Origin of the sequence: Micromonospora sp. M42, from assembly GCF_000568915.1 — a bacterium.
GTDB classification, from domain to species: Bacteria; Actinomycetota; Actinomycetes; order Mycobacteriales; family Micromonosporaceae; genus Micromonospora; species Micromonospora chalcea.
Map to the genome: position 1 here is coordinate 4,897,441 of NZ_KK037233.1, position 56,841 is coordinate 4,954,281.

Consider the following 56,841-nt stretch of genomic DNA (forward strand, 5'->3'; position numbering starts at 1 on the left):
GGCCACCAGCGGTTCGGCGACACCGCAGAAGACCGCCTCGGCCCGGTCGGCGTCACCGCCGAAACGGACCAGGCCGAACTCCTCGGTCTTCACCATGCCGGGGTCGATCTCGATCACCCGGACCGGTCGGCCGCACAGTTCGAGCCGCAGCGTGCCGGCGACTGCGGTCTGCGCGTGCTTCGCGGCCGTGTAGCCGCCGCCGCCCTCGTAGACGACGTGCCCGGCGGTGGAGCTGACGATCACGATCGTGCCGGCGCCGGAGCGCTCCAGCGCCGGGAGCAGCGCCTTGGTGACGCGCAGCGTGCCGAGCACGTTGACGTCGTACATCCATTGCCAGTCGCCCACGTCGGCCGTCTCGACCGGGTCCAGGCCGCGCGCGCCGCCGGCGTTGTTCACCAGCAGCGTGACCGGCCCGGGGGCGGCCTCGGCCGCGGCGGCCAGCCCGGCGACCGACTCGTCCGAGGTCACGTCGCAGGCCACCGCGCTCGCCGCGCCGCCGGCCGCCTCGATCTCGGCGACCAGCGCGGCGAGCCGGTCGGTACGCCGGGCGGCGGCGAGCACGTGGAATCCCTCGGCGGCGAGCCGGCGGGCGGTGGCCGCGCCGATCCCGCTGGACGCCCCGGTGACGATGGCGACTGAAGTCATCCGGACATTGTCCACCGCCGCCCGGCCGCGCGCGGTGATGAGGTCCGTCACGCCGGGGACCCGGCGAAGGGCATTTCCGAACCCCGATGGGGAAGATGAGATCCGGCACACGGGTTGACCGAGAAGCGCCGGTCGTGCGGGACGGCATCAACCGTGACAGAGGGAGCGGACGTGGCGGATTTGCACACCGGTGTCGGTCGTCAGCGAGGTGCCCTGCCGTGGCCGCGGCCGCGCCGTATCGCCACGCTCTCGGTGCACACGTCGCCGCTGCACCAGCCCGGCACCGGTGACGCGGGGGGCATGAACGTCTACATCCTGGAGGTGGCCCGGCGGCTGGCCGAGGCCGACGTCGAGGTGGAGATCTTCACCCGGGCCACCGCCGGTGACCTGCCCCCGGTGGTCGAGGTGGCGCCCGGCGTGTCCGTCCGGCACGTCACCGCCGGGCCGCTGGAGGGGCTGACCAAGGAGGAACTGCCGGGCCAGCTCTGCGCCTTCACGGCCGGGGTGCTGCGCGCCGAGGCGGCCCGCCCGCCGGGCCACTACGACCTGATCCACTCGCACTACTGGCTCTCCGGCCAGGTCGGCTGGCTGGCCAAGGAGCGCTGGGGCGTACCGCTGGTGCACACCGCGCACACGCTGGCGAAGGTCAAGAACGCCCGCCTCGCCGCCGGGGACCGCCCCGAGCCGAAGGCCCGCGTGATCGGCGAGGAGCAGGTGGTCACCGAGGCGGACCGGCTGGTCGCCAACACCCGGGTCGAGGCCCGTGATCTGCTCGACCGGTACGCGGCCGACCCGGACCGGGTGGCGATCGTGGAACCCGGCGTCGACCTGGAGCGGTTCCGTCCCGCCGTCGGTGACCGGGACGCCGCGACCCGGGCCGCACGCCGCCGGCTCGGCCTGCCGGCCGACGGGTACGTGGTCGCGTTCGTCGGCCGCATCCAGCCGCTCAAGGCGCCGGACGTGCTGGTCCGTGCCGCCGCCGCGCTGCGTGAACGGGATCCGGCGCTGGCCGACGAGCTGACCGTGGTGATCTGCGGCGGGCCCAGCGGCAGTGGCCTGGACCGGCCCACCGCCCTGATCGAGCTGGCGCACGCGCTCGGCATCGCCGACCGGGTGCGTTTCCTGCCGCCGCAGACCGGCGCGGACCTGCCCGCTCTCTACCGCGCCGCCGACCTGGTCGCGGTGCCGTCGCACAACGAGTCGTTCGGCCTCGTGGCGCTGGAGGCCCAGGCGTGCGGCACGCCGGTGCTGGCCGCCGCCGTGGGCGGCCTGGTCACCGCGGTACGCGACGGCGTCAGCGGCATGCTCATCGACGGCCACGACCCGGTCGACTGGGCCCGGGCGCTGGCGCGCCTGCTGCCCGATCCGGTACGCCGTGCCGCGCTGGGCCGGGGCGCCGAGCGGCACGCCCGGGACTTCTCCTGGCACCGCACCGCCTCCGGCCTGCTCGCCGTCTACGGGGAGGCGATCACCGAGCACCGGGCCCGGCTGGCGCGGCGGCTCGGCGACCCGGCGATGCTGTGCTCCTGGTGATCACCCGTCCGGCGGCCCCGGTCGACCGGTCGTAGAGTGGGTGCGATGAGCCGCAGGAGTGAGGTCGCCGCGCTGATCGAGTCCGTCTGCGCCGAGCGCGAGCTGGAGTGGGAGTCGACCGGCGAGGCGTCGTACGCGGTGACCCTGCCGGGCACGCACAAGCTCAAGACGATCTGCAACCTGATCGTGGGCGAGCACGCGCTGCGGGTCGAGGCGTTCGTGATGCGCCAGCCCGACGAGCGCCGCGAGGAGCTGTGGGCCTGGCTGCTGCAGCGCAACGCCCGCATGTACGGCGTCTCGTTCTCCATCGACGCGGTCGGCGACGTCTACCTGACCGGTCGGGTCAACCTGGCCGGGGTCGACGCCGACGAGCTGGACCGGCTGCTGGGCTCCGTGCTGACGTACGCCGACGAGTCGTTCGACAGCATGCTGGAGATCGGCTTCGGCACGGCGATCCGCCGGGAGTGGGAGTGGCGGGTCAAGCGCGGCGAGTCGACTGCCAACCTGGCCGCGTTCGCGCACCTCTTCGAGCCGTCCGCCACTGCCGGATCGCCCGCCGGAGGTTCGGAGCCCTCCTGACGGGTATGCCGCCCCGCGCGGTGCGGAGCATTGGGACCCACCGCGGGCCGAGGACGGACTGTCGAGGAGCGTGTCCCATGGCTCAGCGCAACAGCTCAGGTCGCGGCACGACTGCGACCCGGACCAAGCGGCAAAGCGGCAACCAGACGCCGAACACCCCGAGGGTGTCGGAGTCGGCGATCTCCCGGATGAAGGTGGACGACATCCGCAGCCAGCTCAAGCGGCGCGGGGTCTCCGGGATCTCCGCGCTGCGGAAGCCGGAACTCGTGAAGACCCTGGCGCGGACGATGCGCGGGGAGGGCGGCGCCGCGCGGCGCAGCTCCGGACCGGCCGGGCGGCCGGCCGCGACCCGCAAGAGCACCGCCGCGAAGAAGACCACTGCCCGCCGGGCCACGTCGCCGGCCAAGTCCGCGCCGGCCGCGCGGGCCACCGGTGCCAGAGCCAAGGCGACGGGTACGCGCAAGGCGGCCCCGCCCCGCGCCAAGGCCACCTCGTCGCGGGCGACCGCGACGCGCGAAGGCGGCCCCGTCCCGCGCGAAGGCCACGCCCGCCCGGGCGAAGAAGGCGGCTCCGTCGAGGGCGAAGGCCGCTCCTTCACGCGCCAAGGCGGCACCGGCCCGGAAGGCGACGTCGGCTCGGGCGCAGAGCGCGCCGACCCGTGGGCCGGCGTCCAGCCGGTCGATCGGATCGTCGCAGCTCATCACGTCGCTCGCGGACCGGCCGGAGCGTCCGGGCCGGAGCCTGGTCACCCGTAACCACGAGGTGATCCAGCGCTGGGCGCGGGCGCGGGGCGCGAAGCCGGCCACCATCGCCGGCACCGAGCGTGCGGGCCGGCCCGGGGTGCTGACGTTCAACATCCCCGGCTACCGGGAGAGCAGCCGGATCCGGGAGATCACCTGGGACGACTGGTTCCGGACGTTCGACCTGCGGCGGCTGAACCTGATCTACCAGGAGCAGATGCGGGACGGGCGGCAGAGCAACTTCTTCCGGACCGAGAACCCGAATCGCGAGGACGGCTGAGGTTTACGGGAATGGACCCCGGGAACCCGGTGTTTGCCATCCCAGGGACCGCAGCACGGACAGCCGGATTCCCGACACGGACGCTGTGACGGGCAAGACAGCGATCTGGGTTGAATCCGGAATCTGGGCGAACTAACTTTATTGCACCGCGTCACGCTTGTTTCCGTTCGGGGGAGCGGTGGATCGATCAGATCCGCGCAGGCGAGATGCGAAGATCGGGTGGAGCACGCCGTTGGGGGACGGTGCCACCCGTGGAACCGGCGGCGCGAGCGGGCGACGCTTACGGGGGTGAGTGTCGCCCGCCGCCGCCGGGCGTACGGTCAGAGCGCCCATCTCGACGGGGGTCGGGATGGGCGCTCTGCCGTTGTCGGCGCTCAGCGGGCAGACGAGACCGGTTCCACGGCTGCCGCCCGCAGCGCGGCCACCCGGCGCTCCCGGGGCGGCCCGGCGAGCAGGTGCCCGGCGGCGGCCAGCAGCCCGAGCGCGCCGACCACCAGCCAGTGCCGCTCGCCCAGATGTTCCAGGCTGAGCCCGCCCAGCGCCGGCGCGACGAACGACGCGGCCGGGAACGTCAGGTAGAACACCGACTGGTAGCGGGCCCGCAGCTCGGGCGGGGCGAGGTCGGCGTTGATCTGCGCGTTCGGCGGTGCGGCGAGCATCTGCCCGGCCGTCCAGACCACCGCCGCGCCGAGGTAGAGCGGCAGCCCGTCGGCGACTGTCAGCGTGCCGAACCCGAGCGCCATCAGAGCGGTGGAGGCGGCCAGCACCGTCGACTTGCGGTACGGCTCGATGAGCCGGGGCACGAACAGCTGCCCGACCACGATGAGCGCCCCGCCGAGCGCCACCACCAGCCCGTACGCCGACGGGCGCAGGCCGTCCGCGCGCATCGCCAGCGGCATGATCGTCGAGGTCTGCATGGTCAGCACGGCCAGCAGGAACGTCAGCCCGACGAACACCAGGAACGTGCGGTCGGTGAGCGCGGTGTGCAGCCCGGGACGGCGTCCCATCACCGCCCGTGGCGTGAGCGCCGGCCGCCGGGTGAGCGTCTCCGGCACCTTCAGCGCGATCACCACCGCCGCCGCCAGCGTGGCTGCGGCGTCGACCAGGAACAGCGCGGTGAAGCTGGCCTCGGCGAGGATTCCGGCCAGCAGCGAGGCCACCGCCATGCCCAGGTTGAACGCCCAGAACTGCAGGTTGAACGCGCGGGAGCGGCGCGCCTCGGGTACCACGTCCACGATGGCCGCCACGAACGCCGGGCTGGGCATCGAGTGCGCCACCCCGACCAGCGTGGCGAGTACGGCGATCACCGCCAGGTGCGTGGTGAACGCCAGCGCCGCCATCAGCCCGGCGGCGACCAGGTGGGCGGCGAGCAGCGTGGCCCGCCGTCCCCAGCGGTCCGCCAGCACACCGCCGAGCAGCGTGCCGGCCGCGCCGCCGATCCCGTACGCGCCGACCACCAGTCCGGCCAGCGACGGCGGGGCACCCCGCGCGACGGTCAGGTACAGCGACAGGAACAGCAGCGCGAACGCGCCGGCCCGGTTGATCAGCAGGCCGGACCAGAGGTACCAGAACGTGGCGGGGAGCCCGCCGGCCGTGTCGTCCCACCAGCGCCGCAGGCCGTGCACCAGTCCTCCAGGAAGGTTTCCTTACCGATTCCGTCCCGTACGGTATCCATCCGCCTCGGGGCGGTCGCGTCGGGGCGTACTCAGGAACCGGCCCGGACCGGCGCAGCGGGTGCGGTGGCCGCGGCCTCGCCCGCCTCGGGCGCCGGGGAGGTGGTGACGGTGACCGGCGCGACCGGCGTGCCCACTGCGCGCAGCGCGAGCGCGCGGCGCTCCCGGGCCGGGCCGGAGATCAGGTGGGCGACGGCCGCCACGACGCCGATGCCCGCGCAGCCGAGCCAGAGCGTGCTGTTGCCGGCTTGCTCGCGGACCAGGCCGCCGAGGATCGGCGCGGCGGCGCCGGCGAGCTGCCAGGACAGCGAGAAGACGCCCTGGTAGCGGCCGCGCAGCGCGGTCGGCGACAGCTCCGCGATCAGGGTGGCGTTGGACGGCGAGTTGAGCATCTCGCCGACGGTCCAGATCAGCACGGTCAGGCCGTAGAGCCAGACCGTGTCGGCGAACGCGGTGAGCCCGAACCCGGCGCCCATCACCAGCGACGCGAGCGCCAGCACGTGTGAGCGGCTGCGGCCCTTGATGAGCCGGGGTACGAAGAGCTGGCCGACCACGATGAGCACGCCGTTGAGCGCGATCACCGAGCCGTACGTGGCGGGGCTGAGCCCGGAGTCGCCCATGGCGATCGGCAGCATCGAGATGTGCTGGAGGAACACCAGCGCGGCGAGCAGGTTGAGCGCGACGAAGCCGAGGAACACCCGGTCGGCGAGGATGGTGCGCAGCGCGCCGGCCTGCGCCGGCATCCCCTTGGCCGGCAGTACGGTGACCGGGCCGCGGGTCTCGCCGACCTTGGCGAAGATGATCAGCGCGGTCACGAGTGTGGTGGTCGCGTTCACCAGGAACAGCAGCAGGTAGCTGCCCTGGGCGGCGAAGCCGGCGAGCACGGCGGCGCAGGCGAAACCGAGGTTGATGGCCCAGTAGTTCAGCGAGAAGGCGCGCAGCCGGTCCTTGTCCGGCACCACGTCGACCATCATCGCGCCGAAGGCCGGGCGGGCCGCCTCGGCGAACGCGCCGAGCAGCAGCGCGCCCACGGCGACCGCCCAGAGCGGCCGGGCGAGGCCCAGCGCGATCATCATGCCCGCCGCGCCGACGTGCGCGACGAGCAGCGTGGGCCGCCGTCCCCAGCGGTCGGTCAGGGTGCCGCCGATGGTGGTGCCGACCGCGCCGCCGGCGCCCCAGAGACCGATCACCAGACCGGCCTGGGCGGCGGAGAAGCCGCGTTCCTGGGTCAGGTAGATGGCCAGGAAGATCAGGACGAACGAGCCGAGCCGGTTGATCAGCGTGCCGGCCCAGAGGTACCAGAACGTCCGTGGCAGGCCACCCGTCGTGTCCTGGAACCAGCCTCGTACCGTCCGCATCCCGACGCCCCCGTGTGGTAATGACCGATCTGTTTAGAACGCCTTACAACCTAGTGCCGGGCCGAAGCCGTGGTCATCAGGTTTTCCACGTGGTGGTCGTCACCACAGGTCGCCGCGTGTCCGTCGCGCCGGTACGGCAGGATGATCGGCATGACTGCGAGCGAGGGGCCCACCGTCGGGACGCTGGTCCTGCTGCGGCACGGCGAGAGCGACTGGAACGCCAAGAACCTCTTCACCGGCTGGGTCGACGTCGACCTGACCGCCAAGGGAGAGACCGAGGCGCGGCGCGGCGGCGAGCTGCTCCGCGAGCACGACCTGCTGCCGGACGTGGTGCACACGAGCCTGCTGCGCCGGGCCATCCGCACCGCCGAGCTGGCGCTGAACGCCGCCGACCGGCACTGGATCGCGGTGCGCCGGTCGTGGCGGCTCAACGAACGCCACTACGGCGCCCTGCAGGGCAAGAACAAGAAGCAGACCCTCGACGAGTACGGCGAGGAGCAGTTCATGCTCTGGCGCCGGTCGTACGACACGCCGCCGCCGCCGATCGACGACGCGGACGAGTGGTCGCAGGTCGGCGACCCCCGGTACGCGCTGCTGCCGACCGAGCTGATGCCGCGCACCGAGTGCCTGAAGGACGTCGTCGACCGGATGCTGCCCTACTGGTACGACTCGATCGTGCCGGACATCCTGGCCGGCCGGACGGTGCTGGTGGCCGCGCACGGCAACTCGCTGCGCGCCCTGGTCAAGCACCTCGACCAGATCTCCGACGAGGCGATCGCCAAGCTGAACATCCCCACCGGCATCCCGCTGCGCTACGACCTGGACGCCGACCTGCGTCCCCAGGTGCTCGGCGGCACGTACCTGGACCCGGACGCGGCCAAGGACGCCGCCGCCGCGGTAGCCAACCAGGGCCGCTGAGCTTGGTGTAAGGAAGGGCCCCTTTTTAACGTCTGCGGTAGAGGAAGGGCCCCTTATTAACGCTCGCTGTTAATAAGGGGCCCTTCCTTGCGCGCGGGCCGGGGTCAGGCGGACGTCGAACCGGTGATCAGGTAGACCACGTGCTCGCCCGCGTTCACCGCGTGGTCGGCGAAACGCTCGTAGAAGCGGCCCAGCAGCGTCGCGTCGATCGCCGTCTCCACCCCGTACGGCCAGTCGTCGCCGAGCAGCACACCGAACAGGCTCCTGTGCAGGTCGTCCATCGCGTCGTCGTCGCCGTCCAGCTCGGCGGCCACGGCGGCGTCCGGCTTGGCCAGCACGGACCCGATCTTCTCCGCCATCCGGTCGGCGATCCCGGCCATGTCGGTGAAGACCGGCCGCAGCTCCGCCGGGACGGCCGGGGACGGGTGCCGGCGCAGCGCCGTCTTCGCCACGTGGTCGGCCAGGTCGCCCATCCGTTCCAGATCGGCTGCCACGTGCAGCGCGGTGATCATGGCACGCAGGTCGGAGGCGACCGGCGCCTGCCGGGCCAGCAGGTCGCAGACCCGCTCCTCCACGTGCCGATACAGCTCGTCGATCTCGGCGTCCCGCGCGATCACCGTCTCGGCGGCCGTCCGGTCGGCGGTCAGCAGACCCTTCGTGGCCTGCCGCATGGCCGCGCGTACCGCCTCGGCCATGTCCACCAGCAACTGGCTGACAATCTGCAGGTCGGCCCGGAACTCGTCGCGCATCGTCACTTCCTGGGGTCGGTGCCGCGACCCCGAGGGGTACGGCGGGAGCAGGTGCGCGCCCCACGCTAGGCCGAACGGTCGGCACCAGGATGAACGTGGGTGAACGACGCGGGGCCCGCAGGTGAACTTTGCCGGAAGCGAGAGTGGTTCGTCCCTTTGTGCCCGATCCCTGGGTTAACAATGACCCTACGATCGCCGGGTGGAATGGGCGGTGGCCGTCGCGGTGGCCGTGGCGCTGGTGACCGGGCTGGTCGCCGGGGCGACGCTGTCCGGACCGGTTGAGCAGTGGCGGCGCCGGCGGGCGTCGCGGGGCGGCGGGACCACCCGTCGTGACGCAGGGAGGCCGACGATTCCGGACGACCAGCAGGGGGGCCTATCCGGGCTCGGACGCAAGACGATCGACTCGCTGCGCGCCGGCGTGGTGGTGCTCGGCCCGGACGACGTGCCGGTCCTCGTAAACCCGGCCGCCCGGGCGATGGGTCTGCTGCGTACCGGGGCGACACCCGGCTCGATCGCGGCGCACCCGTTGATCCGTACCCTCGCCGGGCAGGTCCGCCGCACGGGCGTGCGGCGCGAGATCGAGCTGGACCTGCCCCGGGGCCGCGACGGCGGTGGCGACAACCCGCTCGGCGTGCACCTGCGGGCGATGGGACTGGGCTCCGGCTACGTCTCGATCGAGGCCGTCGACGTCACCGAGTCGCACCGTCTCGCCCGGGTACGCCGGGACTTCGTGGCTAACGTCAGCCACGAGCTGAAGACACCCATCGGCGCGCTGCAACTGCTCGCCGAAGCGCTCGTCGACGCCACCGAACCGGCCTCCGACGGCGCGCCCGACCTGTCCGAGGACCTGGTCGCCGCGCGGCGGTTCGCCGAGCGGATCCAGCACGAGTCGACCCGGCTCGGCCGCCTCGTGCAGGAGCTGCTGGAACTGACCCGCCTCCAGGGCGCCGAGCCGCAACCCGCGCCCGAGCCGGTCTCGGTGGACTGGGTGCTCGCCGAGGTCGTCGACCGCACCCGCACCGCGGCCGCCGCCCGCCGGGTGGAGATCGCCGTCGGCGGGCAGCGGGGCCTGACCGTGTACGGCAGCGACAGCCAACTCGCCACCGCGGTGGCGAACCTGGTGGAGAACGCGATCACCTACTCCGGCGAGGACACCACGGTCCGGGTGACGGTCACCGGAACCGACGAACACGTCGAGATCGCCGTGGCCGACCAGGGCATCGGCATCGCCCCGAACGACGTGGACCGGATCTTCGAGCGGTTCTACCGCGCCGACCAGGCCCGCTCCCGCGCGACCGGCGGCACCGGCCTGGGACTGGCCATCGTCAAGCACATCGCCAGCAACCATGGCGGCCGGGTGGACGTGTCGAGCACTCTTGGCGGGGGGTCGACGTTCACCCTCCGGTTGCCCGCCCGCCCCCCGGACGACCTGGAGACGACACTCGCCTCCGCTGGGATCGAGGCCGGCCCGGCCGAGCTCCGGCAGGTCTGACCACAGGAAAGGAAACACCCGTTGAGCCGCGTACTGGTGGTCGAGGACGAGGAGTCGTTCTCCGACGCCCTGTCCTACATGCTCCGCAAGGAGGGTTTCGAGGTCTCCGTCGCCGCGACGGGCACCGACGCCCTCACCGAGTTCGACCGGACCGGCGCCGACATCGTGCTGCTCGACCTGATGCTGCCGGAGATGTCGGGCACCGAGGTGTGCCGGCAGCTCCGCCAGCGCTCGCACGTGCCGATCATCATGGTCACCGCGCGGGACAGCGAGATCGACAAGGTGGTCGGCCTGGAGATCGGCGCCGACGACTACGTGACGAAGCCGTACTCGCCGCGTGAACTGGTCGCCCGTATCCGGGCGGTGCTGCGCCGGCAGAGCGCCGAGTCGAACGAGACGGGCGCGCCGACGCTCGCCGCCGGCCCGGTCCGGATGGACATCGAACGGCACGTGGTGACGGTCGGCGGCGCCGGGGTGCAGCTTCCGCTCAAGGAGTTCGAGCTGCTGGAGTTGCTGCTGCGCAACGCCGGGCGGGTGCTCACCCGCGGGCAGTTGATCGACCGGGTCTGGGGCGCCGACTACGTGGGCGACACCAAGACGCTGGATGTGCACGTGAAGCGGCTGCGTTCCAAGATCGAGCCGGAGCCGTCCGCGCCGCGCTACATCGTCACGGTCCGAGGCCTGGGCTACAAGTTCGAGCCCTGACCACCCCCCGCCCCCGCCCCGTCCCCTGGTCCCCCGTCCACGCCGTCCACCCGTCCACGCCCCCCGCCGATCTTGGAGTTGTGGCGCCCAGGATGCCCGGCTTGGCACCTTTCGCGAGGCACCACAACTCCAAGATCGCCGACCCTCGGGGCCTCCCGGGGGAGTTCTCGACCCCCACTCTCCGCCCAGCCCTCCCTCGATCGCGCGATCTTGCACTTTGGTGCCCCGCAAACCGGGCGAATCGGGTGCACGGAGGGCGCAAACTGCAAGATCGCGGGACCGGTCGCGGCCGCTTCGCTCTCGTCCAGCGCACCCGTCCTGCCCGGTCGCGTCGATCATGAACTTGGCGGCACTTGGTGTCCGGTTTGTCACCGCTAACCTCATGATCAACCCGGTGTGGGGGCCTGGTGAAGGCTTGTCGGACCTTGGAGTTGTGGTGCCCAGGATGCCCGGCTTGACGCCCTTCGTGAGGTGCCACAACTCCAAGATCGCGGTGATCAAGGAGTTAGTGGGCTCGTGGGTGCCGGAAAGGGCCGCAAACTCCTTGATCAACAGGGCGTGGAGCGAGGCGGCCGGGCCGGGCTCGGTGAGGTTTGGCGTGTGTGGGCGGGGTGTCGGGTTCGGTGGTGGTGGGCGGCACTCTGGTGGCGGAATCGCTGGCGGGTGCGGGGCGTTGTAACCGGGTGAACGACCGAGCAAGGCCGCGCCCCCGAGCGCGTCGGCTGTGGGAACAGACCTCAGGCCGTTGAGTACGTGCGACGGCGTGAGCCGCGGGGAATCATCCCGCCCGGCTGGTCGTTGAGCATGGTTCCGACGACGTGAGCCCCGCGCCGCACCCCGACAGCGTGAGCTGGCCCGGGAATGATGCCGGGCCGACAGTCGTTGGACATGCTCCCGGCGCCGCGTAGAGGCCCCCAGCCCCCGCGAGCAGCCGAGATCCCCCTTGAGACTTTCTTGAGCGCCTGACGGTGCCCACGCACCCCCGGTCCCCCCGGGGGGTGTGTCGACCCCCGAATGGAGCCCCCATCATGAACACGATTCTGCGCAAGAGCGTTCTGGGTATTGCTGGTCTGGCTTTCACCGGTGGCGTGTTCGCCGGCCCGGTCGCCGCTCACGCCGTTGACCCCACCCACGCGGTCAAGCCGGTCACCGCCACGGTGCAGTCCGACAAGCTGATCCCGCACGGCGTGCAGGGCGCCCAGTCCCGCATCGACCTCAACGACGAGCAGACCGCCAACGTCAAGGCCATCATTGCCGCGACGAAGAAGGCCGGCATGGACGAGCGCGCCGCGGTCGTGTCGATCGCTACCGCGTTGCAGGAGTCGAAGCTGGAGAACCTCGGCCACCTCGGTGACCGTAACGACCACGACTCGCAGGGCCTGTTCCAGCAGCGCCCCTCCTCCGGGTGGGGCACGGTCGAGCAGATCACCGACCCCGAATACTCCACGACCGCGTTCCTGAAGGGTCTGAAGCAGGTCGACGGCTGGCAGGACATGCCGCTGACCAAGGCCGCCCAGACCGTCCAGGTCTCCGCCTACCCCGACCACTACGCCCAGTGGGAGCAGCAGGCCGCCGACCTCGTCGCCGAGCACTGGAACAAGTAAGAGATACGAAGGCCGGCACCCCGAGACGGGGTGCCGGCCTTCACTCGCTTGCGGGGTGCGGGGCGATCTGACCCTGGCGCTGCCGGGCGGCGCACAGCTCGGCCAGCTTCGCGTACGCGGGCGCGCCGATCAGCGCGGTCAGCTCCGGCCCGTACGAGACGTACATCGGCTCGGCGCCGACGTGCGCGTCGGTCGAGGAGGTGCACCACCAGTCGAGGTCGTGCCCGCCCGCGCCCCAGCCGCGCCTGTCGAACTCGGCGAGCGTGGAGATCAGCACCTTCGTGTTGTCCGGCCGCTTGTGCCATTCCTGATCGCGGCGTACCGGCAGTTGCCAGCACACGTCCGGCTTGTACTCCAGCGGGTGCACCCCGTCGCGCAGCGCCTGGGCGTGCAGCGCGCAGCCGCCACCGCCGGCGAAGTCGGCGTCGTTGAGGAACACGCACGGGGCGTCCACGTCGCGGGTGGCGGTACGCCGGGCCGGCGTCTTGCCGTCGACCGTGTCGTTCTCGGTCCAGTTCTTGAACCCGCGCCGGAAGTGCTGCCACGTCTCCGGCGTCAGCCGCTTGACCGCGGCCCGGACCCGCTTCTCGTCGTCGGAGTCGGTGAAGAACGCGCCGTGCGAGCAGCACCCGTCGGCGGCCCGTCCGGCGATGATGCCGTGGCAGCCCTGCCCGAAGATGCACGTCCAGCGGGAGAGCAGCCAGGTCAGGTCGGCGCGGACGACGTGCTTCGGGTCGGCCGGGTCGACGAACTCGATCCACTCCCGGGGAAAGTCCAGCCCGACCTCGCGGCTGCGCGGGTCCTCGGGGTCGTCCACCAGCACGTGAAGCTCGATCTGCCCTGTCACTCGGACCAGCGTACGCGCGGTGACCCCGCCCGGCCGCCGAGCCGACGAAACGTGTTGGCCCTAGGGTCTTTCCCATGCGACTGGGTGTCCTCGACGTCGGTTCCAACACGGTGCATCTGCTGGTGGTCGACGCCCACCACGGCGCGCATCCCTGGCCGGCGCACTCGGAGAAGGTGGTGCTGCGGCTGGCCGAGCAGATCGGTCCGGACGGCGCGCTCACAGTCGGCGGCGCGGACGGCCTGGTCAAGGCGGTCGGCATGGCCCGGGCGGCGGCGGACGGGCTGGGCGCCGAGGATCTGCTGGCGTTCGCCACGAGCGCTGTTCGCGACGCCACGAACGCCGCCGACGTGCTGGCCCGCGTCCGCGACGAGACGGGCGTACGCCTGGAGGTGCTCTCCGGGGCGGACGAGGCGCGGATGACGTTCCTCGCGGTGCGGCGGTGGTTCGGCTGGTCCGCCGGGCGGCTGCTGGCGATGGACATCGGCGGCGGCTCGCTGGAGCTGGCGGCCGGCATCGACGAGCACCCGGACGTGGCGATCTCGCTGCCGCTCGGCGCGGGCCGGCTGAGCCGGGAGCGGCTGGCGGTCGACCCGGCCGGCACGGCGCCGCCGTCGGCCGAGGCCGTGGAGGAACTGCGGGCGTACGTGGACGCGCAGCTCGACCCGGTGGTGGAGCAGTTGACGGCGGTGGGCTGGGAGCGTCCGGTCGCCACGTCGAAGACGTTCCGCACGCTGGCCCGGCTGGCCGGGGCCGCTCCCTCCGGTGCGGGCCTGTGGGCGCGGCGCAGCCTGACCCGTACCGGCCTGCGGCAGGTGCTGGGGTTCATCAGGCACATCCCGCCGGCCCAGTTGCCCGAGCTGGAGGGGGTGAGCGCGCAGCGGGCGCACCAGTTGCTCGCGGGCGCGGTGGTGGCCGAGGCGGTGATGCGGCGGCTCGGTGTGGACGGCGTGGACATCTGCCCGTGGGCGCTGCGCGAGGGCGTCATCCTGCGTCGGCTGGATCAGCTCGCGCCGATGTGACCGTACGAGCGCTCTGGGTTGCTTTGCGGTTGCTCGTCCCGATGCTCGCTGGCGGTTGGAGCTACCCTCGGAGGCGTGACCTACCGCGTTCCGGTACTCCTGTCCACGTCCTCGGTCTTCCCCGAACGGACCGCGGCGGCGTTCCAGCTCGCCGCCGAACTCGGCTACGACGGCATCGAGGTGATGGTCTGGACCGACCCGGTCAGCCAGGACGCGGGCGCGTTGCGCGGCCTCGCCGAGCACTACGGCGTCCCGGTGCTGTCGGTGCACGCCCCCTGCCTGCTGGTCACCCAGCGGGTGTGGAGCCCCGACCCGTGGGAGCGGCTGCGCAAGGCCGCCGAGCTGGCCGAGACGCTGGAGGCGCCGACCGTCGTGGTGCACCCGCCGTTCACCTGGCAGCGTGACTACGCGCGTACCTTCGCCGACGGGCTCGACACGATCGCCGGGCAGTTCGGCGGCCTGCACTTCGGGGTGGAGAACATGTACCCGGTGCGGATGGCGGGGCGGCAGTTCGTCCCGTACGCGCCGGGCTGGGACCCGACCGAGATCGGGTACGCCTCGTACACGCTCGACCTGTCGCACTGCGCTGCGTCGCACACCGACGCGATGGCGATGGCCGACCGGATGGGTTCCGGCCTGGCGCACGTGCACCTGGGCGACGGCACCGGCGAGGGGCGTGACGAGCACCTGGTGCCCGGTCGCGGCGGGCAGCCCTGCGCCGAGATGCTCCGCTCGCTCGCCGGCCGAGGGTTCAGCGGCACGGTGGCGGTAGAGGTGACCACCCGGGGCGCGAAGAGCCGGGCGGTCCGGGAGGCGGACCTGCGCGAGTCGCTGGAGTTCGCCCGGGCGAACCTGACCGCGCCCTCGCCGGTCGACGCCTGACCGGGGCGCGCCGCCCCGGAGGTCAGCTCACCGGGGACAGCGGCTGCGCGGGGACGGCCTGCTCGCCGACCGCGGCCCGCTTGCGGGCCCGATGCGCCGCCACGTGGGAGCGGGTGGCGCAGCGCTCGGAGCAGAACCGCCGGCAGCAGTTGGACGAGGTGTCCAGGTAGACGTTGCCGCAGCGGTCGTCGGCGCAGACGCCGAAGCGGGCGCTGCCGTACTCGCAGAGCCACACCGACAGGCCCCAGACCGCCCCGGCCAGGTATTCGGAGGAGACCGACGCGCCCCGGCTGGTCACGTGCATGTGCCAGTCGGAGGAGTCGTGGCCGGAGATGCGCGGCTGCACCGGGAACGCCTCCAGCAGCGCGTTCAGCTCCGCCACCGCTTCGTTGTCCCGGCCCGAGGTGCCGTACTCGAAGACGTCCCGGAGTCGCTTCTGCGCCCGCCGGAAGATCGCCAGGTCCCGTTCCGCGACTTCGTCGCGCATCCAGCCCTGCTCGTCCGAGAAGACAGCCCGTAGGCCGTCCAGGTCGTCCAGCCGGGCGTTGACGAGCTCGACCCCGGTCCGGGCGTACGCGTCGAAGTTCACGACACCAACGGTAGACGACTCACGGCAGACGCGGTGCGTCGATGTAGTGGGGCAGGAACCGCGCGTAACCGTCAGTGATGAGGCTCTCGCTCTCCCGTACGCCGGCACCGGCTGACTCGCCGTCCACGATCCAGCTGCCGAGCACCGTCCGGTTGCCCTCGAACTCGGGCAACGCGCGGAACTCCTGGAAGCAGAAGCCCTCGTCGCCGTAGATCCCCGGGTTGGTGATCTCCGTGTCGGCGGTCACGATGCGTACCGAACCGCCTTCGCGGCCGAGCAGCGGCTTGGCCACGTACTCGGTCATGCCGCGCGGTGAGTCCAGGTACGCGGGCAGCAGGTAGTCGTGCCCCGGGTACAGCTCCCAGAGCACCGCCAGCAGCGCCTTGTTCGACAGCAGCAGCTTCCAGGCCGGCTCGATCCAGGTGGTGGGCGTGCCCGGGTCGAGCGCGGGCCGCCCGTACGGCTCGGCCAGCATCCACTCCCAGGGGTAGAGCTTGAAGCAGGTGGTGATCGGGCGGTCGTCGGCGTCGACGAAGCGCCGCCCGTCCCAGCCGACCTGCTGGATCGGCATGAGCGTCACGTCCAGCCCGGCCTGGCGGGCCGTCTCGGCCAGGTAGCCGGCGGTGATCTGGTCCTCGCCCGACTCCTCTTCCTCGGACCAGAGCACGTGCGTCCGGCGCTCGTGCAGCCCGGCGCCGATCTTGGCCCACGCGCCGACCAGCCGTTCGTGCAGGCTGTTCCACTGGTCCGCGTCCGGGCGGGTGTGTTCCAGCCAGTACCACTGCACGATGCTCGCCTCGACCAGCGCGGTCGGGGTGTCGGCGTTGTACTCCAGCATCTTCGGCGGGCCGCTGCCGTCGTACCAGAGGTCGAACCGGCCGTACAGCGTCGGCGGGCTCTCCCGCAGCGAGCGGGCGACCGCCTCGGCGGCCCATTCGGGGATGCCGAACTCGGCGTACCGGTTGCGGGCCACCACGTGCTCGGCGGCGGCCACCGACATCCGGTGCAGCTCCTCCGTCGCCTCCTCCAGGCGGAGCACCTCGTCCAGCGTGAACGAGTACGCGGCCGTCTCGTCCCAGTACGACATGACGTTGCCGTCGGGCAGCTCGGTGTCGACGTACACCAGGCCCTGGGCCCGGATGGTCTCGTCCCAGCCGGGGCGCGGCGTGCTGGCCTCGCGGCGCACGTCAGCCGCCGCAGGAGGCGAGGTGGCTGCCGAAGCCGCCGCGCTCGGGCAGCGCGGCGGTCGTCGGGGCCGGCTCGCCGCGCGCGGCGGTGGCGGTCGCCGGCACACGCAGGGCGACCGCGACGGTGTCGCCGCCCCCGCCGGCCGGTCCGAGCGCGCAGTCGTCATCGTCGTCGTCGTAGCCGTTGTTGCAGCCGGAGAGCGCGAGGGCGAGCGCGGTCAGCGCGCCGAGCTGCACGGAGGCCGAGCGGAGCCGCCGCCGGGGGTGTCGTCGATCCACGTGAACGTTGTAGCCGATCGACGCCAGCCGGGGGTGCCCGCCCCGGGTCCGCGCGCCGACCCGAGCGGGCCTCGGACGCGCCCGGCGGAGGGCCGGTGATGAGCGTTACGCTCGGCTCATGCTCCGTTCCGTCATCCTCGCCGCCTCCCGGTCTTCCCAGGTGGAGCGGCTCGTCGCGACGGCCCCGTTCACCCGGGACGTCGTCCGCCGGTTCGTCGCCGGCGCCGCCACCGACGACGCGCTGCGCGCCACCCGCGAGCTGGTCGCCGACGGCCAAGCGGTCACCCTCGACTACCTGGGCGAGGACACCACCACCCCGGAGCAGGCGAACGCCACCCGGGACGAGTACCTCACGCTGCTGAGCCGGCTCGGCGCCGCCGGGCTCACCCCGGCCGCCGAGGTCAGCGTGAAGCTGTCCGCGCTGGGCCAGATGTTCGACGAGCAGCTCGCGTACGACAACGCGCGGGCGATCTGCGCGGCGGCCGACGCGGCGGGCACCACCGTCACGCTGGACATGGAGGACCACACCACCACCGACTCGACGCTGGACATCCTGGCGAAGCTGCGCAAGGACCACCCGTCGACCGGGGCGGTGCTCCAGGCGTACCTGCGGCGGACCGAGTCGGACTGCCGGGAGCTGGCCTCCGCCGGGTCGCGGGTGCGGCTGTGCAAGGGCGCGTACAAGGAGCCGGAGTCGGTGGCGTACCAGTCGGCCCGCGAGGTGGACAAGTCGTACGTGCGCTGCATGAACGTGCTGATGTCCGGCGACGGCTACCCGATGCTCGCCACGCACGACCCGAGGCTGATCGCGATCGGCGAGGACCGCGCCCGCTGGTTCGACCGCGACCCGGCCCGGTTCGAGTTCCAGATGCTCTACGGCATCCGGCCGGAGGAGCAGCAGCGCCTGGTCGGCGAGGGCTACACGGTGCGGACCTACGTCCCCTACGGCGACCAGTGGTACGGCTACCTGATGCGCCGGCTCGCGGAGCGCCCGGCGAACCTGGCGTTCTTCGGCCGCGCGGTGCTGTCGAAGAAGTGAGTCAGTCGTTCGACCAGGCCCGGGTGCACAGCACGAGGCGGTAGCCGTCCGGGTCGGCGAACGCGGCACCCCACCTGTCCCAGTACGGGCCGGCGGAGACCCTGGTCCCGCCGGCCCGTTCCAGTCTCGGGACCAGTTCGTCGTCGGGTGGTCCGTCGAGGTAGAGCACGAAGGGGTCCTCGCCGGTGGGGCGCGGCTCGACCGCGAGCGTCGAGCCGCCGACCAGCTCCAGGTGCCAGCCGGCCCCGGGCAGGCCGAGCATCACCAGGTCGCGGCTCGGGCGGGCGAGGCGTACGTGGGTGTCGGCGGTGATCGGCATGTGCCGGATCGTGCGACCTCATCCCTGGTTGAGGTCAAGCTTGACGCGGCCTGGCTAATAGCATTAGCTTTAGGGCTATGACAGTTAGCCAGTTGGCGCGGGACGGCGGCACTATCGCGTACGAGGTGCACGGCTCGGGCCCGCTCGTGGTGCTCGCGCACGGCATGGGCGAGAACCGGGCCGCCTTCCGGCACCTGACGCCCCGGCTGGTCGCGGCCGGCTACCGGGTGGCAGCTGTCGACGTACGCGGGCACGGCGACTCCAGCCCGCGCTGGCCCACGTACGCCCCGGAGCACGTCGGCGGCGATCTGCTCGCCGTGGTGCGGGCGCTCGGCGGAGGCCCGGCCACCCTGGTCGGCAGCTCGTCCAGCGCCGCCGCGATCGTCTTCGCCGCCGCCGAGGCGCCGGAACTGGTCAGCGGCATCGTGCAGATCGGCGCGTTCGTCGGCACGCCCAAGCCGAACCCGCTGATGGGGGCCGCGCAAGCCGTCGTGCTGCGCAGCCCTCGGCTGTTCGGGCTGTTCCACCGCACGCTGTTCCCCTGCGGGCGCCCGGCGGACGACGCCGCGTACCGCAAGGAGCTGGTCGCCAAGCTGCGCGGCCGGATGGACGCCGTGCGCGGCGTGGTCGCCCCGGTCGACCCGCACTGGACCGCGCGGGCCCGCGACGTGAACCGGCCGGTGCTCGTGCTGATGGGCACCAAGGACCCGGACTTCCCCGACCCGGGCGCCGAGGCGCGCGCCGCGCGCCGGCAGTTCGCCGTCGCCGAGGCGCGCATGATCGCCGACTCCGGCCACTACCCGCACGCCGACCAGCCCGACGCCACCGCCGCCGACCTGGTCGAGTTCCTGGCGGTGACCGCGCGTGCCTAGGGCCGGCCTGACCCCGGCCACAGTCGTGCGGGAGGCGGCCGTGCTCGCCGACGAGGCCGGCTACGAGAAGCTGACACTGGCGGCGCTCGCCGCCCGGCTCGGCGTCGCGCTGCCCAGCCTCTACAAGCACGTGCGCGGCGTGGACGCGCTGCACCAGCAGCTCGCCGTGCTCGCCACCGCCGAGATCGCCGACGTGCTCACCACCGCCGCCGCGGGCCGGGCCGGCGGCGACGCGTTGCGCGCCGTCGCCGCCGCCTACCGGGCGTACGCGCGGCAGCACCCCGGCCGCTACCCGGCCGCCCAGCGGGCGCCCGACCCGGCCGACGCCGAACACCTCGCCGCCGGTGAGCGCGCGGTCGGCGCGATCCGGGCGATCCTGCTCGGGTACGGCCTCGACGGCGGCGACGCGTTGCGCGCCGTCGCCGCCGCCTACCGGGCGTACGCGCTTCGTCGCGCTGGAGGCGGCCGGCCGCCCAGCGGGCGCCCGACCCGGCCGACGCCGAACACCTCGCCGCCGGTGAGCGCGCGGTCGGCGCGATCCGGGCGATCCTGCTCGGGTACGGCCTCGACGGCGACGACGCGATCGACGCGATCCGGATGTTCCGGGCCGCCGTGCACGGCTTCGTCGCGCTGGAGGCGGCCGGCGGATTCGGGTTGCCCCGCGACACCGACCGTTCCTTCGACCAGCTGATCGCGGGCCTGGACCGCGCCTACCGTTCCTGGGGAGACCGATGACCGCGCTGCTGCTGGGCGTGATCTTCCTGCTGGAGCTGGCCCTGCTGGGCTCGGCCGGGTACTGGGGCTTCACGCTCGACGCCGGCTGGCCGCTGCGCCTGCTGGCCGGGCTCGGCGCGCCGCTGGTGATCGCCGTGGTGTGGGGACTGTTCTGCTCACCGCGCGCCGCCGTGACGCTGCCCGACCCGGCCAAGCTCGCCGTCCAGGCCGCCTGCTTCCTCACCGGCGGCGTGCTGCTCGCCCTGGCCGGTCATGCCGTGCCCGGCGTGGCCCTGGTGGCCCTCTGGGCAGCCGACAAGGCCACGCTGATGCTGACCGGCACCCCGATCTGAGAGATCTTGGAAGAATTCGGCCCCTCTGGGGGCCCTTTCCTTCCAAGATCTCGGAGCGCGGCGGAACAGCGGCGGGACTCTTTCCCGGAACGCCCGATTGGTCGTACCCTTCGCCGGTGACCGACGGCGACGAGCAGCCTCCCGGCCGGACGACGGACGGCGACGAGCATCGTCCCGCTGTCGATGCCGTCGATGCCGTCGACAAGGCGAGCGCCGCCGACGCGGTCGCGGCCAACCTCAGCGCCAACGCCTGCGCTGACGACACCCGCGCCGAGACCGCCCGCGCGGCTGACGCCGGCGCCGACAGCGCCGAGGTGGACGCCGCCGTTGACACCATTGCACCGGCACCGGCACCGGCACCGGCACCGGCACCGGACGCGGCGTCGTTGCCGCACCCCGTCGCGGTACCCGCGCCGTACCCCGTACCAATGGCGCACGTGGGCGAGCCGACGCGGGCGGTGCGGAAGCGGCGGCGCTGGCCGCTCTGGACCGCGCTCGGACTCGCGCTCGGCCTGGTGGCGGGCGCGGTGCCCGGCGTACTCCTGCGCGGGCCCGCGCCGGACGCGGCCGGACGGTCGGCCGCGAAGGGCGACCCGGGCACGGCGGCGCAGCGGCGGCTCGGCGAGCGGATGCTCGCGCTGCTGGACCGGCAGCCACCGCGCTCGTCGGCGCCGACCGGGCCGGCTTCCTCGCCATCGCCGAACCGGCGGCGCGGCCGGCCCTGAGCCGGCGGTACGCGGCGCTGCGGGCGCTGCGCGTCACCGTGTGGCGGCCGGCCGCCGACGGGGTGCCGGAGGCGGCCGACGGGCAGCCCGGACAGTGGCGGCAGACGATCACAGTGGGGTACTGCTTCGTGGCGCCGGACTGCGCGCCGAGCACTGTGGAGCTGGACGCGCGCTGGCGGCTGGTGGGGGAGGAGCCCCGGCTGACCGCGCTGGAACCGTCCGGCACGGACCCGGCCGGCGTCCGGCCGTGGCAGGCGAACGACCTGGCCGTGACGGTCGGGAAGCGGGTGGTGGTGGCCACCACCACCGCCCAGCGGAGCAAGCTGCCCGGCCTGCTCGCCCAGGCCGAGGCGGCCGCCCGGGTCGCGGACCGGTACGCGGTCGGCGACGCGCGGCCGGACCGGTATCTCGTCTACTACGCCGGGAAGACCGAGTGGCGGCGCTGGTACGGCGGCGGCCGGCCGAAGTGGACCGCCGGGTACGCGGTCGGCGTCGGCGGTGGACGCCACGACGTCGTGCTCAACGCCCAGACCCTCACCCCGGACGGCGTCGACGACCTGCTGCGGCACGAACTCACCCACGCCGCCTCGCTGCCCGACCGGGGGTACGCCGACCGCGCGGACTGGTGGCTGGTGGAGGGGCTGGCCGAGTACGCCGGTGCGGACGGCCAGCCGGTCCACCGCTACGAGGGCCTGACCGAGGTGCGCGATCTGCTGCGCGGCGGCTGGTCCGGGCGGCTGGAGGCGGTGGCGCCGGAGGCGGACGCGAGCGACAGCCGGGTCGGCGGCGCCTACGGCGTCGGCTACCTGGCCGTGCGGCACCTGGTCGACCGCTACGGCGAGCAGCGGATGCTCGACTTCTACCGGGCCGTGGTGCACGAGCGGCGGTCACCGGCGCAGGCCGCCGACGAGGTGCTCGGCGACCCGTGGTCGATGCTGCACGACGAGTGCGTCGCGTACGTGCGGGCCGTCGTCGGCTGACACGTCGACGCCTGTCGACGGGGTCGTAGCATGGGCCGGGTGGCCCGCACTCCCTCGCCGCGGCTGCCCGCGGCCCGCCGCCCCCGTCTCGTCACCGCGCTGCTCGCCGTCGTCGCCCTGACCGGCACGACCGCCGCCTCCTGCGGCGACGACGCCCCGGCGGTGACTGTCGCCGAGGTGGGCCGCGCCCCGGTCAGCGAGGTGATCGACGCGCCCGCCACAGTGACCGCACGGGCCGCGGCCACGCTCACCGCGCCCGCCGACGGCACGCTCGCCAGCCTGCGGGTCGCCCCCGGCGCGCGGGTCAGCCGCGGGCAGGTGCTCGCGGTGATCGACTCGCCGTCCGCCCGGGAGCGCCTGGCGCAGGCCCGGGAGGCGCTGCGCGCGGCGAAGCGGGCCGGCCGGGGCACCGGCACCGGTGACCTGGGCGGCAGCCGGCGGGGCACCGACCGGGCCGCCGACGAGGCGTTCGCCGCCGCCCGCGCCGCCGCCGGCAAGGTCGGCGACCCGCAGGTACGCGCCGCGCTGCTGCTCCAGGTCTCCTCGGCGCAGCGGCAGTACGAGTCGGCCGCCCGCGCCGCCGACCGGGCCGTCGCCCAGGTGCAGCGCGGGGTCGCCGGGCTGAACAGCGCCGTCGGCGCGCTGTCGGCCGCGCAGCGACTCCAGGCCCAGCAGGCGTACGACCTGGCGAAGGCGACTGTGGACGCGTTGACGCTGCGCGCGCCGATCTCCGGTGTGGTGCAGCCGGGCGGCACCCGGGCGGCGGCGCCGGCCGATCTGGCCGGGCTGCTCGGTGCGGCCGGTGGCTCTGCGGTGCCCGGTCTCGACCCGTCGGCGTTCGGCGCGGGCGGGCAGGGCGGACCGCCGCCCGGCGTGGACGACGCGATCCCGGCCGGTGGCCGGGTCACCGCCGGCACGCCGGTGCTGACTGTGGTGGACACCGGCCGGCTCGGCCTGCTCGCCGAGGTGGACGAGACGGACGTGCTGTTGGTGCGGGCGGGGGTGCCCGCCTCGGTCGAGTTGGACGCGGTGACCGGCGCGACGTACGACGCCACTGTGCGGTCGGTGGATGTGCTGCCGACCAGTTCGGCGCGGGGTGGCGTCACCTACCGGGTCCGGCTCGACCTCGGTGCCGGACGGATGGGTGAGGCCGAGGCCGCCCCGGCGCCCCGCCCCGGCATGAACGCGGTGGTACGCCTGCGGGTGCGGGAGGCCGCCGACGCGGTGGCGGTGCCGGCGTCGGCGGTCTTCTCCGCCGACGGGCGGGACGCGGTCTGGGTGCTGCGGAACGGTCGCGCCGACCGGGTGCCGGTGACGGTGGGCGTGCAGGGGCAGGACCTGGTGCAGATCGTCGACGGCGTACGGGCCGGCGACCGGGTGGTGGTACGCGGCGCCGACCAGGTCCGCGACGGCCAGGAACTCCCGTGACCGAACCGGCGGTCGAGGCGGTCGACGTCTGGCGCACGTACGAGTTGGACGGCGTCTCGGTGTCCGCGCTGCGCGGGGTGTCGCTCACCATCGACCAGGGCGAGTACGTGGCGGTGATCGGCCCGTCCGGCTCGGGCAAGTCGACGCTCATGCACCTGCTCGGTGGGCTGGACCGGCCCAGCGGCGGCCGGCTGGTGATCGGCGGCCGGGACGTCACCACGCTCACCGCCCCGGAGCTGGCGACGCTGCGCAACGAGACGATCGGCTTCGTGTTCCAGGCGTTCCACCTGCTGGCTCGTACGTCGGCGGTGGACAACGTGGCGCTGCCGCTGGTCTACCGGGGCGTCGGGGCGCGGCAGCGGCGGGAGCGGGCGGCGGCGATGCTGGGCCGGGTCGGGCTCGGCCACCGGCTGCACCACCGGCCCAACCAGCTCTCCGGCGGCGAGCAGCAGCGGGTGGCGATCGCCCGCGCGCTGGTCACCGAACCGGCGGTGCTGCTCGCCGACGAGCCGACCGGCAATCTGGACAGTGCCACCGGCGAGGCGGTGCTGGAGCTGCTGGAACAGCTGAACGCCGAGTCCGGGGTGGCGCTGGTGATGGTGACCCACGACCAGGAGGTGGCCGCCCGGGCGCGCCGGCGGATCGCGGTGCGGGACGGCCTGATCCGCTCGGACAGCGCTCATGATCGACCGCCGTCGGACAGCTCCGGCGTACCTGCGACACTGGACCCCGCTCCCAGCGCGGAGCCCCGGTCCGTGTCCGGAAGCGGCCCGGGGCACCCGCCCGGTGGCTCCGGTGGCGCCGCCGGTGCCACCGGGCGCCTTCCGCGGCCCGGGGAGCGCCCTCGCGCCGAGCAGCGCCGTACGTGGACCGGTGAGGACGCGGGATGAGGCTGGCCGAGGCGTGGCGGGTGGCGTGGGACGCGCTTCGCGCCAACCGGCTGCGCAGCGTGCTGACCATGCTCGGGGTGATCATCGGGGTGGCCTCGGTGGTGATCCTGGTGGCCATCGGCACCGGCACCAAACAGCAGGTCGAGCAGCAGGTCGAAGGGCTCGGCTCGAACCTGCTGCTGGTGGTGCCGGGCCGGATCGAGGTGGGCAACGCGCCGGTGGTCTCGCCGCTGGACCTCAGCGACGCCGACGCCGTCTCCCGGGTGGTCGGCGACCCCGGCCGGGTCGCGGTGACAGTGGCCTCCGGCGCGACCGCCCGGGCCGGCAACCGGTCCGACTTCACCACCGTGCAGGGGGTGCTGGAGACAACGCCGTCGGTGTTCACCAGATCGCTGTCGCGGGGCCGCTACCTCACCGGGGCGGACGTGGACACCAGCCGCCGGGTGGCGGTGCTCGGCGACTCGGTGGCCCGGGCGCTCTTTCCCGACCGGGATCCGCTCGGCCAGCAGGTCACGCTGGCCGGGGTGCGGTTCCGGGTGATCGGCGTCTTCGCGCCGCTCGGGCAGAGCCTCGGCGTGGACCGGGACGACGAGGTGCACGTACCGGTGACGGCGGCGCAACGGCTGTGGGGCACCCAGCGCATCGACGGCATCGCGGTGAAGGCGCCGGACCGGGAGCGGATCGACGAACTCGGCGAGCGGATCGTCGCGGAGCTGTCCCGCCGGCACCCGGACACCGAGTTCAGCGCCGTCACCCAGCGGCAGATCCTCGGCGTGCTCGGCGACATCCTGGGCGTGCTCACCGGTGTGCTGGCCGCCATCGCGGGCATCTCGCTGCTGGTGGGCGGCGTCGGCGTGTCCAACATCATGCTGGTCTCGGTACGCGAGCGGACCCGCGAGATCGGCCTGCGCAAGGCGGTCGGCGCGCGTCCCCGGGACATCGGCGTGCAGTTCCTGCTGGAGGCGGTGCTGCTCACCTCGGTGGGCGGCCTGACCGGGATGGCGCTGGGCGTGGGCACCGCGCTGCTCGTGGACGCGTTCTCCCCGATCCCGGCGGCGATCACCTGGTGGTCGCTGGCGCTGGCGTTCGGCGTCTCCGCGGCGGTCGGCATCGTCTTCGGCGTGGTGCCGGCGCAGCGGGCCGGCCGGCTCGACCCGGTGGTGGCGCTGCGCGCGGAGTAGGCGTTACGGACGAGACACCCGTCCGGGCGAAAAACCCCTGGTGGACATCGGGTGAACGGCTGTCCCGCCATGATCAAAGGGTGGAAGGGATCGCGCAGGTCACAGCCGTCCCGCTACCGTACTGGTTACACGCGCGTCGCTCGTCGAGGCGGGAGCACCTGCCCGGTGACACGCGCCGGGCACGGGAATGGGTCGGTGAGCCATGGCCGGGTCGCAGTCCGACGCACGGCTGTCGGATGTCAGGTTCCTGACCGTCGCCGAGGTGGCGACGGTCATGCGGGTCTCCAAGATGACTGTCTATCGTCTCGTGCACAGCGGTGAGCTGACCGCGGTGCGGGTCGGCCGCTCGTTCCGGGTGCCCGAGCACGCCGTGCACGAATACCTCCGGGGCGCCTTCCAGGAGTCCGCCTGAGCACTCGGCGGGCCGGTCCGCCGAGTGCGACGAAAAGGGGCATCGACGGGGGCGCGTTGGTCCTGCTGACGCACTCCGGTTAGGCTGGACCACGACCGTGATCGCCCTCTGGTGTGCCCTGCCCACCACGCTGGTCCGGTCCGTTGTCCGCAAGCGGTCAAGACGCCACCGGCGGTGGTGTCTTCCGGTCCGCCCCGAACGTTGCATCGAAAGGCTGTCGTATGGGCTCGGTGGTCAAGAAGCGCCGCAAGCGCATGGCTAAGAAGAAGCACCGCAAGCTGCTGCGCAAGACCCGCGTCCAGCGTCGCCGTCTCGGCAAGTGACCGGGGCCGGGCACTGGCCCGGCACCCGGCACCACTTGCCAACTGTCGACCCTCGGAGGCTCAGGTGATCAGGCCGTGGACGTCCCGGCTCGATCCCGCCTGCCGCGCAAGGCGCACGACATGACCCCCGGTGACACCTCCGGTGCCCCGGGGGTCGTCGTCGTGACCGGGGTCGGTCGCTGGCTCGGCGCGCACGTCGCCGCGCGGCTCGCCGCCGACCCGCGGATCGAGCGGGTCATCGGGGTCGATCCGGCGCCGCCCAACCCCGAGCTGGCCGACCTGCTCACCGACGTGGAGCGGGTCCGTCTCGACCTGGACTCGCTCGGCGGTCTCCTGGCCGACCTCGACGTCGACGCCGTGGTGCACCTGGCGCTCGTCACGTCCCCCGACCCGCAGCAGGGCGGCCGGTCGGCGATGAAGGAACAGAACGTCATCGGCACGATGCAGATGCTCGCCGCCGCGCAGCGCGCGCCCCGGCTGCGCAAGCTCGTGGTCCGATCGTCCACCGCCGCGTACGGGGTGTCGTTCCGCGATCCGGCCGTCTTCACCGAGGAGACCGAGCCGCGCGAGGTGCCGCGCGGCGGTTTCGGCCGCGACATACTCGACATCGAGGGGTACGTCCGCGGGTTCCGCCGCCGCCGGCCCGACGTCACCGCGACCGTGCTGCGCTTCGCGCCGTTCATCGGGTACGCCGCCGACACCACGCTCACGCGCTACTTCTCCCAGCCGGTGGTGCCCACCGTCTTCGGCCGTGACCCCCGCCTGCAGTTCGTGCACTTCGACGACGCGCTGGAGGTGCTGCACCGCTCGGTCGCCGAGGACCACCCGGGCACGTACAACGTCGCCGGGCCGGGCGTGCTGTCGCTGTCGCAGGCGATCCGCCGGGCCGGCCGGGTGGCGGTCCCGGTGCTGGAACCGGGCCTGGCCGGGGTCGCCGCGATCGCCCGCAGCCTGGGCTTCGGCCGGTACGGCCTGGACCAGGTGGACCTGTTCGTGCACGGCCGGGTGGTGGACACCAGCCGGCTGGAGCGGGAGTTCGGCTTCACGCCCCGCTCGACCGCCGCCGCGTTCGAGGACTTCATCCGCGCCCACCACGGCGGCGTCGTGGTGACCCGGGACCAGTTGGCCGCGGCCGAGCGTTGGTGCTGGAGAGCATCCGGCAGGTCCGCTCGACCGTACGGGAGCGTTCGTGACCAGCCCGGAGGAGCGGCGCGACGCGCGCTACGACGTACCGCTGGACGTGCCCGGGCCGGGCGCGGAGCCGGCACGGCGCAACGGACACCGCCGGGTGACCGCACCGTCCGCCCGCCCGGCCGCGCCGGTCGAGCCGGACACCTCCGCCGACGAGCCCGGCACCCCGCCCGGGTCGGCCGCCCCGGGTCCGGCCGCGCACCGCCCGACGGCCGAGAAGACGGTGGCCAAGAAGACCGTGGCCAAGAAGCCGGTCGCGAAGAAGGCCGTGGCGAAGAAGGCCGTGGCCGGCGACGCGCCGGCCGGTGACACGCCGCCCGGACCGGCGGTGGCCGACCGGCCGGGCGACCACTGGGACCGCAAGGTGGCGCAGGGCCTGGCGTTCCTGCGGCGGCGGCTCGCCGGTGACTACGAGGTCGACGAGTTCGGCTTCGACCCCGACCTGACCGACGCGGTCGTCCACCCGCTGGTCCGGCTGCTCTACCGGGACTGGTTCCGCACCGAGGTCAGCGGCATCGAGCACGTACCGGCCGAGGGCGCGGGCCTGGTCGTGGGCAACCACTCCGGCACCGTGGCGCTCGACGCGCTGATCCTCTCCACCGCGCTGCACGACCGGCACCCGGCGCGCCGCTACCTGCGGCTACTCGGCGCCGACCTGGTCTTCCGGATGCCCGTCGTCTCCGAGATAGCCCGCAAGACCGGCGGCACCGTCGCCTGCAACCCGGACGCGGAGCGGCTGCTCGGCAACGGCGAACTGGTGGGCGTGTTCCCGGAGGGCTTCAAGGGGGTCGGCAAGCTCTACTCCGACCGCTACAAGCTCCAGCGCTTCGGCCGGGGCGGATTCGTCTCCGCCGCGCTGCGCACCGGCACGCCGATCGTGCCGGTCGCGATCGTCGGCGGCGAGGAGATCTACCCGATGCTCGCCGACATCAAGCCCCTCGCGCGGCTGCTCAAACTGCCGTACTTCCCGGTCACGCCGACGTTCCCCTGGCTCGGGCCGCTGGGCATGGTGCCGCTGCCGAGCAAGTGGCTGATCGAGTTCTGCCCGCCGATCCCGACCGCGCACCTGCGTGACTCCGCCGACGACCCGCTCGTGGTGTTCAACCTCGCCGACCAGGTGCGGGAGACGATCCAGCAGACGCTGCACAAGCTGCTCGAACGCCGCCCCGACCCGTTCGGGCCCTGAGCGAACGCGCGCCGGCTCAGGCCTCGCGGTGGCGGCGCCGGTGCAGCGCCAGTCCGGCCGTGACCGCGCCGGCCAGCAGCCCGGCGGCGGCTGTGGAGGGCACGGCGATGCGTACGGCCCGCCGCCCGGTGCGGAAGTCGCGCACGTCCCAGCCCCGCTCGCGGGCCTGCCGCAGCAGCGCCGGATCGGGATTCACCGCGACCGCACGGCCGACGGCGGAGAGCATCGGTAGGTCGTTCGCCGAGTCGCTGTAGGCCGCGCAGCGGGCCAGGTCCAGCCCTTCCACGGCGGCGAGCTGGGTTACCGCCTCGGCCTTCGCCGGCCCGTGCATCAGGTCACCGACCAGCCGCCCGGTGTACGCGCCGTCGACCACCTCGGCCACGGTGCCGATCGCGCCGGTAAGGCCGAGCCGGGCGGCGATCACCCGGCCGATCTCCACCGGGGCGGCGCTGACCAGCCAGACCCGCTCGCCCGCGTCGAGGTGACGCTGGGCGAGGCGGCGGGTGCCGGCCCAGATGCGCGGGGCCATCAGCTCGTCGAAGATCTCGTCGGCGAGACGCTCGATGTCGTCCACCCGCCAGCCCTGCACGAACGCGAGCGCTGCCTCCTTGGCCTGGGACATGTCGCCCGCGTGCTCGGTGGCGAGCAGCCGGAACCGGGCCTGCTGCCAGGCGAAACGGGCCAGGTCACCGGTGGTGAAGTACTTCCGGGCGGCCAGCCCGCGGGCGAACCAGTAGATCGAGGCGCCCTGCATCATCGTGTTGTCCACGTCGAAGAAGGCGGCGGCGGTGGGGTCCGGCGGGATCGTGGTCGCGGGCGCCGACGGGGCCTCCGACCAGCCGGTGGTGTGCCCGTGCGCGTCGGTGCTGACGGTCACCTTCCGGGTTCCGGCCACGGTGACCTCCCTGCCTCGACGACCGCGTACGCCCTCCGCGTCGAGCGTATCCGGCACGGTGTGACGGGTGGGTGTCCGCCGGGAGAAGTGTGGCGCGGTCGGCGTACGCGCTCAGCGGTCGGCCGGGCAGGCCGCCGGGGCGGGCCCGAGCGCGTCGCTGGCCTGCGGCGCGGGCAGTCCGCAGGCGATCGCCTCGCGCAGCGCGTCGGCGCGCTTGCCGGCCGCGTCGAGCAGCGCCAGCGAGCGGCGGGTGCGGTCCCGCTCGGCGTGGTCGGGCCGGTCCAGCAGGCCGCTGACCACCCGGCGCTGGCCGGCCAGGAACGTGTCCACCGCGTCCAGCGCCACCGGGTCGGAACGCTGCGCCGCGACCGTGGTCAGCAGGCGTACGCCCTGCCGGGTGTCCGCGTCCATGTCGTCCAGGACGGCGCTGAAACCGAGCCGGTCGCCGCGCACCGAGGCGGCCTCGTCCAGCCGGGTGCGGGCGAAGTCGAGGAAGAGCTGCCCACGGCTGATGTCCGAGCTGGCGAGCGCGAGCTGGGCGCGCTCGGTGGAGCGCTTCATGCCGTACAGGGCGTCACCGGGCAGCGCGTTCTCGCTGGCGGCGGAGATGCCGGAGAGGGCGACCGCGCCGGCGGCCACGCCGACCAGGATCGCGCCCCGGGCCCGCGCCCGGCGTCCGGTGATCGCGGGCAGCAGCGTTCCGCGTACCCCGGTGGTGGTCTTGGCCGGAGTGCCGACGCCCTCACGTTCGGCGGTGGCCACGAGCATCGCCCGCAGTCCGGTGCGGAACTCGGCGCCGGGCTCGACGTCGGGCCGTTCGGCGCTGAGCCGGCGGCTCACCTCGACGAGCGCGGTGAGTTCACCGTCCGCCTTGGACCGGACGTGGTGCCGGCGTCCGCCGTTGGCCTCGTCGAGGAGTTGCGCGAAGCGCTCGGCCCGCCGACGGGAGAAGAGGTCGCTGTCCACCGCGGCACCCCCTCTCGCTGGTCACGGCCGGGCGGCCGTCGTCGTCACCAGCGACCGGTGGCAGCGTGTGGCACCGAGTCGACCGGAACGGCCGACCCGACCCGCCGGACCGGGTGGCCCGGGGGACGCCGGGACAACCACTGGTCGCACCCGGAGAAACGGACCGCGCCGGTCGCCGGTTACGGCTGGGACGGCGGCGAAATCACCAAGAGTGATCGGCCTGCGTGGGGCGTCGGGCACGCGACAGCGCCCGGCGGTGGCGCCGGTGAGGAAACGGGACGGTGGCTGCCGGTCAGGAGTGGAAGCCGTCGGGCAGCAGGCGGGCCAGGGCCCGTACCGCGCGGTACTGGAGGGCCTTGATGGCGCCCTCGTTCTTGCCCATGGCACGGGCCGTCTCGGCCACCGAGAAGCCCTGGAGGAACCGCAGCACGATGCACTCCTGCTGCTCCGGGTTGAGCTGCTTGACGGCGGTGAGCAGGGCGACGTTGGTGATGTGCTCCACCACCGCCGCCTCCGGGCTACCCTCCGGACCGCGGTCCTCCCGGTCGGCGTCGAGGACGTCGCCGGTGGTCACCTCCAGCCGGTAGCGCCCCGACTTGAAGTGGTCGGCGACCAGGTTGCGGGCGATGGTGACCAGCCAGGCGCCGAGGTCGCGCCCCTGCCAGGTGAAGCTGCCGATCCGCTTGAGCGCGCGCAGGAACGTGTCGGAGGTGAGGTCCTCGGCGAGCTGGCGGTTGCCGACCCGGAAGTAGACGAACCGGAAGACGGTGTCGACGTACCTGTCGTAGATCAGGCCGAACGCCTCGGACTCGCCGGCCTGCGCGCGTTCGACGAGCGTCCACACCTCGGTGGCCGGGTCGGAGGGGTCGGGGCGGCTGGGGAATCCGGTGGCGGGCGTGGCGGCCGGCACGGCGGGCAGGACGGCGGTGTCGCCTGTGGTCACCGCCGGCAGGATCGCGGTCTCCGCGGCGGACGGCTCCGCGCCGGTGGCCGCGTCACCGCGCCGGGCCTGGGCCGGCATGGTCGGGCGGGCCGGGCTGCCGAGGCGGCCGGCCGCGGGTTTCGCGTTGCCGCCGGGCGTCGCGGGACGCGCCGGCGCCTCGTTCGTGTGGTGTGCGCGGCTGCGTACGCGCCGCCCCTCGCCGCGTACCGCGAGCTGGCTCTCGGCGCTGCGTGGAGGCGGGTCCGCGCGCTCGTTGAGCGGGTTGCGCTGGGTCGGGCCGGTGACGCCGGCCGGCCGTTCGGCGTAACCGAAGGTGGTCACCGCGCCTCCCCGGTCCGAGTGGGCAGCGACCGCACCGGGCGCCACTGTGGTGCCGGGGGACCGGGTGGAACCCGGCCGGGCACGGCCGGGTCGGGACGTGCCGACGGGCGGCAGATCCCCTTGAGGTGCTGGTCCAATGCGCTGACGGGCACGGGGGCCTCCTCGGGCTGAGGGGTGTCGACTCACGGCAAATGGGGTGAGCCGACCCGAGTGATGATAGGGCCAACGTCACCCACGCGTGGCAAGTCCGTTACACAGAGCGGAAGTATTTCCCGCCGGATCGCACGAATGGCGGACCCGTTGTCCGTCGCGTGTGGTTGACTTTCGCGCCGGATCGTGGTCCGCAGTGGAAAGTCCTGGTCGGAGCGGATTTTCTTTCCGCTCGGCGTGTCGCGAGGGCGGCTCGCACGGGTCGCCCCGGGTCGCTCGGCTCGTGCCGCTGGAGATCGTTATCCCACGCTCGGGAATCCCACCGTACTGCATTCCCAGTCCCGTGTGGCGGACCCGGTGCCGTGTCCGGGCATGGTCCGGCGGACGCCGCTGTGCCAGACTCAGCCACCGTGCAGGACGCCGCCGAAAGCTCCGCGCCGAACCTCGCCGACCGGCTCCGCCGGGCCGCCACCGAACGGGGCGACCGGGCCGCGCTGCGCTGGCGCGAGCGGACGCTCACCTGGTCCGAGCTGGACGACGCGGTCACCGCCACCGCCCGCGCGCTGCTCGCCGACGCGCCGCCGGCCGCCGGACCGGGACATCCGCCCCGGGTGGCTGTCGCGTTCGGCAACACCCCGGACTTCGTGGTCACCTACCTCGCCGCGCTCCGGGCCGGCCTGGTCGCCGTACCGGTCAACCCCGCGCTCACCGCCCGCGAGCTGCGGCACGTGCTCACCGACTCCGGCGCGACGGTGCTGGTCGGCGCCCCCGAGGTGACCGCCCGGGTGGACCGCGCCGAGCTGCCCGGGCTGCGCGCCGTGCACACCGCGCCGCCGGTACGCGGCGACACCGGGCCGGACGGGTTCCCGGCCCGCGCCGGCGACGACCTCGCCGTCCTGCTCTACACCTCCGGCACCGAGGGACGGCCCAAGGGCGCGATGCTGTCGCACCGCGCGCTCGCCGCCAACCACGACCAGACCGACCGGATCGAGCCGCCGGTGGTCGGCCCCGACGACGTCGTGCTGCTCGCCCTTCCGCTGTTCCACGCGTACGGGCTGAACACGGTGCTCGGCGCCGTGGTGCGGCACGGCGCGACGGGTGTGCTCGTCGACGAGCCCGGCCCGTCCGGGGCGCTGGACGAGATCGCCCGGCACCGGGTCACGGTGCTCGTCGGCGTACCGTCGATGTTCCTGACCTGGGCCGAGGCGGAGCGTGACCCGGCCGCGGCGCTCGCCTCGGTGCGCGTCGCGGTGTGCGGCGCGGCGCCGCTGCCGCCGGCCGTCGGGGCGCGCTTCACCGAGCTGACCGGGCACCCGGTGCACGTCGGCTACGGGCTCACCGAGACCGCGCCGGTGCTCACGTCGACACTCGTCGGCGGCGAGCCGAAACCCGGCTCGATCGGCCGTCCGCTGCCCGGCGTCGAGCTGCGCCTGACCGGGGCCGACGGCGTCGAGCTGTGGCGCGACGGAGTGCCAGCCGACGCCCCCGACGAGGACGAGATGGACCTCTCCGACGAGCTGGCCGGCACCGACCCCGGGCAGATCGTGGTACGCGGGGAGAACCTGTTCGCCGGTTACTGGCCGGACGGGCGGGGCGGGCCGGACCCGGACGGCTGGTGGGCCACCGGCGACGTCGCGTACGCCGACGGCGACGGCGACCTGTTCCTGGTCGACCGGCTCGGCGAGCTGATCCTGGTAAACGGCTTCAACGTCTACCCGCACGAGGTGGAGCTGGTGCTCCAGGCGCACCCCGGGGTGGCCGAGTCGGCGGTCCTCGGCGTGCCGCACCCGCGGACCGGCGAGACTGTGCGGGCGTACGTGGTCCGGGCGGCCGGTTCGCCGGTGACGGCTGACGAACTGCTCGCCCACTGCGCGCGTAACCTGGCCCGGTTCAAGTGCCCGACCGCCGTCGAGTTCGTCGACAGCCTGCCGTACTCGGCGATCGGGAAGGTGCGCAAGACCGAGCTGCGCCCGGCGCCCGTGGTGCCGTCGCCGGCGTCGCCGACCGAGATCCGCACGGAGGTATCCGATGTCCAGTGACCCGAGGCTCATCCTGATCACCCGGCCCGGCTGCCACCTGTGCGACGACGCGAAGGCCGCGCTCGACCGGGTGGTCGCGGTCACCGGCGACCGGTGGGTGGAGCGGGACGTCACCGGCGACCTGGAGATGGAGCGCGACTACGGCGACCGGCTGCCGGTGGTGCTGCTCGACGGCAAGGAACACGGCTACTGGCGGGTCGAGGAGGACCGGCTGCTGCGCGACCTGACCACGCCGCAGCTCTAGCCTTAGAGTGCTCGGGTGACGGGTATGCGACGCCACCTCGTGTGGGACTGGAACGGAACGCTCCTCGACGACCTCGACCTGGTGGTCCAGGCCACGAACGTGGCCTTCGCCAGCGCCGGCGGGCCGGCGGTCACCGCGGCCGAGCACCGGGTCCGGTTCCGGCGGCCGATCGCCGACTACTACGCCGAGATGCTCGGCCGGGCCGTGGACGCCGAGGCGTTCGGCACGCTGGACCGGGTCTTCCACGACGCCTACCGGGCCGGGCTGACCACCTGCGCCCTGGCCGCCGACGCCACCACCGCGATCGAGTCCTGGGAGGGCAGCCAGTCGCTGCTGTCCATGTGGTTCCACGACGAGCTGGTGCCGACGGTGCACACGTACGGGCTGACGCCGCACTTCCGCCGGGTGGACGGGCTGCGTGCCACAGTCGGCGGCGGGCACAAGGCCGAGTGGCTGGAGAAGCACCTGGCCGAGCTGGGGCTGGGCGGCCACGAGGTGGTGCTGATCGGTGACTCGCTCGACGACGCCGACGCGGCCGCCTCGGTCGGCGCCCGCTGCGTCCTCTACACCGGTGGCCTGTCCGACCCGGACCGGCTGCGCGGCAGCGGCCACCCGGCCGCCGACACGCTCACCGAGGCGGTGACGCTGGCCCGCACGCTCGCCTGACCCGGCCCGGTCAGGCGCGCAGGTGGGCCAGGACGGCCAGGACACGGCGGTGGTGCGTGGTCGCGTCCGGGGGCAGGTCGAGCTTGGTGAAGATGTTGCGGACGTGCTTCTCGACCGCGCCGTCGCTGACCACCAGCGCCCGGGCGATGGCGGTGTTCGAGCGGCCCTCGGCCATCAGCGCCAGCACCTCGCGCTCGCGCGGGGTCAGCGACGCCAGCGGGTCGTCGCGCCGCCGACGGACCAGCAACTGGCTGATCACCTCCGGGTCGAGCACGGTGCCGCCGGCGGCCACCCGGGCCAGCCCGTCCAGGAACTCGTCGATCGCGGCGACCCGGTCCTTGAGCAGGTAGCCGATGCCGCCGCCGGCCCCGCCCGCGGTGTCCAGCAGGTCGTCGGCGTACGACACCTCGACGTACTGGGACAGCACCAGGATCGGCGTACCCGGCACCCGGCGGCGGGCCTCCACCGCGGCGCGCAGTCCCTCGTCGGTGTGTGAGGGCGGCATCCGCACGTCCACCACCGAGACGTCGGGCCGGTGCGCCACCACCGCCTCGACCAGCGCGTCACCGTCACCGACGGCCGCCACCACCTCGTGCCCGTACTCGGTCAGCAGCCGGATCAGCCCCTCCCGGAGCAGTACGGCGTCGTCCGCGATCACCACCCGCATGGGTCCGGTGTCTATCACGCCCCGACCCGGCGGTCCGGGTCACCTCGGTAGTTCGGCGTGGACCCGGGTCGGGCCGCCGGCCGGGCTGGTCACCTCCAGCGTGCCGCCGGCCGCCCGGACCCGGTCGGCGATGCCGTTGAGCCCGTGGCCCTTGGCCAGGTGCGCGCCGCCGACGCCGTCGTCGGTGACGGTGATCTCCAGCCGGCCCACCTTCCGGGTGACCTCCACCCGGCAGGCGTTCGCCCGGCTGTGCTTCGACACGTTCGTCAGCGCCTCGGCCACCACGAAGTACGCGGTGCTCTCCAGCCCCGGATCGAGCCGGCCGGCGGCGGTGCCCAGGTCGTCGTCCACCACCAGTTCGGTCGGCACCAGCGCCCGGGCGGCCAGCGCGGCGAGCGCGCTGGGCAGGCCCCGGTCGACCAGGATCGGCGGCGCGATGCCCCGGGACAGCGCGCGCAGCTCGTCCAGCGTCTCCCGGGTCTGGGCGACTGCCTCGTCGAGCGTCTGCCGGGCCGCGTCCGGGTTGTCGGCGAGCTGGTGGCGGGCCCGGCCGAGGTCCATGGCGAGCCGGACCAGCCGCTGCTGCGGGCCGTCGTGGATGTCGCGCTCCAGCCGGCGCAGCGCGACCGCCTCGGCCGAGGCGGCGGCGCGCTTCTGCTCCTCCAGCGTGATGATCCGCTGCCGCATCTCGGCCACGCCGGTGAGCAGCGAGTACGCCAGCCCGGCCTGCAGGCGGGCGCAGCCGCGCGCCACCAGCGGGAGCGTGAACAGGGCGAACAGCCCGATCGCGGTGTTCAGGGCGATCCGGGCGCCGGCGCCGTCACCCATCCCGAGGAGCTGGCTCAGGTCCTGGTCGTCGACGCCGCGCGGGATGGCCCAGTCGTAGACGATGTAGAGCGTGCCGCCCAGGGCCAGCACCCACCAGACCACCAGCAGCACGAACGTGGGCAGGGCCACCAGCAGCCGGACGAACGCGTGCAGCAGGTCGAGCCACGACTGCGCGTCCCGGATCGGGGTGAACACCCGCCGCCAGAACCCGGCGCCCGGCTCCGGCCGGCGGTAGACCGGGCGTACCCGGGGCCGGTCCAGCACCGCGGCGAGCCGGAGCCGCTCGATGTCGGCCAGCCCACGGGCGGCGTAGAGGAAGCCGGCGAGGATCGGCAGGCCGAGCGTGGTCACCAGCAGCCCGGCGCTGAGTGAGATCCCCACCACCGCGAGCACGAAGCCGACGATCGCCAGCGGGAAGCCCACGAGTACGTAGGTGGTGTCGCGGGCGAGGCGGCGCAGCAGCCCGTGGACGGGGGACAGCGGAGTGGGCGCGGTGGCCAGTGGTGCGGCGGTCATGGTTCGAGGCTATGGGCGCGTGCCCCGCCGACCCATCCCGCACGCTGGCCTCTTGGGGGTGGGGTTCTCCCTACTGCAAAACGTGAGACTCGCCTCGCCACGCCGGTGACGGAGCGCTACGAGCCGCGCGCGATTGGTCAGGGAAGTCGGGATTGAGCAATAATCGCCACGCGCCGCCAAGGGAGGCGGTCGATCGATCTTGCGGGAATGGAGGGGCAGGTGAAGGCGCGTCGCGAGCTTTCAAGATCGCGATTTGTGCACCTCTTCACAAGCGCCTACTCTGTAGTTCCGACGCGCCCTGCTAGCACAGCCGGCAATCTCGGTCGCCAGCGGGAGTCCCGAAACGACCGGCCCCCGTCGCTGGTCGAGGATCGCACCGCACGGAGTCTCATGAGTCAGCACCGTCAACCAGGCGCGCCCGGCCGCACCGGTGCCGTACCGGCGCTTCCGGACCTGCCCGAGGCGACCGTGTCCCGGCTCCCGGAATACCTGCGTGCGCTGCACACGCTCGCCGACTCCGGGCACGAGACGGTGTCCAGCGAAGGGCTCGCCAACGCGGCAGGCGTCAACTCCGCGAAGCTCCGCAAGGACCTGTCCCACCTCGGCTCGTACGGCACCCGGGGCGTCGGCTACGACGTGGCGCTCCTGGTCGACCAGATCTCCTCGGTGCTCGGCCTCACCCAGTGCCGGGCCGTCGCGCTCGTCGGCGTCGGTAACCTCGGTCACGCGCTGGCCGGCTACGACGGCTTCGCCAACCGCGGCTTCCGTATCGCCGCGCTCCTCGACGCCGACCGGTCCCGGGTCGGCGAGCGGATCAACGGACTCGTCGTCCAGCACATCGACGACCTGCCCCAGGTGGTCGCCGAGGAATCGATCTCGATCGGCGTCATCGCCACGCCCGCCCCGGCCGCCCAGGCGGTCGCCGATCAGCTGGTCGCCGTCGGCGTGACGAGCATCCTCAACTTCGCGCCCTGCGTACTCTCGGTCCCGGACGGGGTCGACGTGCGCAAGGTCGACCTCGCCATCGAGCTGCAGATCCTGTCCTTCCACGAGCACCGCAAGGCGTCGCTGACCGCGCTCCCCGCCACCGGCGGGACCGCCCTCACCGCCCTGCCCGGCGGGCTCGCGGCCACCGACACCCAGGAGGCGATCGGCACGTGAAACTGCTCGTCGTCGGCGCGTCCTACCGCACCGCCCCGGTCGCCACCCTGGAACAGCTCGCCGTCCCGCCCGCCGACCTCACTCGGACGCTGGACCGCCTGATCGCCCAGCCGTACGTCGCCGAGGCCGTCCTGGTCTCCACCTGCAACCGGGTGGAGGTCTACGCCGCCGTCTCCGGGTTCCACGGCGGACTCGGCGACATCTGCGCGGTCCTGGCCGATCAGGCCGGCTGCCAGCCGGCGGCGCTCGCCCCGCACCTCTACGTGCACTACGACGCCGCCGCCGTGGACCACGTCTTCCGGGTGGCCGCCGGGCTCGACTCGATGGTGGTCGGCGAGGCGCAGATCCTCGGCCAGCTCCGCGACGCCTACCACTCCGCCGGTGGCGCCGACTCGGCCGGCCGCCTGCTGCACGAGCTGATGCAGCAGGCGCTGCGGGTCGGCAAGCGCGCGCACGCCGAGACCAACATCGACCGGGCCGGGCAGAGCGTCGTCACCGCCGCGCTCGACCTCGCCGCCGAGATGCTCGACGGCGAGCTGGCCGGGCGGCCCGCGATGATCGTCGGCGCGGGCGCGATGGGCTCGCTGGGCGTGGCCACGCTGTCCCGGCTGGGCGCCGGCCCGCTCACCGTGACCAACCGGGGCGCCGCCCGTGCCGTCCGGCTCGCCGAGTCGTACGGCGCGTCCGCCGTGCCGATGGCCGAGCTGATCACCGCGCTCGCCGACGTCGACGTCGTGGTCGCCGCCACCGCCGCCACCGAGCCGGTGCTCACCCGCGACGTGGTGACCCGGGCACTGGCCCGCCGGGACGCCGACCGCGGCCCGCTGGTCCTGCTCGACCTGGCCGTACCGCGCGACGTCGAGCCCGGCGTCGCCGAGCTGCCCGGCGTCGAGGTCGTCGACATCGACCGGATGGCCGCCGTGCTCGCCGACGGGCCGGCCGCCGCCGACGCCGCCGAGGTGGCCCGGATCGTCGCCGGTGAGGTCGAGTCGTTCCTGAGCTGGCTGCGCGGCGCCGACGTGGCGCCGACGGTGGCCGCCCTGCGCGGCCGGGCCGACGACGTGGTCGCCACCGAGCTGCGCCGGCTCGGCCAGCGCCGCCCCGACCTCAGCGACGACCAGCGCGCCGAGGTGGCCCGGACCGTGCACCGGGTCGTCCAGCGACTGCTGCACCAGCCGACCGTACGGGTCCGCCAGCTCGCCGCCGAGCCCGGCGGCGACCAGTACGCGGCGCTGCTGCGCGAGCTGTTCGACCTGGACGTTCCGCAGACGTCCCCGGTCGACACCGTTCCCGACGTGGTCGCCACCGATCTCGACGGGCGGCCGTCGTTCGACGCCGCCGACATCCCGCCCACCGGAGGTGCGCGATGACCGCCCCACTGCGCCTCGGCACCCGGGGCAGCGCCCTGGCGATGGCCCAGTCCGGCCACGTGGCCGAAGCCCTCACCGCGGCCACCGGCCGCCCGGTCGAGCTGGTCGAGGTGGTGACCGCCGGGGACAAGTCGACCGCCCCGGTGCAGCGACTCGGCGTCGGCGTGTTCGTGTCCGCGCTGCGCGACGCGCTGACCGCCGGTGAGATCGACTTCGCCGTCCACTCGTACAAGGACCTGCCCACCGCGGCGGCGCCCGGCCTGCACGTCGCGGCCGTGCCGCCCCGGCAGGACCCGCGCGACGCGCTTGGCCACCGACGGCCGTACGCTCGCCGAGCTGCCGCCCGGCGCCCGCGTCGGCACCGGCGCGCTGCGCCGGATCGCCCAGCTGCACGCGCTGGGCATGCAGTTGGAGGTCACCCCGATCCGGGGCAACATCGACACCCGGCTCAGCCGGGTGCTCGGCCCGGACGCCGACCTCGACGCCGTCGTGCTGGCCCGGGCCGGGCTCAACCGGATCGGCCGCGCCGACGTCATCACCGAGACGCTCGACCCGATGCTCATGCTGCCCGCGCCCGCTCAGGGCGCGCTGGCCGTCGAGTGCCGGGCCGACGACCAGGACGTGATCGAGATGCTCGCGCTGCTCGACCACGAGCCGTCCCGCGCCGCGATCACCGCGGAACGGGCGCTGCTGGCCACCCTGGAGGCAGGATGCAGCGCACCCGTGGCCGCGTACGCCGTCCTCGCCGAAGGCGAGCCCACCGACGAGGGCGACGTGATTCAGGAGATCTACCTGCGCGGTGCGGTGATCAGCCCGGACGGTTCGCGTGACCTCCGGCTGTCCCGCACCGGAACGCCCGCCGACGCGGCGGAGATCGGCAAGGCACTCGCCGCCGAACTCCTCGAACTCGGCGCCGACTCGATCCTCGGCCAGGACGCACAGGCCGGCCCGGGGACCCAGCAACTTGGGAGCACAGAATGACCCGCACCCGTAAGCCCGTAGGCCAGATCGCTTTCGTCGGGGCCGGTCCCGGCGACCCCGGCCTGCTGACCCGCCGGGCGCTGGACGCCCTGGTCGAGGCCGACCAGGTGGTCTACGACCGGGGCGTACCCGAGTCGCTCCTGGCGCACGTACGCGCCCAGGCCCGGCCCGACGCCGAGTTCAGCCCCGCCGAGGGTGTGCCGGGGGACGTGGCGAAGGTGCTGATCTCCGCGGCCCGGTCCGGGCAGAACGCTGTGCACCTGGTCGCCGGTGACCCGTTCGGCCACGACTCGGTGGTCAAGGAGGTGCAGGCGGTCGCGCGTACCGCAGCGCACTTCGAGGTGGTGCCGGGCGTCGGCCAGGCCGAGGGCGTCGCCACCTACGCGGGCGTCCCGCTGCCGGGCGTACGCACCGCCGCCGACGTCGAGGACGTCACCGCGCTCGACTTCGACGCGCTCGCCACGGCCGTGGGCCGGGGTTCGCTGGCGCTCGCCGTGGACGCCGGTGACCTGGCCGCCGTCCGGGACGGCCTGCTGGCCGCCGGCGTCGACGGCACCACAGCGGTCGGGGTGACCGGCGACGGCACCGGCGAGACGCAGTACACCACCACGTCGACTGTCGACTCCTTCGTCGCCGCGGCGCTCGGCTTCACCGGCCGGGTGGTGCTCACCGTCGGTGCGGCCGTCACCGACCGCGACAAGCTGAGCTGGTGGGAGAACCGCCCGCTGTACGGCTGGAAGGTGCTGGTGCCCCGCACCAAGGAGCAGGCCGGCGTGATGAGCGCCCGGCTGCGCGCGTACGGGGCGATCCCGTGCGAGGTGCCGACCATCGCGGTCGAGCCGCCGCGTACCCCGGCGCAGATGGAGCGGGCGGTCAAGGGCCTGGTCGACGGTCGGTACGCCTGGGTGATCTTCACCTCGGTCAACGCGGTCCGGGCGGTGTGGGAGAAGTTCGCCGAGCACGGCCTCGACGCCCGCCACTTCGGCGGCGTCAAGATCGCCTGTATCGGTGACGCCACCGCCGAGGCGGTCCGCGCGTTCGGCATCCAGCCGGAGCTGATCCCCTCCGGGGAGCAGTCCTCCGAGGGCCTGCTGGCCGAGTTCTCGCCGCACGACGAGGTCCTCGACCCGGTCGGCCGGGTGCTGCTGCCGCGCGCCGACATCGCGACCGAGACGCTTGCCGCCGGGCTCACCGAGCGGGGCTGGGAGGTCGACGACGTGACCGCGTACCGGACGGTGCGGGCGGCCCCGCCGCCGGCCGAGATCCGCGACGCGATCAAGTCGGGCGGGTTCGACGCCGTGCTGTTCACCTCGTCGTCCACGGTGCGGAACCTCGTCGGTATCGCCGGGAAGCCGCATGCGCGCACGGTTGTTGCAGTGATCGGGCCCAAGACGGCGGAGACCGCCACCGAGTTCGGCCTGCGGGTCGACGTGCAGCCGCCGCACGCCTCGGTGCCCGACCTGGTGGAGGCGCTCGCCGCCTACGCCGTCGAACTGCGGGAGAAGCTCGCCGCCATGCCGGCGAAGCAGCGCCGGGGCTCCAAGGTGCAGGGCCCGACCGCCCTGAGGTTCCGCTGACAGGAGGCTCCCTCATGCCGTACCCCGAGATCCGGCCCCGCCGGCTGCGTCGCAACGCGGCCGTGCGGCGGCTGGTCTCCGAGACCCGCGTCGACCCGGCCGAACTGGTCGTGCCGATGTTCGTCAAGGAGGGGCTGACCGAGCCGAGGGCGATCGCGTCGCTCCCGGGAGTGCTCCAGCACTCCCGGGACTCGCTGCGCAAGGCCGCCGTCGAAGCGGTCCAGGCCGGGGTCGGCGGGATCATGCTGTTCGGGGTGCCGGCGACGCGCGACGAGACCGGCTCCGGCGGTGTCGACCCGGCGGGCATCCTGAACGTGGCGATCCGGGACGTGGTCGCCGAGGTCGGTGACGCGACTGTGGTGATGAGCGACCTCTGCCTGGACGAGTTCACCTCGCACGGGCACTGCGGCCTGCTCACCCCGGACGGCGGGGTCGACAACGACGCCACGCTCGCCGCGTACGCCGACATGGCGGTGGCCCAGGCCGCCGCCGGGGTCCACGTGGTCGGCCCGTCCGGGATGATGGACGGCCAGGTCGGCGTGGTCCGCAAGGCGCTCGACGCCGCCGGGCACCAGGACGTCTCGGTGCTCGCGTACGCGGTGAAGTACGCCTCCGCCTTCTACGGCCCGTTCCGCGACGCGGTGGAGTCGGCGCTGGAGGGCGACCGGCGTACCTACCAGCAGGACCCGGCGAACCTGCGCGAGTCGCTGCGCGAGGTCGAGCTGGACGTGGCCGAGGGCGCCGACATGGTGATGGTGAAGCCCGCGCTGCCCTACCTCGACGTGGTGTCGGCGGTCCGGGCCGCGGTGGACGTCCCGGTCGCCGCCTACCAGGTCTCCGGCGAGTACGCGATGGTCGAGGCGGCCGCCGCGAACGGCTGGATCGACCGGGAGCGGGTGATGCTGGAGACGCTCACCTCGATCCGCCGGGCCGGCGCGCAGATCATCCTCACCTACTGGGCGGTCGAGGCGGCCCAGCTGCTGCGCGAGCGCTACTGACCCCCACCCGGCCGCCCGGCGTCGGACCCGGGGCGGGCTCGCGCCGGCGCGCGTGTCGTGGCGCGTCGGTGAGATCCGCGGGCGGTGCGTTGCCTCAAGTTGTCCACAGCCAGACGCGGTAGCTCACAGTAGTTTTCAGGGCGGCAGGCGCTATGCCCCTCAGCCGACTTTGCTCTGCAGCCACGGGCGCAACTGTCACGAAGCGTAAGCAGTGCTTCGAAGGTTGCAGAGCAAAGTCGACTGAGGTGGTCTTCCTTGGCTCGGCTCTTCCGAGCGTTGTGTCCGGATTGGTTGTTATTTGTCTTGAGTGTGCGGCGTTCGCTTCGGCAGTACTGGCTAACGCACGGTGATGTCACGCTCCGTGTGCCTTGAGTGGGGCGGTTGACGCACGGCGAGGTCTGGTCGGGCGGCGGATTCCAGGTTTTCCACAGGGGTGCGGAGCGGGGTTCGCCCGGGTGCATCCGAGCACGGTCGGGCGGATCGAGGCGGGCAGCCTGACACCGAGCCTGGCCATGCTGTCGCGCATCGTGGGCACGGCCGGCTTCCGGCTCGTGGTCGTCGACGAGGCCGGCACGGTGCTCAAGCCGATGCGTGACCGGGCCGACCTGCGTGACGGCGCGGAGCGGCGGTACCCGTCCCACCTCGACGTCGTCACCGACCCGGAGCCGGGGGAGTGGTGGGCCGACCGGTACGGGCTGGCCCGCCCGCCGGAGACCTTCTACCGCGACCGGGCGGTCCGGGACGCGCTGCGCCGCCGCAGCCAGTGGGAGGTGCGGGTGGCCAAGTACCGGAACGTGCCGCCCCCGCCCGATCCGCAGCGGTGCGGATACCGCGGCGGCCCGCCGATCCGCCCATGAGCGAATCGACGGGCCGCCGCCCGGAACACCTGTCAGTCGTCGTTCAGGATCGTCCCGACGCCGGACGGGTCGGCCAGCCGCAGGCCCGGCACACCCGCCACGTACAGCGTGAGCTTCTCGTCCGCCTCGCGCTTGCGGTCGCCGCGCACGGTGACCGGGAACGCCAGCGAGGTCTGGCCCGCGGGGAGCAGCTTGCAACCCACGTACGGGTCGTAGTCCGACCCGGCCTGGGCGGTCGTGCCGTAGGTGGTCGCGCAGATCAACGCCGGCTCGGAGAGCGGGCGGGACACGGTGACGGTGAACGTCATCGCGCGGGTGCCCTTGTCGCCCTCGGCCACCGAGGTGTCGGCCACCCGCAGCGAGGCACGCGACCGGAACCGGGCCACCTGCGGGTCGTGGTCGCTGGCGCCCCGGTCACCCAGCTCCGGCGCGTCGGTCGGATAGTCGGCGTTGATGTGCGCCGTCCGTACCTGCACCAGGTCGTCGTGCATCGGGTCGTTCACGAACAGGTTGTCCAGCGTCTGCGCCTGGCCGCTGAAGGTGTACGAGTACGCCGACGCGGGCGCGTCCGCCACCAGGTCGTCCCAGAGGTTGTGCAGCCCGGCCTCGTACAGCGGGGCGAGCTGGTCCGACGGGGTCGGGTTCTGTGCGGTGGCGATCGGGTCGTCCGGGCGGGGGAACACGTTCAGGTCGCCGCCGTAGACCACGCGGGCGTTCGGGTCGCTCGCCTCGACCGCCGCGACGATCGCGGCGCCGTACGCGGCCTGCTCGCGGCGCTGCCCGACCCGGCTGTCCGGCCCGGACGAGAAGTGGTTGGCGACCGCCCAGAGCGTGAACCGCTCGGTCGAGCCGGGCGCGGCCTTGACGGTGAACCGGGCCAGCTGGGCCGCGCGGGTGTAGACGTTGCTGCCGTCCACGCCGGTCGACCGGTCCACGTCGGCGGGCAGCACCGCGTTGAACGCCTTCGGGTTCTGCACGTCCGCGTTGGACGCGAGCGCCGCCGAGCGGTACTGGACGGTCGGCGCGGAGCCCAGCAGCGGGTCCGCGGCGGTCGCCTCGGCCAGCGTGAGCCGGTCGGTGCGGTAGAGGAACGCCGAGGCGATGCCGCGGGCGTCCGCGCCGGTGCGGTCGTACGCGGCGGCGTAGGCGGGGCCGCCGTTGGCCGCGATGGCCAGCGCCAGCTCCTGCACGGTGTCCGGCGCGCCGTCGGCGTTGTTCGTGTCACCGCACGCCAGGGCGCCGTCGACCACCGAGCAGATGTCCTGGTCCTCGGCCTCCTGCACCAGGATCAGGTCCGGGCTGTGCAGCGAGTTGACGATCTGCCGGGCCTGCGCGGCCAGCTTGGCGGCGTACGCCTCCTGGCTCGCCGGCACGTAGTCGAACGGCGGGCTGACCCCCGTACATCCGGTGTTGCCGGCGAAGTCGCAGCCGTCGAACGGGTCGTCCCGGTAGTCGTACAGGTTCTCCACGTTGTAGGTGGCGATCGCGACCTCGCTGCCGCGGTCGGCCGGCTGCGGCGGGTGGTTCGCGGCCGGGTCCGCGCCACCGGTCAGGGTGAGCTGCTCGGGCTGCACGCTGTACTTGCTGAACGCGTACGACACGGAGCCGTAGGCGTCCTCGGTCAGCGTGTCGAACGTGCGCGCCTCGGGCAGCAGCGCGCGGGAGTCACCGGCGGCCGCCTTCACGCCGCCCGCTCCCAGCAGGATGCGCTGGTTGTTGCCGTTGTCGAAGAGCGTGCCGGGGATGTCGTCGAGCGGGTGCGCGTCCCGGAACACCCGGCGGGCGTACGGGTCGGACCGCTTCATGACCGGGTCCTCCCGGTCCAGCACGTAGATCTCGGAGTCGGCGGTGGAGGAGTAGATGTGCCTGGGCGCGGATACGCCGCTGCCGGCGCGTACCCGCATCCGCTCGCCCTCGTGCCGCTCCCAGTACAGGTCGGCGGCGGCCGCCTCGGCCGGCGGGACCGCGTCGTCGACCCGGACCGCGGTGTCCACGTCGAGGCCGGAGTCGAGCTTGCGGACCAGCGAGGCGCCGGAGAGCTGGGTCTGGTTGAAGTACTCGGAGACCCGGCCGCGCAGCACTACCTCGTCGCCGACGGTGGGGGCGTACCCGCCGATCAGCGTGGTGAACGAGCCCATGAAGACGAACAGCCCGTCGGAGGTGAGCGGGTCGCCGTCCTCGGTGCCGAGCCGGCTCTGCAGGTAGAAGCCCCACTGGTCGGCCCCGGCCGAGCTGCGGGTCAGCGACATGCCGGTGATGACGCCGCGCACGTCGTACAACTGGGAGCTGGTGCCGTTGCCGCTGGCCGGGGCGAGCGGCGACCGGTCGGCGCGGCCGTCCTCGTCGTCGCCGGTGCGGCCCTGCACCTCGCCGATCGACAGCACGCTGGTGGCCTGCACGGAGAGCGTGCAGGTGGCGGTGTCGCCGTCGTCGTCGGTGGCGGTCACCGTGACCGCGTAGCTGCCGGCCGGCAGGCCGGTGGCGGTCAGCGTGGCGGTGGCCGTGCCGCCGTCCCCGGCCGCCGGGGTGAACGCGGTACGGCTGATCGAGCCGCTCGCCGGAGCCGGCACGACGGCGGTGACCGCGAGGTCGGTGATCGTGTCGTCGGCGTCGGTCGCGGTCACCTCGCGGGTCGCGGTGGCGCCCGCCGACAGCGTCAGCGCGCCGCCGCAGGCCAGCGTCGGCGGCTGGTCGACCGGGCCGCCTCCGCCGATGGTGTGGCTGCCCAGCCCGTCGAACGTGTCGGTGGCGAAGCCGGCCCACTGCGCGGCCGGGTCGAACGGGTCCGCCGGATCGGTGTCGCCGGCGGTCACCGAGGGCAGCCGGCGCAACGTGTTGTCGGCGGTGCTGGTGAGCCCGCTGCCCCACTCGGTGCCCGGGTCGACGCCGACCTGGCCGAGGGAGTCGACCACCGTGTCACCCTTGCGCAGCACGATCGCGTCGTCGCCGTTGAACAGCGACCCGCCGTACGTCTGGTCGGCCTGGGCGAGGATCGCGGGCGCGGCCGACGCGGCGGCGAAGACGAACACGTCCCCGGCGGCGACGGTGCCGGTCAGCGCGATGTTCGTCGACGTGCTGGCGCCGTTGAAGTAGAGCTGGAGCTGGTAGCCCGCGGCAGCCAGGTCGATCGGGGCGCCGGTGCCGTTGTACAGCTCGACGGCCTTGTTGTTGGACGACCCCTCGACGTACTCGGAAATGAGCAGGTCGGTGGGCGCGGCGCTGGCCGCGGGGGGTGCGACAGCGATCGCCGTGAGGGTGACGGCGGCGGTGGTCGCGAGCGCGGCGAGGGTGCGGCGCGGGCGCATGGGGCCTCCACGGTGGGTGGACAGGAACTAACGAACGTTAAGGGTCTCGTGGGTCCACCGTCCAGCCCTTCGGTGGCCGTCCGGTGAACGGTCAGCGGTGACTGTCCAGCCGGTGCACCAGTTCGGCGACGTCCACCCCGTACTCGCACCAGTCGCGGTCGGGGCGGTAACCCAGCTCGGCGTTGACCTTCAGCATCGACTCGTTGTCCTGCGCGTTCCAGGTCTGCACCTCGACCAGCTGGGGCTCGGCCGAGCGCAGCTCCAGCAGCATCCGCGCCTTGATGGCCCGGTCGATGCCGTAACCACGGTGGTCGTGGACGACGATCGTGTCGTACTGGTCCGCCCGGGTCGGGTGCTGCGCCGGCACCACCACCTCGGTCAGCCCGGCCACGTCCCCGGTCCGCTCGTGCAACGCCAGCACGATGTACGGCTTCATGCCGCGCCGGTGCAACGTGGCGAGACTGTCCCGCAGCCGGTCCGGGTCGTAGGAGCTGGGCCGCAGTTCCACGTCGTCGGAGTCGCGCACCTCGGCCTTGGCCCGTGCGTACGCCTCGAGCAGCTCGTCCGGCGGCCCGCCGGGCCAGAACTCCACGTGATAGCCCGCGCCCACCTCGGCGGCCATCTCGGTCAGCGCCGGCCAGTCCACCGTACGCAGGTCGAGCACGCTGCGGGTCTCCACATAGTCGCGGGTGAAGCCCAGCGACTCGTAGAACGCCACGGCCGGGGTGTCGCCGACCACCTCCACGCCGATCGACTGGAAGCCCTCGTCCCAGACCCGGCGGGCGGCCACCCGGACCAGCTCACGGCCGAGCCCGGTGCGCCGGACCGCCGGATGCACCAGCACCTCCAGTACGCCGATGCCGCCCAGCAGCAGCACGTGCACATGCCCGACGATCGCTCCGGGCGTGCCGTCCGGAGCGTCGTCCTCCTGCGCCACCCAGGAGATCCGCCGCTCGCCGGGCATCACCTCGGACAGGTACTCCCGCATGGAGCTCTCCTGCCAGGGCGGGTCCTGCGGCAGGTCGGCCGCCAGGACCGCGTTCAGCGTGTCCAGCAGGGACGCGATCTCGGCGGACGAGGCGGTCCGAGGGTTCCACTCGCGCACCATCACCCGTCTAGCTTGCCGTCAACCGCTGCCGGGGGGAAGGGTTCAGTCCGCGAATGTACGCGAGCGGTCACCTCACGTGGCGGCTGAGCCTGCCGTACTCGTCGGCCTTGTCGAAGACCGCCTGGGCGTACCGGCGCACATCGTTGTACGAGAGGATGGCCCCCCACCAGTCACCCGGGATGGTCATGTTCCGGCCGCCCTTGCACAGATACTGGCCGGCGGCCAGCGCCGCGTCGTCGATGTCGTGGGGGTTCTTCACGCCGTCGTTGTCCGCGTCGGCGCCGATCTCCTGCCAGGTGGTCGGGATGAACTGCATCGGCCCGAGCGCCCGGTCGTAGACGCGGTCGCCGTCGAGCTGCCCCTGGTCGGTGTCGAGGATCCGGGACCGGCCGCCCTGCCCGTCGAGCGGCTGCCCCTTGATCTCCGGCAGGGCCCGGCCGTCGGGCCCGAGCGTGGCGCCGTTGGCCGAGCCGTGCCCGGACTCGACGTGCCCGATGGCGGCGAGCGTGGTCCAGCTCAGCTGGCAGGCACGGTTGGTCTGGGCGAGCACCAGCTCGGCGTAGGCGTACGCCTGGAGCGCCACCACCGGGATGGCGGTGACCGCGCTGACCCGCCTCGCCCAGTCGGTGAGGGCGTCGGCGGGACGACCGGTGGGTGGTGCGACAGTCACGCCGCCGGGCAGCGGCGTTCCGGTCGGCGCGGCGGTGCCGGACAGCCCGGACGGGTCCGGGAACAGGGGCGTCGCGGCGGGCGCGGCGGTCCGCGCCACGGTCGGCTCCGGCAGGGCCTCGTCGACCGACGCCGGCCTGCCGACGGCGGCCGGCACGATCACCGCGCCGGCCGTGGTGGCGGCGCCGACCAGGGCGAGCAGGAACAGCGCCGGCAGCGTGGTCCGCCCGGCGGGGCGGCGGGACCAGGCGCGGGTGGCGTTGGCCGCGCCGACGGCGAGCTGCCGCGGGCGGGTGCGGACGGCGTGCGCGAACGGCACGCGCCGACGTCGCCCGCCGGCCGGCTGCGCGTCGTCCGCCGCCTCGGCCTTCGCCTCCGGCTTCTCGCCGGACGGGGCGCCCGCGTCAGCCTTGGTGTCCGTGTCGGCTCCGGCGGCGGGCGTGCGCCCCGGCTTCGCGTCCGGCTCGGGCTGCGGCTTCGCGCCCGGGTCCGTGCTCGGCTCGCCAGCCGTGGCGTCCGGGTCGCGGGCCGGGCCGGCGGGCGGCTTCGGGGGAATGGGGTCGTGCTCGCGGCGGGGACGCGGGACGGGCCGGGCGTCGCCGTCGGGCGGCACGGCGGGTCGCAGGGGCCGGGCCGTCGCTCGCCGTTCGCCGTCCACCACCCGTCGAGTATCACCCATCCGTGTGACGGCGTCAGGTCCGCCGTACGCTGATGTCATGCCCCGGTACGAGTTCCGTTGCCGCGCCTGCGGCGACACCTTCGAGGTCAACCGCCCGATGGCCGAGGCCGCCCAGCCGGCCACCTGCCCGCGGGGTCACGCCGACACGGTGAAGCTGCTCTCCGCTGTCGCCGTCACCGGGCGTGGTGGTTCCGGCCCGACTGGTGGGATTCCCAGCGGTGGAGGTTGCTGCGGCGGCTCCTGCGGCTGCTGAGTTTCCGCCGCTCGTCCCGCGGGTCGAACCGGCTCTTGCCGCCCGTGTGATCTTTTGGCACCTTGGGTCGGAATCCGCCCAACCGTTCTCACGATGCGTGACGGCGCGATCATAGGGCAGCATGGATCCGACGTCAGCGGGCGGAGGTTCGACGTATGTCGCCAGAACACCACCTCCCGAGCGGGTGGGTGACCTTCGTGTTCACCGACATCGAAGGTTCGACCCGGCTGGCCCGGATGCTGGGCCCGGTCTACCGGCCGGTGCTGCACGAGCATCGCCGGCTGCTGCGGGACACGCTCGCCGGCACCGACGGGGCCGAGCTGCTGACCGAGGGCGACTCGTTCTTCCTCGCGTTTCCGGACGCCGCCGCCGCGGTGCACGCCTGCCTGACCGCGCAGCGCGCGCTCGCCGGTCACGACTGGCCCAACCCGGACGCCACGCCCCGGGTCCGGATGGGACTGCACACCGGCTACGCCGAGCCGCGCGACGGCGAGTACGCCAGCCCCGAGGTGCACCGGGCCGCCCGGGTGGCCGCCGCCGCGCACGGCGGGCAGGTGCTCTGCTCGGCCGCCACCGCCAAGCACGCCGAACCGCTGCCGGACGGTGTGTCCCTGCTGGACCTCGGCCTGCACCGGCTGCGTGGCTTCGACGACCGGGAGCGGCTGTTCCAGCTCGTCGCGCCCGGTCTGGAGCGGCGTTTCCCGCGCCCGCGTACCGCCGACGCGGCGGCTCACAACCTGCCCACCCAGGTCACCTCGTTCGTCGGCCGGCAGGCCGAGCGCGCCGAGCTGGGCCGGCTGGTCGAGGCGTACCGCCTGGTGACGGTGCTCGGCGCGGGCGGCGCCGGCAAGACCCGGCTGGCCGTGGAGCTGGCCTCCGGGATCGTGGAGGACTACCCGGACGGGGTCTGGTTCGTCGACATCGCCGCGGTGACCGACCCGGGGCTCGTGGCGTTCGAGATCGCCGCCGTGCTCGGCCTCCGCCCGGAGCCCGGCCGGCCGATGCTCGACACCCTCGTCGAGTACGCGGCGCCGCGCCGGATGCTCGTGCTGCTGGACACTGCGACGCCCAGACCGCGGCGTCGGCCGAGGTGATCAGCCGGCTGCTGGCCGGTGGCCGGGGCGTACGGGTGCTGGCGACCAGCCGGGAGTCGTTCGGCGTACCCGGTGAGGTGGTGTGGCGGATCCCGCCGCTGTCGGTGGACGAGGGGCCCGACGGTGGCAGTGACGCGGTGGCGTTGCTGCTGGACCGCACGGCGGTGGCCCGGGGCGGGCGGGCGCCGGAGGCGGCCGAGCAGGCCGACCTGCACCGGGTGGTCCGCCGCCTGGACGGGCTGCCGCTGGCCATAGAGCTGGCCGCCGCCCGGCTGCGGGTGCTCTCCGCCGGGCAGCTGGCGGAGCGGCTGGACGACATGCTGGGCACGCTCGACGCGGGACGGGAGACGGCGGAGCCGCCGCCGGTGGAGGCGGGCTGGAGCGGCAACCAGCAGGACACTGTGGACCTGGTGGCCGCGGCGACCGGTGCCGCACCGCCCACGCCGGCGACCCGCGCGGTGCAGCGCTCGGCCAGTGAGCGGCACCTGACCATCCAGGCGACCGTCACCTGGTCGTACCGGACGCTCGGCGCGCGTTCGGCCCGGCTGCTGCGCTGGATGGCGGTGTTCGCCGGACCGGTGGACCTGCCCACCGTGCAGTGGCTGCTCGGCGAGGACCCGCTCGACCCGCTCTCGGTGCTCGTGGACAAGTCGATGGTGCTGGCCGAGCCGCACGCCTCGGGCAGCACGTACCGGATGCTCGACCCGATCCGGGCGTACGCGGCCCGGCGGCTGGTCGAGGCGGGCGAGGAGCAGAGCGCCCGGGACCGGCACGTGGACTGGTGCCGGCACGCGCTGGACCGGGCGTGCCTCGGGCCGGACGGCCGTCCGGTGACGCTCTCCCTGTACGCGCTGGATCCGCTGGCCGGTGAGTTGCGGGCCGCGCTGCGCTGGTGCGCGACCGGCGGTAGCGCCCGGGCGGGGCTGCGCCTGGCCGGCGACCTGGACCAGTGGTGGCGGGAACGCGGGCTGGCCCGGGAGGGGCGGCTCTGGCTGTTCCGGCTCTACGGCCGGCTCGCCGAGACCGGTGAGGTGATGCCGGAGGCCGAGCTGGCCGCCGCGTACCACATGCATTCGCTGCACGCGGGCGCGGACGGCGAGTTCGGCGAGGAGCTGCGGTACTCGCAGCGGGCCGAGGCGGCCGCCCGGCAGTCCGGTGACCGGGGGCTGCTGGCCCGGGTGCTGGCCGGGCGCGCCGCGCCGCTCGTCGACATGGGCCAGTTCGCCGAGGCGGAGCGGGTCTGCCGCGAGGTGATCGACTGGGCGTACGCGCAGGACGTGGTCGGGGACGCGCTGCTCGCCGTCTACAACCTGGCCGAGCTGCTCTGGCGCCGGGGCGCGCTGGACGAGGCCGCCGAGGTGCTCGCCGCGGCCCGCCCGGTCGAGGCGTCGCGGCCGGCGGAGCGGGGCGGCCGTTCGGTGGACATGCTGCTCGGGATGGTGGCGCTGGCCCGGGGTGACCTGGTGGCGGCGCACGAGCACCTGCTGGTGGCGTTGCGGTCGCGGATGAGCCACGGCTACCTGGGCCGGGCCTGCGACACGATCAACGCGATAGCGGTGCGCTGCGCGCTGGCCGGGGACGCGCTCTCCGCGGCCCGGCTGTTCGGCGCGGCGCAGGCCACCCGGTCGAACCTGCGGGCCACGCCGGGGATATACGGCCCGTACTGGGCGGCCCGGCAGGCGGAGCTGCGCCGGGTGCTCGGCGACGAGGCGTTCGACGCCGCCTACGGCGCCGGGGCGGGGCTGCGGCTGGACGAGGTGGCGGCGCTGGCCCTGCATGTCGAGCACCCGGACCTGGCCGCCGACTCGCCCCGGTTCGGCGTTCCCGCGCAGGGCTCCTGGCCGGCGTTCCAGCCGCGCAGCACGGCGGGCTGAGGCGGGCGAGCCCGGGCGCGGCGGGGAGCCCGCCGTGCGGCGGACTCCCCGCGTGGTGCGTCAGGCGCGGGCGGCGGCGTGGCGTTCGGCGTCGGCCTTCATCCGGGCGGCGCGGTCGAGGTCGGCCGGGGACACGGCGGCGACCGAACCGAAGACGCTCACCGCCTGGTAGTACGTCCAGGCGAGGCTGTAGCAGGCGGGCCGGACCACCGCGTTGTACGTGGCGCAGACCCGCTTCAGGTCGGCGTAGAAGGCGTTGTCCAGACGGGCCTTGTTGGCGGAGAAGACGCCCATCGCCTTGTGGTTGCGGTAGCCGAAGTCGTGCCGGTAGCAGGAGAGCTTGAAGTTGAAGCCGATCGGGTTGTCCGGGCTGGACGAGCAGTAGTCGGTGGACCAGTCGAAGCCGTACTCGGTCCAGGGGGACCGGTTCTGCCGGGCGCTGTTCCAGGCGTTGTAGCTGGACGCGCTGGTCTGCGTCCAGTTGGTCAGGACGGACAGCTTCTGCTGGGTGCTCACCGCGGCGGCGGCCGGTGTGGCCAGACCGAGCAGTGTGAGCAGGGCGAGTGCGCCGGCGGCGAGGGTGGTGGCGAGGCGACGGGACACGGGAACCTCCGCGTGGTGGTGGCCGGGATCTCCGGGTGTCGACAAGTGTCGATCAAAGGGGTGAGCTGGGGCGATGCCCCGGGGAACGGCTCGCTGACATCCGCCTGAACAGACGAATGCCCCCGGACCGGCGAGGCGGCCCGGGGGCATTCGGGGTGAATCAGCGGACGAAGCGCGGCGGGCTCGCCGGGCTCTCGTTCGCCAGCCGGTCCAGCGCGGTCACGTAGTAGGTGTACCGGGCGCCGTCGGCCGCCGTGGTGTCCACCCAGGACTGCACGGCGCCGTCGGTGGCCCGCACGGTGCCGACCAGGTGCGAGGCGTCGGCGAAGTCGCAGCGCCCGGCCAGGCCGTGCCCGTCGAACCGGTAGATCGCGTACGACGCGGCGGTGCCGAGCGGGCCCTTGCCGTCGGCCGGCTGACGCCAGCTCAGGCGTACCCCGCCCGCCTCCCGCTGGGCCTTGGTGACCACCGGGAACAGCAGCGGCTTGCGCGGCAGGTGCGTCATGGTGGGCACCAGCGCGGGGCGGGAGTAGTGCTCGGCGGCGTAGATGTCGGTGGCGCCGAGCCGGTTCGCCCGTACCTGCACCGCGGAGAAGTGCACGTTGCCGAGCACCTCCGGGTACGACCGGTTGAGCGTCAGGTGGTTCGACAGCTCCTGCGGGTTCATCCAGAACGACCCGTACGCCGGGTCACCGCTCTTGTAGTCGGCCTGGCCGATGTAGAGCTGCACCCGCGTGCCGCGCACCTGCTCGGCCCACCACGGCACGAGCCGGGCGTAGTCCGCGGCCGGGTACTGGCCGATGTACCAGTAGAGCTGCGGCACGATGTAGTCGATCCACTCCTCCTTCACCCACTTGCGGGAGTCGGCGGAGATGATGTCGTACGACTGCGAGCCGGTGGTGTCCGAGCCGTTCGGGTCGGCCGACGCGTTGCGCCAGATGCCGAACGGGCTGACGCCGAACTTCACCCACGGCTTGACCGCCTTGATCTTGGCGTTCATCTCCTGGATCAGCAGGTTGATGTTGTCCCGCCGCCAGTCGGCCTTGTCCGTGAAGCCCCTGTTGTACGCCGCGAACGTGGCGTCGTCGGGCACCTGGTGGGTGCCGCTCGGGTACGGGTAGAAGTAGTCGTCGAAGTGCACGCCGTCGATGTCGTACCGCTTGACCGCGTCCATCATCGCGGTCTGGACGAACTCGCGGACCTCGGGGACGCCGGGGTTGTAGTAGAGCCGGCTGCCGGCGACGCCGGCGGGCGGGTAGGCGAAGACCCAGTCGGGGTGCTGGCGGGCCGGGCTGTCCGGGGCCAGTTGCGACAGGTCGGCGCCGGCGCCGCCGGGGGCGGGCATGGAGACGCGGTACGGGTTGAACCAGGCGTGGAACTCCAGGTTCCGCTTGTGCGACTCGTCGACCAGGAAGGCCAGCGGGTCCCAGCCGGGGTTCTTGCCGCGTACTCCGGTCAGGTACTCCGACCACGGCTCGTACGGCGAGGGCCAGAACGCGTCGGCGGTCGGGCGGACCTGGACCACGACGGCGTTGTGGTTGAGCTTCTGGGCCAGGTCGAGCCAGGCCAGGTATTCGGCCTTCTGCTTGGCCACCTGGTCCGGCGCGGTCCAGGAGTCCTTTGTGGGCCAGTCGATGTTCGTCACCGACGCGATCCACATGGCCCGGAACTGGCGCTTGGGGGTGGCCGGGTCGGTGACGCAGTCGGTGGAGGGGGAAGTGGCGGTGCTGGTGTCGTCGGGTGCGGCCTGCGCCGGCGTGCCGGCGACCAGCGCGCTGAGCAGCGCCGCGGCCAGCGCGGCGGCTCCGAGCCGAGTTGCCTTCATGCGGTGCGGTCCCTTCGTCGGGTCCGGGGGGACGATCGGCGGGCGGGGTTGCGGCAAGATTCGCCGCACTGCCCACGCCTCCGGTAGGAAACTTTCATCTATCCGTGCCCGGCGCAAGACCTTGACCGGTGATCGATGTCCCGCGCCGTCCGACCTCGGCCGGATCGTGACGATTCCGATACCTGCCGTGCGGGATTGGAGCGGAAAACGGCTGGGTAGCTAGCCCGGTCACAGACCGCCACCGTGGCGGCCACACGGCGGGGGAGGTGATCAGATGTCGGTCCTGCGAACCAAGCCGATCGGGGACGTGCTCGCCCAGGGCGACGCCGACGGCGAGGACGGCAAGCCGGGACTGCGGCGCCGGCTCGGCGCGGTCGACCTGATGGGCTTCGGCATCGGCATCGTGATCGGCACCGGCATCTTCACGCTCACCGGTGTCGAGGCGCGCAACAGCGCCGGGCCGGGCGTGGTGATCTCGTTCGGCATCGCCGGCCTGGTCGCGCTGCTCGCCGCGCTCTGCTACGCCGAACTGGCCAGCAGCGTGCCGACCGCCGGCAGCGCCTACACCTACGCGTACGCGACGATGGGCGAGATCGTCGCCTGGATCATCGGCTGGGACCTGCTGCTGGAGTTCGCGCTCGGCGCGGCGGTGGTGGCCCGCGGCTGGTCCGGCTACCTCGCCGACCTGTTCGGCCTGCCCAGCGCCTGGTTCGCCGAGGAGGGCAGCGTCGTCAACCTCGGCGCGATCGGCATCGTGCTGGTGCTCGGCGTGGTCGCCATCGTCGGCATCCGGGAGTCCGCCCGGGTCACCAACCTGCTGGTGCTGGTCAAGGTGGCGATCTGCGCCTTCGTCATCATCGCCGGGCTGTTCTTCGTCAAGGCGGCCAACCTCAGCCCGTTCATCCCGGCCGCCGAGCCGGCCGGCGCCGGGGACGACGGCATCAAGCAGCCGGTCACCCAGGTCATCTTCGGGCTGGAGCCCTCCGTCTTCGGTTTCGTCGGGGTGCTCACCGCCGCCGCAGTGGTGTTCTTCGCGTACACCGGGTTCGAGGCCGTGGCGAACCTGGGTGAGGAGACCCGCAAGCCCAAGCGGGACCTGCCGCTGGGTCTGCTCGGCACGCTGCTCATCTCCACGGTGCTCTACATCGGCGTCTCGCTGGTCGTGGTCGGCATGGTCAAGTACACCGAGATCGACGAGGGCGCGCCGATCGCGTCCGCGTTCCGGGCGGTCGGCGCCGGCTGGGCCGCGGTGCTCGTCTCCATCGCCGCCGTCGCCGGGCTCACCAGCGTGATCCTGGTCGACCTGGTGGCCATGGGCCGGATCGGCTTCGCCATCGCCCGGGACGGGCTCATCCCGCCCGCCATCGCCAAGGTGCACCCGCGCTGGGGTACCCCGTACCGGATCGCCGGGATCATGACCGTCGCGGTGGCGCTGCTCGCCGGTTTCCTTCCGCTGTCGGCGCTGGCCGACCTGGTCAGCATCGGCGCGCTCTGCGCGTTCACGCTGGTCGCGATCGCGGTGCCGATCCTGCGCAAGCGCCGGCCCGACCTGGAGCGGCC

At 73.5% G+C, this 56,841-nt stretch carries 49 protein-coding genes and 6 pseudogenes (1 of these 55 only partly in view); 36 read left to right on the forward strand and 19 right to left on the reverse strand.

Annotation, left to right across the window (positions count from 1 at the left end; genetic code table 11):
- Positions 1–645, reverse strand: a 645-nt coding sequence (locus MCBG_RS22575) for an SDR family oxidoreductase (RefSeq protein WP_043330903.1), incomplete at its 3' end; no start/stop codon positions are given.
- Positions 646–816: 171 nt separating this feature from the next.
- Between MCBG_RS22575 and mshA the strand changes: the two genes are divergently transcribed.
- The 4 genes and pseudogenes from mshA to MCBG_RS31965 all read left to right on the forward strand — a co-directional run.
- Positions 817–2,178, forward strand: coding sequence for a D-inositol-3-phosphate glycosyltransferase (gene mshA, locus MCBG_RS22580; RefSeq protein WP_043328056.1), 1,362 nt, complete (start codon positions 817–819; stop codon positions 2,176–2,178).
- A 45-nt stretch (positions 2,179–2,223) separates the two neighbouring features.
- Positions 2,224–2,757, forward strand: a complete 534-nt coding sequence (locus MCBG_RS22585) for a type III secretion system chaperone family protein (RefSeq protein WP_043328058.1) — start codon at positions 2,224–2,226, stop codon at positions 2,755–2,757.
- Positions 2,758–2,834: 77 nt separating this feature from the next.
- Positions 2,835–3,512, forward strand: coding sequence for a hypothetical protein (locus tag MCBG_RS34300; protein ID WP_223201297.1), 678 nt, complete (start codon positions 2,835–2,837; stop codon positions 3,510–3,512).
- Positions 3,418–3,777 (forward strand): annotated as a pseudogene (locus tag MCBG_RS31965) (hypothetical protein); the annotation flags it as partial. The gene MCBG_RS34300 and the pseudogene MCBG_RS31965, both read left to right, overlap by 95 nt.
- A gap of 374 nt (positions 3,778–4,151) precedes the next feature.
- Here the strand turns inward: MCBG_RS31965 and MCBG_RS22600 are convergent.
- Both MCBG_RS22600 and MCBG_RS22605 read right to left on the reverse strand, forming a co-directional pair.
- Positions 4,152–5,402: an MFS transporter gene (locus tag MCBG_RS22600; RefSeq protein ID WP_043328060.1), complete on the reverse strand. Its 1,251-nt coding sequence runs from the start codon at positions 5,400–5,402 to the stop codon at positions 4,152–4,154.
- Positions 5,403–5,482: 80 nt separating this feature from the next.
- Positions 5,483–6,808 (reverse strand): MDR family MFS transporter, encoded by a 1,326-nt coding sequence (locus MCBG_RS22605; protein WP_043328061.1) that lies wholly within the window; start codon positions 6,806–6,808, stop codon positions 5,483–5,485.
- 150 nt (positions 6,809–6,958) lie between these two features.
- On the opposite strand from MCBG_RS22605, the gene MCBG_RS22610 reads away from it, so the two are divergent.
- Entirely contained in the window at positions 6,959–7,726 is a 768-nt protein-coding gene (locus MCBG_RS22610) for a phosphoglyceromutase (protein WP_043328063.1), read from the forward strand.
- Between the two features lie 104 nt (positions 7,727–7,830).
- Here MCBG_RS22610 and phoU read toward each other — a convergent pair whose 3' ends face one another.
- Positions 7,831–8,475: a phosphate signaling complex protein PhoU gene (gene phoU, locus MCBG_RS22615; RefSeq protein ID WP_043328064.1), complete on the reverse strand. Its 645-nt coding sequence runs from the start codon at positions 8,473–8,475 to the stop codon at positions 7,831–7,833.
- Positions 8,476–8,674: 199 nt separating this feature from the next.
- Here phoU and MCBG_RS22620 point away from each other — a divergent pair, with 199 nt between their 5' ends.
- From MCBG_RS22620 to MCBG_RS22630, 3 genes are all read left to right on the forward strand, one after another.
- Positions 8,675–9,967, forward strand: a complete 1,293-nt coding sequence (locus MCBG_RS22620; RefSeq protein WP_043328065.1) for a sensor histidine kinase — start codon at positions 8,675–8,677, stop codon at positions 9,965–9,967.
- A 21-nt stretch (positions 9,968–9,988) separates the two neighbouring features.
- Entirely contained in the window at positions 9,989–10,672 is a 684-nt protein-coding gene (locus MCBG_RS22625; RefSeq protein WP_030504594.1) for a response regulator transcription factor, read from the forward strand.
- Between the two features lie 1,028 nt (positions 10,673–11,700).
- On the forward strand, positions 11,701–12,276 hold the full coding sequence (locus MCBG_RS22630) for a hypothetical protein (protein ID WP_043328068.1): 576 nt from the start codon (positions 11,701–11,703) through the stop codon (positions 12,274–12,276).
- 40 nt (positions 12,277–12,316) lie between these two features.
- Here MCBG_RS22630 and MCBG_RS22635 read toward each other — a convergent pair whose 3' ends face one another.
- Positions 12,317–13,123 carry a hypothetical protein gene (locus tag MCBG_RS22635; RefSeq protein ID WP_043328070.1) on the reverse strand — a complete coding sequence of 269 codons (807 nt, stop codon included), beginning with the start codon at positions 13,121–13,123 and terminating at the stop codon, positions 12,317–12,319.
- 74 nt (positions 13,124–13,197) lie between these two features.
- On the opposite strand from MCBG_RS22635, the gene MCBG_RS22640 reads away from it, so the two are divergent.
- Both MCBG_RS22640 and MCBG_RS22645 read left to right on the forward strand, forming a co-directional pair.
- Positions 13,198–14,142: a Ppx/GppA phosphatase family protein gene (locus tag MCBG_RS22640; protein ID WP_043328071.1), complete on the forward strand. Its 945-nt coding sequence runs from the start codon at positions 13,198–13,200 to the stop codon at positions 14,140–14,142.
- Positions 14,143–14,217: 75 nt separating this feature from the next.
- A complete protein-coding gene (locus tag MCBG_RS22645; protein ID WP_043328072.1) occupies positions 14,218–15,024 on the forward strand; it encodes a sugar phosphate isomerase/epimerase family protein in 807 nt (268 codons plus the stop codon).
- Between the two features lie 22 nt (positions 15,025–15,046).
- Here the strand turns inward: MCBG_RS22645 and MCBG_RS22650 are convergent, their stop codons facing one another.
- From MCBG_RS22650 to MCBG_RS22660, 3 genes are read right to left on the reverse strand one after another with little or no spacing between them, the layout of a single operon-like run.
- On the reverse strand, positions 15,047–15,613 hold the full coding sequence (locus tag MCBG_RS22650) for a CGNR zinc finger domain-containing protein (RefSeq protein ID WP_018787720.1): 567 nt from the start codon (positions 15,611–15,613) through the stop codon (positions 15,047–15,049).
- A gap of 19 nt (positions 15,614–15,632) precedes the next feature.
- Positions 15,633–16,799, reverse strand: coding sequence for a glutathionylspermidine synthase family protein (locus MCBG_RS22655; protein ID WP_043328075.1), 1,167 nt, complete (start codon positions 16,797–16,799; stop codon positions 15,633–15,635).
- 1 nt (position 16,800) lies between these two features.
- Entirely contained in the window at positions 16,801–17,079 is a 279-nt protein-coding gene (locus tag MCBG_RS22660; RefSeq protein WP_223201299.1) for a hypothetical protein, read from the reverse strand.
- A 118-nt stretch (positions 17,080–17,197) separates the two neighbouring features.
- Between MCBG_RS22660 and MCBG_RS22665 the strand changes: the two genes are divergently transcribed.
- A complete protein-coding gene (locus tag MCBG_RS22665; protein ID WP_043328076.1) occupies positions 17,198–18,118 on the forward strand; it encodes a proline dehydrogenase family protein in 921 nt (306 codons plus the stop codon).
- A 1-nt stretch (position 18,119) separates the two neighbouring features.
- Here the strand turns inward: MCBG_RS22665 and MCBG_RS22670 are convergent, their stop codons facing one another.
- Positions 18,120–18,437 (reverse strand): VOC family protein, encoded by a 318-nt coding sequence (locus tag MCBG_RS22670; RefSeq protein ID WP_043328077.1) that lies wholly within the window; start codon positions 18,435–18,437, stop codon positions 18,120–18,122.
- Between the two features lie 77 nt (positions 18,438–18,514).
- Between MCBG_RS22670 and MCBG_RS22675 the strand changes: the two genes are divergently transcribed.
- The 13 genes and pseudogenes from MCBG_RS22675 (at position 18,515) to MCBG_RS22720 (ending at position 28,692) form a co-directional block, all read left to right on the forward strand.
- Complete coding sequence (locus tag MCBG_RS22675; protein ID WP_043328078.1) at positions 18,515–19,309, forward strand: alpha/beta fold hydrolase; 795 nt, start codon at positions 18,515–18,517, stop codon at positions 19,307–19,309.
- 40 nt (positions 19,310–19,349) lie between these two features.
- Positions 19,350–19,574 (forward strand): annotated as a pseudogene (locus tag MCBG_RS35295) (TetR family transcriptional regulator); the annotation flags it as partial.
- Between the two features lie 269 nt (positions 19,575–19,843).
- Positions 19,844–20,044: pseudogene (locus MCBG_RS35300) on the forward strand (TetR-like C-terminal domain-containing protein); the annotation flags it as partial.
- Positions 20,041–20,376 (forward strand): YrdB family protein, encoded by a 336-nt coding sequence (locus MCBG_RS22685; protein WP_043328080.1) that lies wholly within the window; start codon positions 20,041–20,043, stop codon positions 20,374–20,376. The pseudogene MCBG_RS35300 and the gene MCBG_RS22685, both read left to right, overlap by 4 nt.
- 116 nt (positions 20,377–20,492) lie before the next feature.
- The gene (locus MCBG_RS34305) at positions 20,493–21,101 is read left to right on the forward strand and encodes a hypothetical protein (protein ID WP_223201300.1); all 609 of its coding nucleotides are present in this window, start codon (positions 20,493–20,495) and stop codon (positions 21,099–21,101) included.
- Between the two features lie 38 nt (positions 21,102–21,139).
- A complete protein-coding gene (locus tag MCBG_RS34310) occupies positions 21,140–22,081 on the forward strand; it encodes a hypothetical protein (RefSeq protein ID WP_223201301.1) in 942 nt (313 codons plus the stop codon).
- A gap of 30 nt (positions 22,082–22,111) precedes the next feature.
- Positions 22,112–23,509, forward strand: coding sequence for an efflux RND transporter periplasmic adaptor subunit (locus MCBG_RS22695; RefSeq protein WP_043328081.1), 1,398 nt, complete (start codon positions 22,112–22,114; stop codon positions 23,507–23,509).
- Complete coding sequence (locus MCBG_RS22700; RefSeq protein ID WP_051611343.1) at positions 23,506–24,399, forward strand: ABC transporter ATP-binding protein; 894 nt, start codon at positions 23,506–23,508, stop codon at positions 24,397–24,399. Before MCBG_RS22695 ends, MCBG_RS22700 begins: the two co-directional genes overlap by 4 nt.
- Positions 24,396–25,580, forward strand: coding sequence for an ABC transporter permease (locus MCBG_RS22705; RefSeq protein WP_043328082.1), 1,185 nt, complete (start codon positions 24,396–24,398; stop codon positions 25,578–25,580). The genes MCBG_RS22700 and MCBG_RS22705 overlap by 4 nt, the downstream gene beginning before the upstream one ends.
- Positions 25,581–25,782: 202 nt before the next feature.
- Positions 25,783–25,992: a helix-turn-helix domain-containing protein gene (locus tag MCBG_RS22710; RefSeq protein WP_013288759.1), complete on the forward strand. Its 210-nt coding sequence runs from the start codon at positions 25,783–25,785 to the stop codon at positions 25,990–25,992.
- Positions 25,993–26,213: 221 nt separating this feature from the next.
- Positions 26,214–26,315, forward strand: a complete 102-nt coding sequence (locus MCBG_RS31970; RefSeq protein ID WP_007465623.1) for a 30S ribosomal protein bS22 — start codon at positions 26,214–26,216, stop codon at positions 26,313–26,315.
- Positions 26,316–26,435: 120 nt separating this feature from the next.
- A pseudogene (locus MCBG_RS22715) lies at positions 26,436–27,508 on the forward strand (NAD-dependent epimerase/dehydratase family protein).
- 281 nt (positions 27,509–27,789) lie between these two features.
- Positions 27,790–28,692, forward strand: a complete 903-nt coding sequence (locus MCBG_RS22720; protein ID WP_051611579.1) for a lysophospholipid acyltransferase family protein — start codon at positions 27,790–27,792, stop codon at positions 28,690–28,692.
- A gap of 16 nt (positions 28,693–28,708) precedes the next feature.
- Here the strand turns inward: MCBG_RS22720 and MCBG_RS22725 are convergent, their stop codons facing one another.
- The 3 genes from MCBG_RS22725 to MCBG_RS22735 form a co-directional block, all read right to left on the reverse strand.
- Positions 28,709–29,587 carry an HAD family hydrolase gene (locus tag MCBG_RS22725; protein ID WP_043328083.1) on the reverse strand — a complete coding sequence of 293 codons (879 nt, stop codon included), beginning with the start codon at positions 29,585–29,587 and terminating at the stop codon, positions 28,709–28,711.
- Between the two features lie 111 nt (positions 29,588–29,698).
- Positions 29,699–30,553 (reverse strand): DUF5667 domain-containing protein, encoded by an 855-nt coding sequence (locus tag MCBG_RS22730; protein ID WP_043328084.1) that lies wholly within the window; start codon positions 30,551–30,553, stop codon positions 29,699–29,701.
- A 292-nt stretch (positions 30,554–30,845) separates the two neighbouring features.
- A complete protein-coding gene (locus MCBG_RS22735) occupies positions 30,846–31,817 on the reverse strand; it encodes an ECF subfamily RNA polymerase sigma factor, BldN family (protein ID WP_043328086.1) in 972 nt (323 codons plus the stop codon).
- Between the two features lie 512 nt (positions 31,818–32,329).
- On the opposite strand from MCBG_RS22735, the gene MCBG_RS22740 reads away from it, so the two are divergent.
- The 3 genes from MCBG_RS22740 to MCBG_RS22750 are packed head-to-tail and all read left to right on the forward strand — an operon-like array spanning position 32,330 to position 34,916.
- Positions 32,330–34,006, forward strand: coding sequence for an AMP-binding protein (locus tag MCBG_RS22740; RefSeq protein ID WP_043328088.1), 1,677 nt, complete (start codon positions 32,330–32,332; stop codon positions 34,004–34,006).
- Positions 33,996–34,250, forward strand: coding sequence for a glutaredoxin family protein (locus MCBG_RS22745; protein WP_013288752.1), 255 nt, complete (start codon positions 33,996–33,998; stop codon positions 34,248–34,250). The genes MCBG_RS22740 and MCBG_RS22745 overlap by 11 nt, the downstream gene beginning before the upstream one ends.
- Positions 34,251–34,274: 24 nt before the next feature.
- Complete coding sequence (locus MCBG_RS22750; protein ID WP_013475152.1) at positions 34,275–34,916, forward strand: HAD family hydrolase; 642 nt, start codon at positions 34,275–34,277, stop codon at positions 34,914–34,916.
- Positions 34,917–34,926: 10 nt separating this feature from the next.
- Here MCBG_RS22750 and MCBG_RS22755 read toward each other — a convergent pair whose 3' ends face one another.
- Together MCBG_RS22755 and MCBG_RS22760 are read right to left on the reverse strand one after the other, a co-directional pair.
- Entirely contained in the window at positions 34,927–35,583 is a 657-nt protein-coding gene (locus MCBG_RS22755; RefSeq protein ID WP_030502878.1) for a LuxR C-terminal-related transcriptional regulator, read from the reverse strand.
- 39 nt (positions 35,584–35,622) lie between these two features.
- The gene (locus MCBG_RS22760) at positions 35,623–36,927 is read right to left on the reverse strand and encodes a sensor histidine kinase (protein ID WP_043328091.1); all 1,305 of its coding nucleotides are present in this window, start codon (positions 36,925–36,927) and stop codon (positions 35,623–35,625) included.
- 390 nt (positions 36,928–37,317) lie between these two features.
- Here MCBG_RS22760 and MCBG_RS22765 point away from each other — a divergent pair, with 390 nt between their 5' ends.
- The 6 genes and pseudogenes from MCBG_RS22765 to MCBG_RS22790 all read left to right on the forward strand — a co-directional run bounded on the left by MCBG_RS22765 (position 37,318) and on the right by MCBG_RS22790 (position 43,871).
- A complete protein-coding gene (locus tag MCBG_RS22765) occupies positions 37,318–38,088 on the forward strand; it encodes a redox-sensing transcriptional repressor Rex (protein ID WP_043328093.1) in 771 nt (256 codons plus the stop codon).
- Positions 38,085–39,458: a glutamyl-tRNA reductase gene (locus MCBG_RS22770; RefSeq protein WP_043328095.1), complete on the forward strand. Its 1,374-nt coding sequence runs from the start codon at positions 38,085–38,087 to the stop codon at positions 39,456–39,458. Before MCBG_RS22765 ends, MCBG_RS22770 begins: the two co-directional genes overlap by 4 nt.
- Positions 39,455–40,439 (forward strand): annotated as a pseudogene (hemC, locus tag MCBG_RS22775) (hydroxymethylbilane synthase). The gene MCBG_RS22770 and the pseudogene hemC overlap by 4 nt, the downstream one beginning before the upstream one ends.
- A complete protein-coding gene (locus MCBG_RS22780) occupies positions 40,436–42,016 on the forward strand; it encodes a bifunctional uroporphyrinogen-III C-methyltransferase/uroporphyrinogen-III synthase (RefSeq protein WP_030502883.1) in 1,581 nt (526 codons plus the stop codon). The pseudogene hemC and the gene MCBG_RS22780 overlap by 4 nt, the downstream one beginning before the upstream one ends.
- Positions 42,017–42,030: 14 nt before the next feature.
- Entirely contained in the window at positions 42,031–43,014 is a 984-nt protein-coding gene (hemB, locus tag MCBG_RS22785) for a porphobilinogen synthase (RefSeq protein ID WP_043328097.1), read from the forward strand.
- A gap of 455 nt (positions 43,015–43,469) precedes the next feature.
- Positions 43,470–43,871 carry an XRE family transcriptional regulator gene (locus tag MCBG_RS22790; RefSeq protein WP_223201302.1) on the forward strand — a complete coding sequence of 134 codons (402 nt, stop codon included), beginning with the start codon at positions 43,470–43,472 and terminating at the stop codon, positions 43,869–43,871.
- A 32-nt stretch (positions 43,872–43,903) separates the two neighbouring features.
- Here MCBG_RS22790 and MCBG_RS22795 read toward each other — a convergent pair whose 3' ends face one another.
- From MCBG_RS22795 to MCBG_RS22805, 3 genes are all read right to left on the reverse strand, one after another.
- The gene (locus tag MCBG_RS22795; RefSeq protein WP_043328099.1) at positions 43,904–47,176 is read right to left on the reverse strand and encodes a lamin tail domain-containing protein; all 3,273 of its coding nucleotides are present in this window, start codon (positions 47,174–47,176) and stop codon (positions 43,904–43,906) included.
- Between the two features lie 91 nt (positions 47,177–47,267).
- A complete protein-coding gene (locus MCBG_RS22800) occupies positions 47,268–48,284 on the reverse strand; it encodes a GNAT family N-acetyltransferase (protein ID WP_043328100.1) in 1,017 nt (338 codons plus the stop codon).
- Between the two features lie 67 nt (positions 48,285–48,351).
- Positions 48,352–49,632, reverse strand: coding sequence for a lytic transglycosylase domain-containing protein (locus MCBG_RS22805; protein ID WP_198033314.1), 1,281 nt, complete (start codon positions 49,630–49,632; stop codon positions 48,352–48,354).
- A gap of 37 nt (positions 49,633–49,669) precedes the next feature.
- On the opposite strand from MCBG_RS22805, the gene MCBG_RS31980 reads away from it, so the two are divergent.
- A complete protein-coding gene (locus MCBG_RS31980; RefSeq protein WP_043328103.1) occupies positions 49,670–49,885 on the forward strand; it encodes an FmdB family zinc ribbon protein in 216 nt (71 codons plus the stop codon).
- A 155-nt stretch (positions 49,886–50,040) separates the two neighbouring features.
- Positions 50,041–52,853, forward strand: a pseudogene (locus MCBG_RS22815) (adenylate/guanylate cyclase domain-containing protein).
- A gap of 60 nt (positions 52,854–52,913) precedes the next feature.
- Here MCBG_RS22815 and MCBG_RS22820 read toward each other — a convergent pair.
- Together MCBG_RS22820 and MCBG_RS22825 are read right to left on the reverse strand one after the other, a co-directional pair.
- Positions 52,914–53,456 (reverse strand): phospholipase, encoded by a 543-nt coding sequence (locus MCBG_RS22820; protein WP_043328106.1) that lies wholly within the window; start codon positions 53,454–53,456, stop codon positions 52,914–52,916.
- Between the two features lie 160 nt (positions 53,457–53,616).
- Positions 53,617–55,281, reverse strand: coding sequence for a glycoside hydrolase family 10-like protein (locus tag MCBG_RS22825; protein WP_043328108.1), 1,665 nt, complete (start codon positions 55,279–55,281; stop codon positions 53,617–53,619).
- 274 nt (positions 55,282–55,555) lie between these two features.
- Here MCBG_RS22825 and MCBG_RS22830 point away from each other — a divergent pair, with 274 nt between their 5' ends.
- Positions 55,556–56,841 carry the 5' portion of an amino acid permease gene (locus tag MCBG_RS22830; RefSeq protein WP_043328110.1) on the forward strand. 208 nt of this gene lie beyond the right edge of the window, so 1,286 of the gene's 1,494 nt are visible here — the first part of the coding sequence; its start codon is at positions 55,556–55,558; the stop codon falls past the right edge of the window.

Excerpts from the sequence above, each read along its gene's own strand:
- MCBG_RS22585 (WP_043328058.1), top strand. The coding sequence starts at position 2,224 with ATGAGCCGCAGGAGTGAGGTCGCCGCGCTGATCGAGTCCGTCTGCGCC.
- MCBG_RS34300 (WP_223201297.1), top strand. The coding sequence starts at position 2,835 with ATGGCTCAGCGCAACAGCTCAGGTCGCGGCACGACTGCGACCCGGACC.
- MCBG_RS22605 (WP_043328061.1), bottom strand. The coding sequence starts at position 6,808 with ATGCGGACGGTACGAGGCTGGTTCCAGGACACGACGGGTGGCCTGCCA.
- MCBG_RS22610 (WP_043328063.1), top strand. The coding sequence starts at position 6,959 with ATGACTGCGAGCGAGGGGCCCACCGTCGGGACGCTGGTCCTGCTGCGG.
- phoU (WP_043328064.1), bottom strand. The coding sequence starts at position 8,475 with ATGCGCGACGAGTTCCGGGCCGACCTGCAGATTGTCAGCCAGTTGCTG.
- MCBG_RS22630 (WP_043328068.1), top strand. The coding sequence starts at position 11,701 with ATGAACACGATTCTGCGCAAGAGCGTTCTGGGTATTGCTGGTCTGGCT.
- MCBG_RS22640 (WP_043328071.1), top strand. The coding sequence starts at position 13,198 with ATGCGACTGGGTGTCCTCGACGTCGGTTCCAACACGGTGCATCTGCTG.
- MCBG_RS22665 (WP_043328076.1), top strand. The coding sequence starts at position 17,198 with ATGCTCCGTTCCGTCATCCTCGCCGCCTCCCGGTCTTCCCAGGTGGAG.
- MCBG_RS22670 (WP_043328077.1), bottom strand. The coding sequence starts at position 18,437 with ATGCCGATCACCGCCGACACCCACGTACGCCTCGCCCGCCCGAGCCGC.
- MCBG_RS22675 (WP_043328078.1), top strand. The coding sequence starts at position 18,515 with ATGACAGTTAGCCAGTTGGCGCGGGACGGCGGCACTATCGCGTACGAG.
- MCBG_RS22685 (WP_043328080.1), top strand. The coding sequence starts at position 20,041 with ATGACCGCGCTGCTGCTGGGCGTGATCTTCCTGCTGGAGCTGGCCCTG.
- MCBG_RS22695 (WP_043328081.1), top strand. The coding sequence starts at position 22,112 with ATGGGCCGGGTGGCCCGCACTCCCTCGCCGCGGCTGCCCGCGGCCCGC.
- MCBG_RS22705 (WP_043328082.1), top strand. The coding sequence starts at position 24,396 with ATGAGGCTGGCCGAGGCGTGGCGGGTGGCGTGGGACGCGCTTCGCGCC.
- MCBG_RS22710 (WP_013288759.1), top strand. The coding sequence starts at position 25,783 with ATGGCCGGGTCGCAGTCCGACGCACGGCTGTCGGATGTCAGGTTCCTG.
- MCBG_RS31970 (WP_007465623.1), top strand. The coding sequence starts at position 26,214 with ATGGGCTCGGTGGTCAAGAAGCGCCGCAAGCGCATGGCTAAGAAGAAG.
- MCBG_RS22745 (WP_013288752.1), top strand. The coding sequence starts at position 33,996 with ATGTCCAGTGACCCGAGGCTCATCCTGATCACCCGGCCCGGCTGCCAC.
- MCBG_RS22750 (WP_013475152.1), top strand. The coding sequence starts at position 34,275 with ATGCGACGCCACCTCGTGTGGGACTGGAACGGAACGCTCCTCGACGAC.
- MCBG_RS22755 (WP_030502878.1), bottom strand. The coding sequence starts at position 35,583 with ATGCGGGTGGTGATCGCGGACGACGCCGTACTGCTCCGGGAGGGGCTG.
- MCBG_RS22760 (WP_043328091.1), bottom strand. The coding sequence starts at position 36,927 with ATGACCGCCGCACCACTGGCCACCGCGCCCACTCCGCTGTCCCCCGTC.
- MCBG_RS22765 (WP_043328093.1), top strand. The coding sequence starts at position 37,318 with ATGAGTCAGCACCGTCAACCAGGCGCGCCCGGCCGCACCGGTGCCGTA.
- MCBG_RS22780 (WP_030502883.1), top strand. The coding sequence starts at position 40,436 with ATGACCCGCACCCGTAAGCCCGTAGGCCAGATCGCTTTCGTCGGGGCC.
- hemB (WP_043328097.1), top strand. The coding sequence starts at position 42,031 with ATGCCGTACCCCGAGATCCGGCCCCGCCGGCTGCGTCGCAACGCGGCC.
- MCBG_RS22795 (WP_043328099.1), bottom strand. The coding sequence starts at position 47,176 with ATGCGCCCGCGCCGCACCCTCGCCGCGCTCGCGACCACCGCCGCCGTC.
- MCBG_RS22800 (WP_043328100.1), bottom strand. The coding sequence starts at position 48,284 with ATGGTGCGCGAGTGGAACCCTCGGACCGCCTCGTCCGCCGAGATCGCG.
- MCBG_RS22805 (WP_198033314.1), bottom strand. The coding sequence starts at position 49,632 with ATGGGTGATACTCGACGGGTGGTGGACGGCGAACGGCGAGCGACGGCC.
- MCBG_RS31980 (WP_043328103.1), top strand. The coding sequence starts at position 49,670 with ATGCCCCGGTACGAGTTCCGTTGCCGCGCCTGCGGCGACACCTTCGAG.
- MCBG_RS22825 (WP_043328108.1), bottom strand. The coding sequence starts at position 55,281 with ATGAAGGCAACTCGGCTCGGAGCCGCCGCGCTGGCCGCGGCGCTGCTC.